Genomic DNA, 55977 nt, shown 5'->3' on the forward strand with positions numbered 1-55977 from the left:
CGATCCGGACGCCGCCCCGGCCCGGGAGGTGAACCCCGGGTTCGACGGTGACCGGCACGCAAGCGTCCAGTTTACCCATGGCTGAAGGGGCGAGCTGCGGGTCCTCGTCGATTTCGAGTCCGACCCCGTGTCCGGTGACCGGTGGCAGGGCGTCCGCGTACCCCGCGGAGTCCAGCACCTGACGGGCCGCGCGGTCCACATCGCGGTAGGCGGCGCCGGGCACCAGGGCCTCGCGCCCGGCCCGTTGGGCGGCGAACACGAGGTCGTACAGCTCGACCTGCCAGTCGGCGGGCGAGGTGCCGATGACGAAGGTGCGGCCGATCTCGCAGCGGTAGCCGCGGTAGGTCGCGCCGAGGCAGACGGAGAGGAAGTCGCCCTCCTCCACCCGCCGGTCGGTGGGCCGGTGGCCGCAGCGGCCGGAGTTGGGCCCGGTCGCGACGGAGGTCGGGAAGGCGGGGCCCTCGGCGCCGTGGTCGACAAGGCGCCGCTCCAGCTCCAGGGCGAGGTGCCGTTCGGTGCGGCCGACCAGGATCGACTCGAGCAGCTCGCCCAGGGCCTGGTCGGCGATCTCCGCGCCGATGCGCAGACAGGAGATCTCCTCCTCGTCCTTGACGACCCTGAGCTGCTCGACGGCGGTGCCGAGGTCCGCGAGGCGCAGTCCGGGGGCGACCGAGCCGAGTGCGCGGTACCGGGCGACGGTGAGGTGGTGCTCCTCCACGGCCAGGGCGTCGGTGCCCTCGCCGCCCGCGAGCCCGGCGGCGGCCACGGCGGGGTCGCCCCCGGCCGAGGGCAGCACGTGCAGGGCCAGGGAGTCGTCGGGGCGCCCCTCCCCCGGCCGGTCCTCCGGCGGGACGGGACAGACGAGCTGGTCCTCGCGCCTGCCGAGCAGCAGGACCGCTCCCTGGGGTGCGGCTCCCGCGAGGTAGCGCACGTTGGCGGGGCGGGAGATGAGCGCTGCCGCGGTACCGGCCGCGTTGCAGCGATCCCTCAGCCGGGATCGGCGGGTCGCGTACACCTCTGACATGAGACGAGCGTAGGAGCTCTGCCCGTCTCTCGCCGTTCGGCGGGGTCCGAGTGGGGTGCGGGGAGCCTCCGGCGGTTCGCGGTGAACGGCCGGCGCCCGGCGGGGGTGCGGGAAGCCTCCGCCGGTTCCCGGTGAACACCCGGCCACCCGGCCGAGACGCGGAGAGCCTCCGGCAGTCGCGGTGGCCGTCCCGCTCCCGTCGTCGGGGCGGGAATCTCCGACGGGCGCGCGGCCGGCGCCCGGCCTCCCGGCCAGGGGGCGGGGCCACCCGGCCCGACCGGCGTTCGGCAACCTGCCGTGGCAGTGCCCGCAGCCGTCGGAGCGGTGGCGCCGTAAGGCATCCGCTGCTGGGGGGTGCTCGCCCTGGAGGGGAGTGCCGGTGAACGGGTCCCCCGCGGGCTCCGGGCCAGCGGGGACGAGAGGCGTCCGCGGCTGCCCGCCGCTGCTGTCCCGGCGCGCTCGCACCGCCCGGCCGCCGCTGTGGCTGGGCACCTCGCACCGCCCGGCCGCCGGTGTCGGTGGCCGTCTCGTCGCGCCCGAACGCCGGTGTCAGGGGGCGATCGTCGCACCCCATCCGGGTGTCGGTGGCCGTCTCGTCGCGCCCGAACGCCGGTGCCATGGGGCGCCTCGTCGCGTCCGGTCGGCGATGGCCAGGGCTGCGTGGCGTCCGCGGGTGCCGGTCGAGTGGCGCCGCCCCAGCCGTTACCAGCTCGGCGGGCTGGCGATGGCTCGGGTCAGGACCTCGTCCAGGACGCGGGCGGTGCCGGGGACGTCCAGTTGGGAGTTGTCGATGATCGGCAGGCCGGAGCCGTACCAGCCGGCCATGCGGCCGTGGATGCGGGCGACCTCCTCGTCGGTGAGGCGTCGGTTGCCGCTGCGCTCGGCGTTGCGCTCCAGGACGATGTCCAGGCCCGGGAGCAGGACGACGGGCAGCAGGCCGGGGCCGACGTGGCGCTTCCAGCCGCCGAGGCCGACCACGGGCCGGTCCGGGAAGACCGCGTCGTCGAGGATGCAGGAGATCCCGTTGGCGAGGAAGTTGCGGGCGGCGAAGCCGCAGGTGCGCCGGGCCAGGCGGTACTGCGCCTCGGAGTTGTCGTTCCAGCCGGTCTGCGGATCGGCGAAGCCCGAGCGCACCCACTCGCGCACGTCGTCGAGGCTGATGTGGGCGGTGGGCACCCGGCGGTGGTCCGCCCAGTACTTGGCCACGCTGGTCTTGCCCGCGCCCGCCGGGCCGATGAGCAGCACGGCGAGGGTGGTGGCCGAGGGGTCGGGCGCGGCGGCGGGCGGCGCGCCGACGGGGGCGCCGGGCGGCAGCGGCACATGGCCGGTGGCCTCGGAGCCGTGCGGCCCGTACGTACCGGCGACGGGTGGCGCGGTCGGGGGCGGCGGGGGTACGGGCGGCATGGCGCCCGGTGGCATGGGAGCGCCCGCCGTGGGATAACCGGGCGGGGGGCCCTGGGGTGCCGCCGGGGGCGGGCCCGGATGGTGCGCGGCCGGTGCCCAGCCGGTCTGCGGTCCCTGCCCCGGTGGGTGGGGCGGCGGCAGCGGAGATCCCACTGCGTGCTGCATCCGTTGCCACTCCATCTCGTACACGCGTTCAGCGCCGGAAGGCGGGTACGAAGCCCGCACTGTAGCGAACCGTACCGCCCCCGGCCGTCGTTTGGTGAAACGGCCGGGGGCGGGAGCAAGTGCCCAGCCCGTCAAGGGAATCGGGCAGAGGGGGCGGTGTCGGGATCTACTGGCCCACTTCACCGTAGGCGGCGAGGAGGACGGCGGGGTCCGGGCCCTCCAGGACCGTGGGGCGGGCGAGACCGTCCAGGACGATGAAGCGGAGCAGGTCGCCCCGGGACTTCTTGTCGACCTTCATGGCCTCGACCAGCTTGGGCCACTGGTCGTAGCGGTAGTGCAGGGGCAGACCGACGGACTCCAGGACCGCGCGGTGGCGGTCGGCGGTGGCGTCGTCCAACCGGCCCGCCAGACGGCCGAGTTCGGCGGCGAAGTGCATACCGACGGCGACGGCCGCGCCGTGCCGCCACTTGTACCGCTCGTTCTTCTCGATGGCGTGGCCGAGGGTGTGCCCGTAGTTGAGGATCTCCCGGCGCCCCTCCTCCTTGAGGTCGGAGGAGACCACGTCGGCCTTGACCCGGATCGAGCGCTCGATCAACTCGGCGGTGTGCGGTCCCGCCGGGGTGCGGGCGGCCTGCGGGTCGGACTCGATCAGGTCGAGGATCACCGGGTCGGCGATGAAGCCGGCCTTGATGACCTCCGCGAGCCCGGAGACGTAGTCGTGGACCGGGAGGGAGTCCAGGGCGGCCAGGTCGCACAGGACGCCGGCCGGGGGGTGGAAGGCGCCGACGAGGTTCTTGCCCTCGGCGGTGTTGATGCCGGTCTTGCCGCCGACCGCCGCGTCCACCATGGCCAGCACGGTGGTGGGGATCGCGATCCAGCGGACCCCGCGCAGCCAGGTCGCCGCGACGAATCCGGCCAGGTCGGTGGTGGCGCCGCCGCCGACGCCCACGATGACGTCGGAGCGGGTGAAGCCGGACTGCCCGAGCGCCTTCCAGCAGTAGGCGGCGACCTCGGCGGTCTTGGCCTCCTCCGCGTTGGGCACCTGGATGGCGACGGCCTCGAAGCCCTGCCCGGCCAGGTCGGCACGCAGCGCGTCCCCGGTCTCCGCCAGCGCCTCAGGGTGGATCACCGCGACCCGCTTCGCCTTGGCGCCGATCAACCCGGCCAGCTCACCGAGGAGTTGGCGGCCCACCAGGACCTCGTAGGGGGCGGTGCCGGCCGTCCCGGCGACCTGGACGCGGGTGACTGCCTCGCTCATGCTTCCTTCAACTCCAGTGCGTCCAGGACGGCTTGGGCGACCTCGTCGGGGCCGCGCCCGTCCGTCGCCACGACCACCGCGGCGACCTCCTCGTACAGATGGCGGCGGGCCTCCATCAGCTCCCGCCACTGCTTGCGCGGGTTGACCGCGAGCAGTGGGCGCGCCGCGTTCAGACCGGTGCGGCGCACCGCCTCCTCGACGTCCATCGAGAGGTAGACCACCCGCTGCCCGGCCAGCAGCGCCCGCGTGTCCGCGTCAAGGACCGCGCCGCCGCCCAGGGCGAGGACACCCGTGTGCCCGGCGACCGCCTCGGCCACCGCGCGCTTCTCCAGCGCGCGGAAGACCTCCTCGCCGTCGTCCACGAAGATGTCCGCGATCGCGCGGCCCTGCTCGGTCACGATGTCGTCGTCGGTGTCCCGGAAGGCCGCGCCCAGGTGCTCGGCCAGCAGCCGTCCGACGGTGGACTTGCCCACGCCCATCGGGCCGACCAGGACCACGACCGGCATACCGCTCATCCGATCGTCAGGTTGTCGAGGTACGACCGGACGTTGCGGCGGGTCTCCGCCACGCTGTCGCCGCCGAACTTCTCCGCCACCGCGTCCGCCAGGACCAGCGCCACCATGGCCTCCGCCACGATGCCCGCCGCCGGGACCGCGCACACGTCCGAGCGCTGGTGGTGCGCCTGCGTGGCCTCGCCCGTGGCGACGTCCACCGTCCGCAGGGCGCGCGGCACGGTCGCGATCGGCTTCATCGCCGCCCGCACCCGCAGCAGCTCGCCCGTGGTCAGACCGCCCTCGGTACCGCCGGAGCGGCCGGTGACGCGACGGATGCCGTCCTCGGTCCGGACGATCTCGTCGTGCGCCTTCGAACCCGGCACCCGCGCCAGATCGAAGCCGTCGCCGACCTCGACACCCTTGATCGCCTGGATGCCCATGAGCGCGGCCGCCAGACGGGCGTCCAGCCTGCGGTCCCAGTGCACGTGCGAGCCGAGCCCGACCGGCACGCCGTAGGCCAGCACCTCGACCACACCGCCGAGCGTGTCGCCGTCCTTGTGGGCCTGGTCGATCTCCGCGACCATCGCCTTCGACGCGTCCGCGTCGAGGCAGCGCACCGGGTCCGCGTCCAGCCGCTCCACGTCCGCCGGAGTCGGGTAGACGCCGTACGGCGCCTTCGCCGCCGCGAGCTCCACCACGTGGGAGACGATCTCGATCCCGGCCGTCTCCTTCAGGTACGACCGCGCCACCGCGCCCAGCGCCACCCGCGCCGCCGTCTCACGCGCCGAGGCACGCTCCAGGATCGGCCGCGCCTCGTCGAAGCCGTACTTCTGCATACCGGCGAGGTCGGCGTGGCCGGGACGCGGGCGGGTCAGCGGCGCGTTGCGCGCCAGGCCCGCCAGGACCTCCTCGTCCACCGGGTCGGCCGCCATGACCTGCTCCCACTTCGGCCACTCGGTGTTGCCCACCATGACCGCCACCGGGGAACCCAGCGTCAGACCGTGCCGGACACCGCCCAGGAAGGTGACCTCGTCCCGCTCGAACTTCATCCGCGCGCCGCGTCCATAGCCGAGCCGCCGCCGCGCCAGATGATCCGCCACCATCTCGGTGGTGATCGGCACGCCGGCGGGAAGTCCCTCCAGCGTCGCGACGAGTGCGGGGCCGTGGGACTCCCCCGCGGTCAGCCAACGCAGCCTGCTCAACGGTGCTCCTCAGTGTTCGCGCCCGGTACTGCGCCGCGTACACAGATGCGCGCGTACGGCGGCGGCACGACCGGGTGCGCGATTCCGGTCCGCCACCTCCGATCCTCCCACGCCGGGGGACGAATCCGGTCCTCGGTCCGGATACCGGGACCGGCGCGGGGCACGGGAACGGGGGTGCGACCGGGCTGCTCAGCGGGCGGCGAGGGCCTGTTCGCCCGCGTGCCGCATGGCCTCCAGCGGGGCCGGGGAGCGCCCGGTCATGGCCTCGACCTGGAGCACGGCCTGGTGGACGAGCAGGTCCAGGCCGCCGACCACGGCGCCGCCGAACATGGACCAGCGGGCGGCCAGCTCGGTCGGCCAGGGGTCGTAGAGCACGTCGAAGAGCGTGGCGGGGCGCTCGGGCACGGCGCTCGCGAGGGCGTCGGTGGCGCCCGCCGGGGTGGTGGCGATCACCAGCGGGGCGTGCAGCGCGTCGGCCGCCTCCGCCCAGGCGGCGATGCGGACCTCGACGTCGAGCCGCTCGCCCCACTGCCGCATCTCGTCGGCGCGGGCGGCGCTGCGCACGTACGCGGTGACCTCGCCGGCGCAGACCCGGGCCAGGGCGGCCAGGGCGGAGGACGCGGTGGCGCCGGCGCCCAGGATCGCGGCGGACTCCACCTCCTCGATGCCGTGCTCGCGCAGCGCGGCGACCATGCCGGGGATGTCGGTGTTGTCGCCGAGGCGGCGGCCGTCCTCGGTGCACACGACCGTGTTGACGGCGTCCACCGAGGCGGCGGTCTCGCTGATCCCGTCGAGCAGCGGGATGACGGCCCGCTTGAGCGGCATGGTCAGGGAAAGCCCCGCCCACTCCGGTCCGAGCTTCTCGACGAAGGCGGGCAGCCCGTCCTCGTCCACCTCGAACCGGTCGTAGGACCACCCGTCGAGCCCGAGCGCGGCATAGGCCGCGCGGTGCAGCACGGGCGAGAGCGAGTGGGCGATGGGTTTGCCGAGAACGGCGGCCCTATTAATCCTGTCACCAACCACAACGCCTCCACGTCAGTTGCCTAAATCGGATATTTGATAGATATCACGATACCGATCGCCACGCCATTGACAGTAATACAAAAACCATGGAAGAATTATCTTCCACCTCGCATTTTCGTAACCCGCGTAACTGGACTTTCAAGAATGAGGAACAAAATGAGAAAACGCTCCATGCTAATCCTTGCAAGTTTCCTCCTGGCGGGGATCATAGCTCCCACAGGAACAGCACAAGCTGCTGACTTCTCAGAATGCTACGCTTCTTCTGGTGGCACTGTTGGCGCTTACGGTACCTCGTACGCTTCATGGGAGAGCGGCATTACCGGGGTCGTCGATGTAGATCTTTCCGTTAACGACCTGGCTGCGGACGGTCATCACGTAGCAGTTCGACTCACAACTCATGACAGTAACGGGGATCGCCGCAATTGGACTTGGCATCACTGGTCCGATGGCGCTAACACCAGTTACACCTGGCACACGTCCGCGCAAGACTCCGACAAGGGCATAAGAGACACGGGAGTTCAGGTTGGCGTATTCGAGAAGGATACCCTCTTGTACTCATGCACGGCCTGGGATTAACTAATTCCTCATCTAGTGTGCAGAGGGGACGTCTGACGTCCCCTCTGCACACTTTTGATCTCTACGATGTGCATTGCCGGATTCTCTAGACACGCTGACATTCTGATCACCCTGCTCATCGCAGCAGGACGGAGCCGTTCAGAGACATAGCCACAAACCCGACGGAGCTCTGTGAGCCGCTCTCATCTCTGAATAGCTACAGATCATCAGCGTGCGGATGACTTGACCGATGGCGCCGATACGGCGGGTGGAGCTGGCCTGTCGGGGCAACCGCCAGGTCTTCAGCTACGCGAAGGCGCCCCCTCCGTGATCCCAGGCCGACTCATCACGATTGAACTCCTAATGAGCGGATTGCTCACGGTGGCGGTAGCAGGTGGTACGAACGGTTACTCCGTCACCCCGATATATCCCCGTCTGCGAGCACGAGGGGTTACCCCGTGAGGCACGGCTTAGATGATGCCGCAGGCGGCGGTCAGGTCGCGTGTATGCATCTCAGCGTAGCCCAGAGAACCAGAGTGGCGTGCCGTCCGGCCGGGCCATGCCGGGCCATAACGTATTACGTCCATGCCATGCTGCGCTTCTTACGCTTTGGGACAGCTCGTCCACATGGACACGGTCGATGGAAATGAGGGTGCCGTCGACGATGACGAAGCCGCACTCGGCGATCCAGACCGAGATTCAGGCAAACCCGCTGCCCGGAAAATGTGAATACATCCAAAGCCTCGCCAACGTAGCACCCGGCGGTGGTCACCGAGACGCCGAAGCCAGTCGTCTGGGCGGGCAGTTTCTCCTTTCTTGCTCAAGTGCACCAGCGCGAGCAACGCCTGGTTGAGGCAGCCCAGCCTCCTACACCGTGTACAGTGTTCATTCTTTCGAGTACACATAAGCCAAAAAACGCGCAATCAGCTCATGTGGGATGTTAACCGTGGCACGCCACAGGACCAGCGAGGCTCCTCGAACGATGCCGTGGCGCGCAGAGAACACCACCCGCAACTCAGGAGCCTCACCTCGTCACCCCACCCCGTTGCCCTCACGCCTTCACCCCACCGCGACAGAATGAAAAAGGTTCAGTTGCCCGTGGCGGCATTGAACTTTTCCTTGAGCTTGAGGAAGTCGTCGTAGGTCCGGGCGAACTCGGTGTTGTTGACGCCGTCGGTCGCCACGAAGTAGTACCAGCCCTCGTGCGTCGGGTCGAGCGCCGCCTTCAGCGCCTCGTCGCCCGGGTTGTCGATCGGGCCGGGCGGCAGGCCCTTGTTGATGTACGTGTTGTACGGGTTGTTGTCCTTGTTGATCTCTGTCTGAGAGATGTGGATGTTGCTCGTGCCCTTGTAGTAGTTGTACGTCGAGTCGAACTGGAGCAGCCGGTTCGTCTCGGTGTTGTCGGGCTTGAGACGGTTGTAGACCACCTCCGCCATCCTGCGGAAGTCGTCGTGCGTCTTGCCCTCCGCCTGGACCAGGCTCGCGACCGTGAGGAGCTGGTAGGAGTTGTCGAGACCCAGCTCCTTTGCCTTCTTCGTCAGGTTGTACTGGGTGTAGCGCTCGTTGGCCTGGGCGACCATCGACTTCAGTACGTCCTTGGGCTTCTGGCCCTTGGTGACGGGGTAGCTGGAGGGGAAGAGGAATCCTTCCAGCGGGTCCTTGAGGTTGGGGTGGCCGAGGGCCCAGGCGGGCAGGCCGAGGGACTTGTAGTCCTTCTTCGCGACCTTGAAGGTGGTGCCCTTCGGCACCTTGAGACGGTCGTCGATCTGCTGGTAGACCCGCGTGTTGCGCGAGCCCTCGGTGATGATCAGGTTGCTGCGGCTCTTCGGGCTGAGCATCAGTTCGACCGCGCTGGCGGCCGACATGTGCTTCTGGAGCGTGTAGACGCCGTCCTGGAGCGACTTGCCCTGGGGATTGGCGAGCTGGGCCGAGACGAAGGCGTCGACGCTCTCGACGACCCCCTTGTCCTTGAGCAACCGGCCGATGTCGGCGCCGCCCGCGCCCTTCGGGACCTGCACGATCACCGTCTCGCCGTTGCCGCTGCCCGCGTAGTCCGCGGGCGGGGCGAAACGATTTTGGTAGAAGGTGTAGCCGAGATAGCCGACGCCGCCGAGGCCGCCACCGAACACGACGATGACGACCATCAGGGCGCAACCTGTGCGCCCTTTCTTCTTCTTGACGGGCTTGCGGCCCTTGCCGCGCCGGTCCGCGCGGCTCGCCGTCGCGGGCTCGTCCTCGGTGTCGTCGTCCTCGCCGCTCCCGGCGGCCAGGGGGTGCTCGTCCGGCTCCTCGCCCTGCTCCCAGTCCGGCTCGGGGTCGGCGACGGGCTCGGCGGTGCGGTGGCCGGGAGGCTGCGGGGGCGGGTAGGCGTCCTCGGTGCCGTAGAGGTCGGGCTGCTCGCCGCCGTAGGCCACGGGGTGCTGCCCGTAGGGGTCGCCGGGGTCGGCGGCGTAGGGCACCTGGCCGTGGGTGCCCGTGGCGTCCCAGCCGCCGCCCTGGTGCTGCGGATGCTGCGGGTGCTGCTGGTGGTGGTGCTGACCGGCGAACTGCTGGTCGTAGTGGGCGCCGCCCTGACCGTCGTAGTGCTGCGGGTGCTGCGGGTGCTGGGGGTACTGCTCGCCATAGCCCGGCTGCTGCTGGCCCTGGGACCAGTCACCGTACTGCTGCTGCGGCTGCTGCGGGTACTGCTGCTGCGGCTGGCCGCCGTAGGGGGACTGACCCGGGTGGGCCTGCTGTCCTCCCCATCCGCCGTCCCCGTACAACGGGTCCTCCGGATGCCACGGTTCGGAGCCTGGGCCCCGGCCATACTCAGTCATCGATCCCCTAGAGCCGCGAGGCCATGGCGGTCGCGCGGCTCCCGTACCGGCGCCGTTCCGCCTCTTTCTGTGCGGTGACTGTTCGAAACCACCGCATCGCGCGGAACGTTACCGTATCGCGATCAGATGACCACTTCGACGCCCTCGCCGGGTGGTCCGCCTGACACCCGTTCGGATTCCAGGGCCTGCTGCAGGATGATGACGGCGGCCGCCTGGTCGATCACGGAGCGGCCCTTCTTGGACTTCACGCCGGAGGCCCGGAGTCCCTGACTGGCCGTCACCGTGGTCATCCGCTCGTCCACCAGGCGGACCGGCACCGGCTTGATGCCCCGGGCCAGTTCCTGGGCGAACGCGCGCACCTTGACCGCGGCCGGCCCCTCGCCCCCCTTGAGGGAGCGAGGGAGACCGACGACGACCTCGATCGGCTCGTACTCCTCCACCAGCTGCCGCAGGCGCCGGTGCGCGGCCGGTACGTCCCGGCCGGGCACCGTCTCCACCGGAGTGGCGAGGATCCCGTCGGGGTCGCACGAGGCGACCCCGATCCGGGCGTCCCCGACGTCGATCGCGAGTCGTCGTCCTCTGCGCATGAGCGATGCCCTACTTGGCCGTGTCGGCGACGAGCCGCTCGACCGCGTCGACGGCCTCGCCGACGGCGGCCGGGTTCTGGCCACCGCCCTGGGCGACGTCCGGCTTGCCGCCACCGCCGCCGCCGAGGGTCTTGGCGGCGGTACGGACCAGCTCGCCGGCCTTGAGACCGCGCTCACGGGCGGCTTCGTTGGTGGCGATGACGGTCAGCGGCTTGCCGTTGTTCACGGTGAACAGGGCGACGACGGCGGGCCGGCCGCCCTGGATGCGCCCGCGCACGTCCAGGACCAGCTTGCGCAGGTCGTCCGGCGTCGTGCCGTCCGGGACCTGGCCGGTGACCACGGCGACCCCGCGCACGTCCTTGGCGGAGCCGGCGAGACCGGCGGCGGCCTGGAGGACCTTCTCCGCGCGGAACTTCTCGATCTCCTTCTCGGCGTCCTTCAGCTTGCCGAGCATCGCGGAGACCTTCTCCGGCAGCTCCTCCGAGCGGCCCTTCAGCAGCTCGGTGAGCTGGTTGACGACCGTGTGCTCGCGGGCGAGGAAGTTGTAGGCGTCGACGCCGACCAGGGCCTCGATACGGCGCACACCGGAGCCGATGGAGGACTCGCCGAGCAGCTTCACCAGACCGAGCTGGGCGGTGTTGTGCACGTGGGTGCCGCCGCACAGCTCCTTGGAGAAGTCGCCGATGGTCACGACGCGCACGCGCTCGCCGTACTTCTCGCCGAACTCCGCGATGGCGCCCTGCTTCTTGGCCTCGTCGATGCCCATGACCTCGGCGTGGACGTCGAGGTCGCGGGCGAGCACCTCGTTGATCTTCTGCTCGACGTCGGTCATCACGGCCGTCGGAACGGCGGACGGGGAGCCGAAGTCGAAGCGGAAGCGGCCGGGCTGGTTCTCGGAACCGGCCTGGGCGGCCGTCGGGCCGAGGGCGTCGCGCAGCGCCTGGTGGGTCAGGTGGGTGGCCGAGTGGGCGCGGGCGATGGCCTTGCGGCGCAGCCGGTCCACGGAGGCGTGGGCCTTGGCGCCGACGGTGACCTCGCCGACCTGGACGGTGCCCTTGTGGACGTAGACGCCCGGGACCGGCTTCTGGGTGTCGCGGACGTCGATGACGGCACCGGAGTCCACCTTGATGCGGCCGGTGTCGCCGATCTGGCCGCCGCCCTCGGCGTAGAACGGGGTGCGGTCGAGGACGATCTCGACCTCGTCGCCCTCGGTGGCGGCCGGGGAGGAGACGCCGTCGACGAGGATGCCGACGATCGTGGACTCGCCCTCGGTGTCGCTGTAGCCGATGAAGTCGGTGGCACCGGCGGCGTCCGCGATCTCACGGTAGGCGCCGAGGTCGGCGTGACCGGTCTTCTTGGCCTGGGCGTCGGCCTTGGCGCGCTCCCGCTGCTCCTTCATCAGGCGGCGGAAGCCCTCCTCGTCCACCGAGAGGCCCTGTTCGGCGGCCATCTCGAGGGTGAGGTCGATCGGGAAACCCCAGGTGTCGTGGAGCAGGAACGCCTTGTCGCCGGAGAGGACCGAGCCACCGGCCTGCTTGGTCTCGGTGACGGCGGTGTCGAGGATGTTGGTGCCGGCCTTCAGCGTCTTGAGGAAGGCGGCCTCCTCGGCGAGGGCGACCTTCTCGATGCGCTCGCGGTCGGTGATCAGCTCGGGGTACTGCTGCCCCATCATCTCGATCACGGTGTCGATCAGCGGCTTGACGACCGGACCCGTGGCACCCAGCAGGCGCATGTTGCGGATGGCGCGGCGCATGATGCGGCGCAGCACGTAGCCGCGGCCCTCGTTGCCCGGGGTGACGCCGTCGCCGATGAGCATCACGGAGGTGCGCATGTGGTCGGTGACCACGCGCAGCGAGACGTCGGACTGCTGGGCGGCGCCGTACTCGACACCGGTCAGCTCGGTGGCCTTCTTGATGACGGCCATGGAGGTGTCGATCTCGTACATGTTCTGCACGCCCTGCAGAATCATGGCGAGACGCTCCAGGCCGAGGCCCGTGTCGATGTTCTGGCTCGGCAGGTCCCCGAGGATCTCGAAGTTGTCCTTGCCGATGCCCTCGCCCCGCTCGTACTGCATGAAGACGAGGTTCCAGATCTCGACGTACCGCTCGTCGTTCACGGCGGGGCCGCCCTCGACGCCGAACTCGGGGCCGCGGTCGTAGTTGATCTCGGAGCAGGGGCCGCAGGGGCCGGGGACGCCCATGGACCAGTAGTTGTCCTTCATGCCCAGGCGCTGGATGCGCTCCTTGGGCACGCCGACGACATCGTGCCAGATGCGCTCGGCCTCGTCGTCGTCCTTGTAGACGGTGATCCACAGGCGTTCGGGGTCGAGGCCGTAGCCGCCCTTGTCCTGGGGGCTGGTGAGCAGCTCCCAGGCGAACTTGATGGCGCCTTCCTTGAAGTAGTCGCCGAAGGAGAAGTTGCCGCACATCTGGAAGAACGTGCCGTGGCGGGTGGTCTTGCCGACCTCTTCGATGTCGGGCGTGCGCACGCACTTCTGCACGCTGGTGGCGCGCGGGAAGGGCGGCTTGACCTCACCCAGGAAGTAGGGCTTGAAGGGCACCATGCCGGCGGGGACGAGGAGCAGAGTCGGGTCGTCCGCGATGAGCGACGCCGAAGGGACGACGGTGTGCCCGCGCTCCTCGAAGAAGCTCAGCCAGCGGCGGCGAATCTCGGCCGACTCCATCAGTGGTCCTCATTCCGGTTGTACGAGTACGTCGTGTTCTCGATGTACTTCAGTGTGCTGCGGTCGTTCTCGGTGCGGTGGTTCTCGATGGCGGTGTACCGCCGGGCCGGGGGCAGGCCGGGGCTCTCGTGGATGCCGAGCGCCTCCTCCAGCTCGCTCTCCCGCTGTGCCATGTTGTCGCGGACGTCGAGCGCGAAGCCGACCGCGCGGTCCTTCAGGCGCGCTCCGGTCTCCAGGGCCTTGTTGGCCGCCGTCGCGGCGAGGCTCTCCGGGGTGAGCTGCTTCAGCTTGCGGTTGACCTTGGTGGTGGCCCACACACCGGCGGCGACACCCGTGGTGAACCAGAACGTACGGCGGAACATCGCTGGTCTCAGTCCTTACTTTCGCTTGCCCCGCCGGCTGCCCGGGACCGTCCGGCCGACGATCACCGTGCGCTTCGACGGCTTCGCGGGCGCGGTCTCCTTGCGGCCGCCGAGGGCCTGGCGGACGCCGTAGCCGAAGGCCGCGACCTTGACCAGGGGGCCGCCGAAGGTGGAGGCGACGGTGGAGGAGAGCGCCGAGGCGTTGGAGGTGACCTCCTGGACGTCGGTCGCGATCGCGTCCACCCGGTCGATCTGGGTCTGCGCGGACCGGACGGCCGCGGACGCGTCGGCGAGCAGCGGGACGGCCTGGTCGGTCACGTCCGCCACGAGCTTGGTCGTCGCCTTGAGGGTCTGGGCCAGCCTCGCCAGTGCCACCGCGAGGAAGGAGACCAGGATCGCCCAGAAGACGGCCACCAGGATTCCGGCCACCTCTCCACCGGACACTGTGCGCACCCGCTCCCTGAAACATGCCTGAGCATCGGAAAAGTCGTGCACCGAGCCTATCGCGCCGACGGCGGGGCTCTGTACCGGATTACCCGGGGCCGCCCGGCGGCTTCCCCGGGCGCTCGGGCGGTCCGGGAATGCCGTCCGGGCACGCGGTCCTGGGACACGCGGCCCGGGAACGCGCGAACCCGCCGCCCCGCCCGCCCGGAAAGGGCGAGGGGACGACGGGCCTGAGTGCCTGCGCCGGGGCTGGGATCAGCGGGCGTAGTACTCGACGACGAGCTGCTCGTCGCAGATCACCGGGATCTCCTTGCGGTTCGGCTCGCGGTCCAGGCGGAACGCCAGGGCCTTGAGGTTCACCTGGAGGTAACGCGGGGTCTCGCCGTCGGGGGCGAAGCCACCCTCACGCGCGACCTGGAAGAGCGTCTTGTCCTTGGAGCGGTCGCGGACCTGCACGACGTCGTCCGGACGGACACGGAAGGACGGCTTGTCGACCTTCTGGCCGTTGACCTGGATGTGGCCGTGGACGACCATCTGGCGGGCCTGGTAGATCGTGCGGGCGATGCCCGAACGCAGGACCAGGGCGTCGAGACGACGCTCCAGCTCGATGATCAGGGCCTCGCCGGTCTTGCCCTGGACCTTGGCGGCACGCTCGTAGGCGCGGACGAGCTGGCGCTCGGACACGTCGTACTGCGCGCGCAGACGCTGCTTCTCGAGCAGACGGACCTTGTAGTCCGAGTTCTGCTTGCGGCCGCGGCCGTGCTCGCCCGGCGGGTAGGGGCGGGCCTCGAAGTACTTGACGGCCTTCGGGGTCAGCGCGATGCCGAGGGCACGCGACTTCTTGACCTTGGGGCGGGACTGGTTCGCCATGAACCAAACACCTCGTTTTATCTGTGCGAATACGGCTTCACCAGGGTTAGGGGAGGTCGCAATCCGCAGCCGGGGAAACCCTCCTGGTCCGTTGCCGGGCCGGGTGGGCAGCCGTTCCCTGGTCTGGGCACATACGTGCAGCACGCGAGTGGCCCACCGACCGGTTCCGGGCGCTGCCGGAGGGTGGTGGGCTGCCCGCGACACCTTCGACGGTGCGCGACGCTCCTGGAGAACCCCGCCCGAGGGCTGGATCTCCGGCTGGATGTCCCGCTCTGGTGAGCCGGTTCCTCTTGGCGAGGGGCCGGACACGGGACTCAGCACTTCGGGGCAGTCTACAGGGCGGTCAGGACCGCTTGCGACCGAGGTGCTTCCTGGTCCACTCGACGGCGTCCGCGTACCGCGCCTCGGCGCCGTTGCGGGTCGGGGTGTAGTACTCGCGGTCCTTGAGGGCGTCCGGGGCGTACTGCTGGGCGGCGATGGCGTCCGGCTGGTCGTGCGGATAGATGTACCCCTTGGCGTGGCCGAGCTTCTCGGCGCCCTTGTAGTGGCCGTCCCGCAGGTGGGAGGGGACCGGTCCGGCCAGGCCCTTGCGCACGTCGGCCATGGCCCCCTGGATCGCCCGGGTCGCCGCGTTGGACTTGGGGGCGAGGGCGAGGGCGATGGTGGCGTGGCTGAGGGTGAGCGCCGCCTCCGGGAAGCCGATCATCGCGACGGCCTGGGCGGCGGCGACGGCTATGGGCAGCGCGTTCGGGTCGGCGACGCCGATGTCCTCGCTGGCGGAGATCATCAGGCGGCGGGCGATGAAGCGGGGGTCCTCGCCGGCCTCGATCATGCGGGCCAGGTAGTGCAGGGCCGCGTCCACGTCGGAGCCGCGGATGGACTTGATCAGCGCGCTCGCCACGTCGTAGTGCTGGTCGCCGTCGCGGTCGTACTTCACGGCCGCGCGGTCGACGGTCGCCTCCAGGGTCTGGAGGGTGATCTCCGACTCGCCCTTGTCGAGCGCGGCGCCGGCCGCGGCCTCCAGGGCGGTCAGGATACGGCGGGCGTCGCCTCCGGCGATGCGGAGCAGGTGCTCCTCGGCCTCGTCGGGAAGCGTGAGGGCGTCCCCGAGACCGCGCTCGTCGGCGAGGGTGCGGCGCACCAGATGGCGCAGGTCGTCGTCGGTGAGCGGTTCGAGGGTGAGCAGGAGGGAGCGGGAGAGCAGCGGGGAGATCACCGAGAAGTACGGGTTCTCGGTGGTGGCGGCGATCAGGGTGACCCAGCGGTTCTCGACGGCCGGGAGCAGGGAGTCCTGCTGGGCCTTGCTGAAGCGGTGGATCTCGTCCAGGAAGAGGACGGTCTCCTTGCCGAAGCCTCCGGCGGCGCGGCGGGCGCCGTCGATGACCGCGCGGACCTCCTTGACGCCCGCGCTGATCGCGCTGAGTTCCACGAACCGCTTGTCGGTGGCGCGCGAGACGACGTGGGCGAGGGTGGTCTTGCCGGTGCCGGGCGGGCCCCAGAGCACGACCGAGGAGGGTCCCGCCGGGCCGCCGCCGCCCTCGACCAGGCGCCGCAGGGGTGAGCCGGGCTTCAGCAGATGCCGCTGGCCCACCACCTCGTCCAGCGTGCGCGGACGCATCCGCACCGCGAGAGGACTGCTGGTCGGGTCCTTCTCCTGGCGTTCTTCTGCAGCGGCGGTGAACAGGTCGGCTTCCACGCTGAAACCCTAAGACACCCCACTGACAATCGGGTCCGGGCCGCCCTGCCGGGCGCCCGGGGCACCGGAGGTCAGCTCGTCCAGAAGGTCCACCAGCGGGTCAGGATCAGCATCCCGATGATGCCGATGTGCAGCACCGGCAGGATCCAGGTGAACTCGCCGAAGAAGCTCTTCAGCGCGCGGCCGCCCGGCAGGAAACCGTTGCGGACGTTGAAGGACGTGACGTACCAGAACATGACGATGGTGGCGACCCAGGCCAGCGAGCACCACAGGCACAGCGCGTTGATCCGGTACAGGGACTGGAACTGCAGCCAGGAACAGAAGGCGACGCCGAAGAGGGTGCCGAAGTTGAAGGTCAGCCAGTACCAGCGCGGGAAGCGGGCGCGGGCCAGCAGGCTCATGCCGACGCAGATGACGATGCCGTAGCAGACCAGGCCGAGCATCGGGTTGGGGAAGCCGAAGGCGGCGGCCTGCTTGCTCTCCATGACGCTGCCGCAGGAGACCACCGGGTTGAGGCTGCACCCGGGGGTGAAGGTCTTGCCCGCGACCTTGGCCTCGAGGAGCTTGAACTTGTCGATCGTGATGACCCACGCGGCGAGCAGGCCTGCGGCGCCGGTGATCAGCAGCAGCACGGCGAAGGCGCGGCTGGAGCCGGCGGCTCCGGCTGGGGTGGCGGCGTGCTCCGGCTCGGGCACGGTGGAGACGTCGGTGACTGTCGTCTTGCTCATCACGCCGATTCCGTCTGCTTGAGAAGGGACCTTCTTCGGGCAGGGGCCATTGTGCCGCACGGGTGCGCCCGCGCACCGTTCGCTGTGGATAAGTAAGGACCTTCGGCCCTCGCGAGGGGCGGGTTTCCGGCCGGTTCCGGGGCCGGCGGGGGCACAGGAGAACGAAGAGTGACGGGCCGGGCGGCATCGTGCCGCCCGGCCCGTCGCGTGGACCGCGGGCTCAGCCGAGCCGGGACTCCAGTTCCGCGACGACCTCGGTGAGGCCGATGGGGGTCTGGTCGCCGGTCTCCATGTCCTTGAGCTGGACGACGCCGTCGGTGATGTCGCGCTCGCCGAGGACGAGGGCGTAGCGGGCGCCGGAGCGGTTGGCGGCCTTCATGGCGGCCTTCAGGCCCTTGGCGCCGTAGCAGAAGTCGGCGGCGACGCCGACCTTGCGCAGCTCGGTGACCTTGGCGAACAGCAGGCGGCGGGCCTCCTCGCCGAGCGGGACGGCGTAGACGCTGGTCGAGGACGGGATGTCCAGTTCCACACCCTCGGCCTCCAGGGCGAGGACGGTGCGGTCCACGCCGAGCGCCCAGCCGACGGACGGCAGCGCGGGGCCGCCGATCATCTCGGAGAGACCGTCGTAGCGGCCGCCGCCGCCGACCGCGGACTGCGAGCCGAGGCCGTCGTGGACGAACTCGAAGGTGGTGCGGGTGTAGTAGTCCAGGCCGCGCACCAGCTTGGCGTCGTCCTCGAAGGCGACGCCCGCCGCGGTGATCAGCTCGCGGACCTCCTCGTGGTACGCCTTGCAGGCGTCGCACAGGTAGTCGCGCAGCAGCGGCGCGTCGGTGAGCTGCTTCTGGACGTCGGCACGCTTGTCGTCCAGGACGCGCAGCGGGTTGATCTCGGCGCGGCGCAGGGTGTCCTCGTCGAGGTCGAGGCCGCGCAGGAAGTCCTGGAGGGCGGCCCGGTAGACCGGACGGCACTCCTTGTCGCCGAGGGAGTTCAGCAGGATGCGGAAGTTCCTGAGGCCCAGCGAGCGGTACGCCTGGTCGGCGAGGATGATCAGCTCGGCGTCGAGCGCCGGGTCCTCGGCACCGATCGCCTCGGCGCCGACCTGGGAGAAGTGGCGGTAACGGCCCTTCTGGGGGCGCTCGTAGCGGTAGTACGAGCCGGAGTACCAGAGCTTGACCGGGAGGTTGCCCGCCTTGTGCAGGTTGGCCTCCAGGGCGGCGCGCAGCACGGAGGCGGTGCCCTCGGGACGCAGGGCGAGCCGGTCGCCGCCCTTGGTCTCGAAGGCGTACATCTCCTTGGTGACGATGTCGGTGGACTCGCCGACACCGCGCGCGAACAGCTCGACGTTCTCGAAGCCGGGGGTCTCGATGTAGCCGTAGCCCGAGTTGCGCAGGGGGGCGGCGATGGCCTCGCGCACGGCGAGGTACGTGGCGGACTGCGGCGGGATCAGGTCGTACGTGCCCTTGGGGGCCTTGAAGGTGCTCACGGAAAGAGGCTCTCTCGTCACATTCCTCGTCGGGGAGCCTGGTCGGCTCCCTGGCCGGCGGCCACCTGCCGCAGATAGGGGTTGGTGGCGCGTTCCTGGCCGATGGTCGTCTGGGGGCCGTGGCCGGAGAGCACCACGGTGGAGTCGTCGAGCGGCAGGCACACGCGTGCCAGCGACCCGAGCATGTCCTCCATGGAGCCGCCCGGCAGGTCGGTGCGTCCGATGGAGCCGGCGAACAGCAGATCCCCGGAGAAGAAGACCGGCGGGATGTCGGTCTTCTCGGGCATCTCGAAGGTCACCGACCCCCTGGTATGGCCCGGCGCGTGCGCGACGGAGAACTCCATCCCGGCCAGGTGCAGCTTCGCCCCGTCGGTCAGCTCCCGGACGTCGTCCGGCTCCCCCACGGTCAGCTCGCCCATGAGCGGCATCCCGATGGACCGGCCGAGCGCCTTCTCGGGGTCGCTCAGCATGTAGCGGTCGTCGGGGTGGATCCAGGCCGGCACGTCGTGCGCGCCGCACACGGGGACGACCGAGGCGACGTGGTCGATGTGGCCGTGCGTGAGGACGACGGCGGTGGGCTTCAGCCGATGCTTGCGCAGCGTCTCCTCGACTCCTTGGGCGGCCTGATGGCCCGGGTCGATGATCACGCACTCCTCACCGGCGGCGGGGGCGACGACGTAACAGTTCGTCCCCCAGGCCCCGGCGGGGAACCCGGCAATGAGCACGATCGTCCTTCGTTTGTGTCGGTACGGGAGGGCTCGCGGGCGGTCGGCCCGTGGTCCAGAGCCTACCGGCGCTGCCGATTCCTCAGCGAACCCATATACGGTACGGGGCTACACGCGCCTGTCGGCCCGTCGCGCGCCCGCGCGTCGGCCGGCACACGACACGCATGAGGAGAGAACCCGGTGGTCAGCCAGGAGCAGCGGCGGCGTCAGCTCGCCCGGGAGAAGTTCTTGCGGCAGCAGCAGCGGCGCACCAGCGCACGGCGCAAGGCCAGGACGCGCAACTCCGTGATCGCGTCGGTCCTCGGCGTGGTCGTGATCGGCAGCGTCGCCCTGTACACGACCGGGGCGATGAAGGGCGACGACGACAAGAAGGTGAACGCGGGCTCCGAGGTCACCCCGTCCGCGAGCCCCGGCAAGAAGGCGCCGGACCCGTGCGAGAAGCCCGCCAAGGGCGCGGTGAAGAAGCTCCAGTGGAAGAAGGAGCCGGCGATGTCGATCGAGACGTCGGCGAAGTACACGATGAAGCTGGCCACCACCTGCGGTGACATCGGCATCGCGCTGAACACGGCGGCCCCGCACACGGTGAACTCGTTCGACTTCCTCGCGAACAAGGGCTACTTCGACCACACGAAGTGCCACCGTCTGACGACCAACGGGATCTACGTGCTGCAGTGCGGCGACCCGACGGGCACCGGCAGCGGCGGTCCGGGCTACACGCTCCCGGACGAGAACCTGAAGGACAAGAGCCTGAAGGGCAACACGTACCCGGCGGGCACGGTGGCGATGGCCAACCAGTACAACGCGCAGACCAAGCAGGGCCGTCACACCGGCGGCAGCCAGTTCTTCCTGGTCTACAAGGACAGCCCGCTGCCGCCCGACTACACCCCGTTCGGCACGATCGACAAGGCGGGCCTGAAGGTGCTCGACAAGATCGCGAAGGCCGGCGAGAGCACGGGCATGGGCGACGGCGCCCCGAACGCGACGGTCGTGATCGACAAGGCGACGGTCGCCAGGTCCTGACCCTCCGGTGGTGGCGGTCCGCGTCGTCATCTGCGCAATTTCGGTAGCGCTGGATGCGGACAGGCCACCCGCCGGTCGCCTATGTTGGCGGTGACGAAACTGTGGACGATGCCCGGGGGCCGGGAGGCACCTGGCGGGCATCATGTGGAGGAGGCGCTGTGAGCAGCGACCCGTGGGGCCGCGTCGATGAGACGGGGACCGTGTACGTGCGTACGGCCGAGGGCGAGCAGGTCGTCGGATCGTGGGCGGCCGGCTCCCCCGAGGAGGCGCTTGCCTACTTCGAGCGCAAGTACGAGGGCCTGGTTGTCGAGATCGGCCTCCTCGAGAAGCGTGTGCAGACCACCGATCTGTCGGCGAAGGACGCGCAGACCGCTATCGGTCACATCCGCGAGCAGGTGGACGCGCATCACGCGGTCGGCGACCTGGACGCGCTGCGGACCCGCCTCGACAAGCTCGTCAAGACGGTCGAGTCGCGCCGCGAGGAGCGCAAGGCGCAGCGGGCCAAGCAGTCCGACGAGGCCCGCAAGGCCAAGGAGGACCTGGTCGTGGAGGCCGAGCAGTTGGCGGCCTCCGACCAGTGGCGGGTGGCCGGCGAGCGGCTGCGGGCGCTGGTGGACACCTGGAAGGGTCTGCCCCGCCTGGACCGCAAGTCCGACGACGAGCTGTGGCACCGCTTCTCGCACGCCCGGTCGGCGTTCTCCAAGCGGCGCAAGGCGCACTTCGCGCAGTTGGACGCGCAGCGCGAGGACGCCCGCCGGATCAAGGAGCGGTTGGTCGCCGAGGCCGAGGCGCTGTCCGGTTCGACGGACTGGGGTCCGACGGCCGCGCGCTACCGCGATCTGATGGCGGACTGGAAGGCGGCGGGCCGCGCCCAGCGCGAGCACGAGGACGAGCTGTGGAACCGCTTCCGCGGCGCCCAGGACGTGTTCTTCGCCGCGCGCAGCTCCGTGTTCGCGGAGCGGGACGCGGAGCAGGGCGAGAACCTGAAGCTGAAGGAGGGGCTGGCCGAGGAGGCCGAGAAGCTCCTGCCGGTCTCCGACCTGAAGGGCGCGCGGGCCGCCTTCCGCTCGATCAACGAGCGCTGGGAGGCCATCGGTCACGTGCCGCGGGACGCGCGTCCCAAGGTCGAGGGCCGGATGCACGCGGTCGAGCGGGCCATCCAGGAGGCCGAGGAGGCCGAGTGGCGCCGGACCAACCCGGAGGCGCGTGCGCGTGCCGAGGGGCTGACCGGTCAGCTCCAGGCCGCCGTGGACAAGCTGCGCGGCCAGATCGACCAGGCGCGTGCCCAGGGCAACACCGCGCGCGCCGAGAAGCTGGAGCGTGAGCTGGAGGGCCGCCAGGCGCTCCTGGACCAGGCTCTGAAGGGCCTGCACGAGTTCGGCGGCTGAGCACCCCGTCCACCACGCCGAAGGCCCCGTACGCGACGTACGGGGCCTTCGGCGTGTTCCGGGACCGTGCGGGGCGCGCACGGTCGCGGCTACGAGCGGTTGCGGGCCGAGGTGACCCGGTAGACGTCGTAGACGCCCTCCACGCCCCGGACGGCCTTCAGGACGTGGCCGAGGTGCTTGGGGTCGCCCATCTCGAAGGTGAAGCGCGAGGTGGCCACCCGGTCGCGGGAGGTCTGCACGGCCGCCGAGAGGATGTTGACGTGCTGGTCGGACAGGACGCGGGTGACGTCCGAGAGCAGCCGGGAGCGGTCGAGGGCCTCGACCTGGATGGCGACCAGGAAGACCGAGGACTGGGTGGGCGCCCACTCGACGTCGAGGATGCGCTCGGGCTCACGGGAGAGCGACTCGACGTTGACGCAGTCGCTGCGGTGCACCGAGACACCGCTGCCCCGGGTGACGAAGCCGATGATCGGGTCGCCGGGGACGGGGGTGCAGCAGCGGGCGAGCTTGACCCAGACGTCGTCCACGCCCTTGACCACGACACCGGGGTCGGAGCTGGAGCGGCGCTTGCGGCTGCGGCCGCGCGAGGGCGGGACGCTCTCGTCGATCTCCTCGCTCGCGGCCTCCTCGCCGCCGAGCGCCTGCACCAGCTTCTGCACCACGTTCTGCGCGGAGACATGGCCCTCGCCGATCGCCGCGTACAGCGCGGAGATGTCGGGGTAGCGCATCTCGTGCGCGAGCGTGACGAGCGAGTCGCCGGTGAGGATGCGCTGGATCGGCAGGTTCTGCTTGCGCATGGCGCGGACGATGGCGTCCTTGCCCTGCTCGATCGCCTCGTCGCGGCGTTCCTTGGAGAACCAGGCGCGGATCTTGTTGCGGGCGCGCGGGGACTTGACGAAGCCGAGCCAGTCGCGGGAGGGGCCCGCGCCGGGTGCCTTGGAGGTGAAGACCTCCACCAGGTCGCCGTTGTCCAGGGTGGACTCCAGCGGTACGAGGCGTCCGTTGACGCGCGCTCCTATGGTGCGGTGGCCCACCTCGGTGTGCACCGCGTAGGCGAAGTCGACCGGAGTGGCCCCGGCCGGGAGCGCTATGACGTCGCCCTTGGGCGTGAAGACGAAGACCTCGTTGCGCGAGAGGTCGAAGCGCAGGGACTCCAGGAACTCGCCGGGGTCCTCGGTCTCCTTCTGCCAGTCCAGGAGCTGTCTGAGCCACGCCATGTCGTTGAGGTGGTCGTCCTTGCCCTTGCCGGACGACTTCGGCGCGTCGGTGCGCACCTTGGAGGTGCCGGCGACGGCCTCCTGCTTGTACTTCCAGTGCGCGGCGATGCCGTACTCGGCCCGGCGGTGCATGTCGAACGTGCGGATCTGGAGTTCGACCGGCTTGCCGTTGGGCCCGATGACCGTCGTGTGCAGCGACTGGTACATGTTGAACTTGGGCATCGCGATGTAGTCCTTGAACCGGCCGGGGACCGGGTTCCATCGCGCGTGGATGGTGCCGAGGGCCGCGTAGCAGTCGCGGACGGTCTCCACGAGGACGCGGATGCCCACCAGGTCGTAGATCTCCGCGAAGTCACGGCCGCGGACGATCATCTTCTGGTAGACGCTGTAGTAGTGCTTGGGGCGCCCGGTGACGGTCGCCTTGATGCGGGCGGCGCGCAGGTCGGACTGGACCTCGTCGGTCACTATGGCCAGGTACTCGTCGCGCTTGGGGGCGCGCTCGGCCACCAGACGCACGATCTCGTCGTACATCTTGGGGTAGAGGATCGCGAAGGCGAGGTCCTCCAGCTCCCACTTGATGGTGTTCATGCCCAGGCGGTGGGCGAGGGGCGCGTAGATCTCCAGGGTCTCGCGCGCCTTCTTCTCCTGCTTCTCGCGCTTGAGGTAGCGCATGGTGCGCATGTTGTGCAGACGGTCCGCGAGCTTGATGACCAGGACGCGCGGGTCCTTGGCCATCGCGACGACCATCTTGCGCACGGTCTCGGCCTGGGCGGCCTCGCCGAACTTGACCTTGTCCAGCTTGGTGACGCCGTCGACCAGCAGCGCGACCACGTCACCGAAGTCCCGGCGCAGGTCGTCCAGGCCGTACTCGGTGTCCTCGACGGTGTCGTGCAGCAGGCCCGCCATGAGCGTGGCCGGGTCCATGCCCAGCTCGGCCAGGATGGTGGTGACGGCGAGCGGGTGCGTGATGTACGGGTCGCCGCTCTTGCGCTTCTGGCCGCGGTGCCAGCGCTCGGCCACCTGGTAGGCGCGCTCGATCTGGCGGAGCGTGGCGTTCTCGATCTTGGGGTCGTTGCTGCGCACTATCCGCAGCAGCGGCTCCAGGACCGGGTTGTAGGGGTTCGCGCGCTGCACGCCGAGGCGGGCCAGGCGGGCGCGGACGCGGTTGGAGGAGCCGGAGCGGGACGCGGACTGGCCGACCGCGGCACGCACGGGAGCGGCCGGTTTCGGCCGGGAGGCGTCGGCGGTCTTCTCGACGGGCGCGGAGGAGGCCTGGGCCGCCGTCCCGCGGGAGTCGTTCTTCGCGTCGGACGCGCTGGGCGGGGGCTTCACCGCCGGGGCCGAGGAGGACTCGGGCTTGGCGGCGGTCAGTGGCTGGGCCTCGTCTGGCAAGAGGACTCCTCGTGCGCGATCCGGGTAGCCCGGACAGGCTCCGGAGATCCCATGGTAGCGATCCCGCGCCTCGTCATCGCCTTCGGCCCGATGCGAGGACGGTCCGTCCGGGGAACGCGTGGGGCGCGTGAGACATTCCGGGTGGTGGGGCGGGGGTGGCCGGTTCGGTGGCCGAAAGGGAACGGCCGTGGGCGGCGCCGGATATCCGGTGCCGCCCACGGCCGAGCTGTGCCGAGATGCCGCCGAACGCTTGGAACGCTCGCGTCAGACCTGGAGCAGCGCCTCCAGGGGCGCGCCCTTGAGCGCGGGCGCCAGGCGGGCACGGCCGCCGAGGAAGCCGAGCTCCATGAGGACCGCGAGGCCCGCGACCTCGGCACCGGCCCGCTCGATGAGCTGGGCCGCGGCCTCGGCGGTGCCGCCGGTGGCGAGCACGTCGTCCACGATCAGCACGCGGTCGTCCGGGGTGAGGTCCTCGGCGTGCACCTCGATCTCCGCCGACCCGTACTCCAGGTCGTAGGACTGGCGCAGGGTCGCGCCGGGCAGCTTGCCGGCCTTGCGGACCGGGATGAAGCCGAGGCCCGCGCGGACGGCGACGGGCGCTCCGAGGATGAAGCCGCGCGCCTCCAGACCGACGACCTTGGTCGCCCCGGTGTTCGTGGCGATCTCGGCCAGCGTGTCGGTCAGGGCCGTGAAGGCGGCCGGGTCTGCCAGGAGCGGGGTGATGTCCTTGAACATCACGCCCGGCTCCGGGTAGTCGGCGACGTCACGGATTCGGCTGAGCAGCAGCTCCTGGATGTCGGTCATCGGCGCTTTCCAGAGGGTCGGCCGCGGCCTCGGTTGCGTGCCACGGGCTGGTCGCGCGGGCCCACCACAGCGGGCGCCGCCTCGTAAGTATCACCCGTGGTGCCCGGCTCCCCGGAATTCTCCCCGGCCGCGGCCTGCGCGCGCTTGGCCAGGACCCGCTTGCGCAGGGCCTTCATCGCGGGCTCGCGCTCCTTGAGGTCGGCGACGAGCGGGGTGGCGATGAAGATCGAGGAGTACGCGCCGGCCGCGAGGCCGACGAACAGCGAGAGCGAGATGTCGTTGAGCGTGCCGGCGCCGAGGAAGCCGCCGCCGATGAAGAGCAGACCCGCGACCGGCAGCAGGGCGACGATCGTGGTGTTGATCGAACGCACCAGGGTGCCGTTGATCGACTGGTTGGCGATGTCGCTGTAGGTGAAGCGGGTCTGCTTGGTGATGTCCTTGGTCTGCTCCTTGAGGCTGTCGAAGACGACGACCGTGTCGTAGAGCGAGTAACCGAGGATGGTCAGCAGACCGATGACCGTACCGGGCGTGACCTCGAAGCCGACGAGGGCGTAGATGCCGACGGTGATCGTGATGTCGTGGATCAGGGCGACCAGGGCCGCGACGGCCATGCGCCACTCGAAGGCGATGGCCAGGTAGATCACGACGAGCACCATGAAGATCGCCAGACCCTCCCAGGCCTTGTTGGCGATCTGCTCGCCCCAGCTCGGGCCGACCAGGTCGGCGTTGAGCTTCTCGGGGTCGAGCTGGAGGTCCTTGGCCAGGGTCTCCTTGATCTGGTCGGCCTTGCCGGTGTCGATACCGGCGATCTGGATGCGCAGGCTGCCGTTGCCGAGCTTCTGCACCACCGCTTCGTGGCCGGAGGCGTCATGGGCGAACTCCTCGGTCTGCGCGACCGAGACGCTCATCTTGGTCGGCGTGGTGAACACCGCGCCGCCCTGGAAGTCGATGCCCATGTTCAGGCCGCGCACCACCAGGCCGACGATGGCCGTGATGGTGATCAGGATGGAGACGCCGTACCAGATCCTGCGCTTGCCGATGAAGTCGTAACTGATCTCGCCGCGGTGCAGCCGGGCGCCGAGGTTACCGAGCTTCGACATCGCTCACGCCTCCTTGAAGTCGACGGAACCGGCGGCAGGACCGGACTGACGGCGGGTGCGGCGCAGCGGCGGCTTGGCACCCAGGCTCTTCGGGTCGAGCCCGGACCACTTGTGGCCTTCCGCGAAGAAGCGGCGGCGGGCCAGGAGGGTCATGAGCGGCTTGGTGAAGAAGAAGACCACGACCACGTCGAGCACGGTGGTCAGACCGAGCGTGAACGCGAAGCCCTGCACCTTGCCGACGGTCACGATGAACAACACCGCGGCGGCGAGGAAGGACACGAAGTCGGAGACGAGGATGGTGCGCCGGGCGCGCGGCCAGGCCCGCTCGACGGCGGGGCGCAGCGAGCGGCCCTCGCGGATCTCGTCCCGGATGCGTTCGAAGTAGACGATGAACGAGTCGGCCGTGATACCGATGGCGACGATCGCACCGCAGACGGCGGGCAGGTTCAGCGCGAAGCCGATGGCCGGGCCGAGCAGCGCCATGATCACGTAGGTGAGGATCGCGGAGACCAGCAGCGAGGCCATCGCCACGAGCGACAGACCGCGGTAGTAGATCACCAGGTAGAGCACGACCAGGGCGAGGCCGATGGCACCCGCGAGCAGACCGGCGTGGAGCTGCTCACCGCCGAGCGCGGCGGTCACCGTGGTGACGGTCTCCTCCTGGAAGGAGAGCGGGAGCGCGCCGTAGGACAGCATGTTCGCGAGGCTCTGGGCCTCCTGCTGGGTGAAGCGGCCGGTGATCTCGGCCGAGCCGCCGGTGATGGCCTCGTTCACGGTCGGGGCGGAGACGACGTTGCCGTCGAGGACGATGGCGAACTGGTTGTGCCCCGACTGGGCCTGCTTGGCCAGCTCGGAGGTGACGTCCGCGAACTTCTTCCCGCCGCCGGAGGTGAAGGTCATCTGCACCTGCCAGCCGGAGGCGCCCTGGGTGTCGAAGGCCGCCTGGGCCTTCTTGACGTCGGTGCCGTCGACGCGGGCCGGGCCGAGCACGTACTTGTACCAGGCCTTGCCCTGCTGGCCGCAGGCCACGATGGTGTCGCTGGGCTTGGTGTTCTGGCTCGCCTTGGCGCGCTCGGCGGGCTTGGTGCAGTCCAGCGCCGCGAACTGCGCCTGGAGCTTGCCCGCGGCGGGGTCGGCGCTCGCGGACGGGCTCGCGGAGGCGGCGGGCGTGCCGGACGCCTTCGGGGAGGCGGAGGACGACGGCGTGGCGTCGGCCTTCAGGGCGCCGCTGACCGGGCGGCCCTGGGTGGTGGAGGTGGGAGAGGGCGTGGTGGCGGACGCCTTCTGGTCACCGGCGGCACTGCCCGACGGGCTCGGCGAGGCGCTGCCCTTGGAGGTGGCGCTCGGCGAGGGGCTGGGCGTGGCGTCGGGGCCGCTGGGCGCCTCGGTGAGGACCGGGCGGAAGTACAGCTTGGCGGTGGTGCCGACCTGCTGCTGGGCCTCCTTGGAGTTGGTGCCCTTGGGGATGTTGACGATGATGTGGTCGTTCCCCTGGGTCTGCACCTCCGCCTCGGAGACGCCAAGACCGTTGACACGGCGGTTCATGATGTCGACCGCGGTGTCCATGTTGGCCTTGTTGATCACCGACTCCTGGTCGGCCTTCGCCTTGAGCGTGATGCTCGTACCGCCGGCAAGGTCGATGCCGAGACGCGGAGTGGTGTGTCCGGAGGCGAACATTCCCCCGGTGAGCGCCACGATGGCGATCAGGATGAGGACCAGTGAGCGCCCTGGCTTGCTCTGAGCGCTCGCACTCCGGCCCTTCTTAGGTGCTGCCACCTTCTCGTACTCCCTCTCGGGCCGCTCGGGGCGCCGTCGGCGCGGGGCGGCCATGACATGGTGTCGGGATTCCGTGCGGGAAACAGAGGCGTTCGGGGCGTGCCCGGCGGCCGTCGAACCACGCCGGGCCGCCCCGTGGGACGCCTACTTCGCGTCGGACTCGCCGTCGGTCTTCTTCGGAGCCTCGCCCGTCGTGGCCTCGGCGGCGTCCTTGGTCCCGGCGTCCTTGACGTCGGCGGCCTCGGTCTTCTCGGCGACCTCGGCGTCCTTGGCCTCGGCGGCCGGGGCGTCCTCGGCGGTGTCCTTCTTGCCGAGGTCGATCACCTTGTCGTCGGCGTCGCCGGCCGGAGCCGCGTCGGCGGTGAGGGAAGAGGCGTCGTCCGGGACGAGGTCCGCGTCGGACTTCAGGTCGTGCTCGACGCCGTGCACGATGCGGTTGTACTCGTCGTCGGTGAGGACGGCGCCGATCGCGTTCTTGGCGAAGACCAGCTCGACACCGGGGCCGGCGTCGAGGAGGACGGTGTCCTCGGTGACCTCCTTGACCGTCGCGTACATCCCGCCGATGGTGCGGACGCCCGAACCGGGCTGCATCTCGTTCCGCATCTGGTTGGCCTGCTGCTGCTTCTTCTTCGCGGATCGCGTCATCAGGAACATGGCCGCGATGAGCACGAGGAAGGGAAGAAGGGTGTAGATACTCACGGGACGGAATTTTCCTTCGCGTGACCGCGCGGTGAGCGGCCTGGGGGAGGGGGATGGTCGGCGCCGCCCGCAAGGGCGGCATCGGCGGAGTCTAGGCGAGTCCGCGTGCATGGAACAACGCTCAGCATGGCACCTGGGTTCCTTCCGCCGCCAATACCCCCGCCGTCACGCCCCGAACAGGTCCTGTTGTCCGTTTCCCGTACCCGGCGCGCCCGGCGGGGTCAGCCCGAGGTGGGCCCAGGCCGCGGGCGTGGCGACACGGCCGCGCGGGGTCCGGGCGAGCAGGCCCTCGCGCACGAGGAACGGTTCGGCGACCTCCTCGACCGTCTCGCGCTCCTCCCCCACCGCGACGGCGAGTGTGGACAGACCGACCGGTCCTCCGCCGAACAGTTTGAGCAGCGCCTCCAAGACCGCCCGGTCCAGCCGGTCGAGTCCGCGCGCGTCCACCTCGTAGACGGCGAGGGCGGCGGCCGCTACCTCGCGGGTGATCAGGCCGTCCGCCTTGACCTGCGCGTAGTCGCGGACCCGGCGCAGCAGACGGTTGGCGATGCGGGGCGTGCCCCGGGATCGGCCCGCGATCTCGGCGGCGCCCTCCCCCTCTATGCCGACGTCGAGCAGGCCGGCCGAGCGGTGCACGACGCGCTCCAGCTCGTGCGGCTCGTAGAACTCCATGTGCGCGGTGAAGCCGAAGCGGTCGCGCAAGGGCGGCGGCAGCAGGCCCGCGCGGGTGGTGGCACCGACCAGGGTGAAGGGGGGCAGCTCCAGCGGGATGGCGGTGGCGCCGGGGCCCTTGCCGACGATCACGTCGACGCGGAAGTCCTCCATCGCCATGTACAGCATCTCCTCGGCGGGCCGGGACATGCGGTGGATCTCGTCCAGGAAGAGGACCTCGCCCTCCTGGAGGGAGGAGAGGATCGAGGCGAGGTCGCCCGCGTGCTGGATGGCGGGACCCGAGGTGATGCGGATGGGCGCGGCCATCTCCGCCGCGATGATCATCGACAGGGTGGTCTTGCCGAGGCCGGGCGCGCCGGAGAGCAGGACGTGGTCGGCGGTCGCACCGCGCGCGCGGGCGGCGCGCAGCACCAGGTCGAGCTGTTCACGGACCTTCTCCTGGCCGATGAACTCGCCGAGGTCCTTGGGGCGCAGCGCGGCCTCGACAGCCTGGTCCTCCCGGTCGGCGACGGAGCCCACCAGCCGGTCCTCGGCGGGGCTGTCGGTCGGATCGTCCCGGTTCACTCAGGTACTCCTTGCGGGGCGGCGCGGGTCAGCGGGCGCGGTTGAGGGTCTGGAGGGCGGACTTCAGCAACTGCCCCACCTGCGGGGTGCCCCCGGCGGCCTCGGCCTCGGGTGCCACGGCGGAGACGGCCTCGTCGGCCTCGCGGGGGGCGTAGCCGAGGCCGACCAGGGCGGTGTGCAGCTGGTCGCGCCAGCCCTGGGCGGCCGGGGCGGCGGCGGAGACGGTGCCGGTGGGCGCGCCGAGCCGGTCCTTCAGTTCGAGGAGCAGCTTCTGGGCGCCCTTCTTGCCGATGCCCGGTACGGCGGTCAGGGCTTTCTCGTCGGCGGTGGCCACCGCGCGGCGCAGCGCGTCCGGGCTGTGCACGGCGAGCATCGCCTGGGCGAGGCGGGGACCGACGCCGCTCGCGGTCTGGAGCAGCTCGAAGACCTGGCGCTCGTCGTCGTCGGCGAAGCCGTACAGGGTGAGGGAGTCCTCGCGCACGACCAAGGAGGTGTGCAGCCTGGCGGGCTCGCCGAGGCGCAGTTTCGCCAGGGTGTCGGGGGTGCACTGCAGTGCCATGCCGACCCCGCCGACCTCGACGACCGCCGAGTCGGGGGCGAGCGCGGCGACCGTGCCGCTGACGAAGGCGATCATGCCGTTCGGCCTTTCGTTGCGTGTGCTGCGTGTGCTGTGTTGGCCGCGTGTGCCGCCTTGGCGGTGTGGGCCTGGTGCTGGGCGACCGCCTGCTGGAGCCGGTTCTGCGCGGGGGCGCGCCAGATGTGGCAGATGGCGAGCGCGAGGGCGTCGGCCGCGTCGGCGGGCTTGGGCGGCGCGCTGAGCCGGAGCAGCCGGGTGACCATGGCGCCGACCTGGGCCTTGTCGGCCCGGCCGCTGCCGGTGACGGCGGCCTTGACCTCGCTCGGGGTGTGCAGGGCGACGGGGATGCCGCGCCGGGCGGCGCACAGCATGGCGACGGCGCTGGCCTGAGCGGTGCCCATGACGGTGCGGACGTTGTGCTGGGCGAAGACGCGCTCCACGGCGACGAACTCCGGGCGGTGCTCGTCCAGCCACTGCTCTATGCCCTGTTCGACGGCGAGCAGCCGGTGACTCAGCTCGGCGTCGGCGGGCGTACGGACGACACCGACGCCGACCATGGTCAGCGGCCGCCCGGCGACTCCCTCGACGACTCCCACACCGCACCGTGTGAGTCCGGGGTCCACCCCGAGTACGCGCACACCGCCCCCAACCCTTTCGATCACCTGTTTGCGCAGGCTATCGGGTGCCACCGACAACGCCCCGCAACCGCGCCCCGGCAACGGCGACGGGCCGACGGGTTTCCCCGTCGGCCCGTGCACCGTCGAACCCGTGGCGTAGCGCCGCGGACGCTACGCGTCGACCTTCTCCATGACCTCGTCGCTCACGTCGAAGTTGGCGAAGACGTTCTGCACGTCGTCGCTGTCCTCCAGGGCGTCGATCAGCTTGAAGATCTTCTTGGCGCCCTCCTCGTCCAGCTCGACCTGGACGGACGGCACGAAGCTGGAGTCGGCGGAGTCGTAGTCGATGCCCGCCTCCTGGAGCGCGGTGCGGACCGCGACCAGGTCGGTGGCCTCGCTGATGACCTCGAAGGACTCACCGAGGTCGTTGACCTCCTCGGCACCGGCGTCCAGGACGGCGCCGAGCACGTCGTCCTCGGTCAGCTCGCCCTTGGGGACGATGATGACGCCCTTGCGGCTGAACATGTAGGACACGGAGCCCGGGTCGGCCATGCTGCCGCCGTTGCGGGTCATGGCCACGCGCACGTCGGAGGCGGCGCGGTTGCGGTTGTCGGTGAGGCACTCGATGAGCACCGCGACACCGTTGGGACCGTAGCCCTCGTACATGATCGTCTCGTAGTCGGCGCCGCCGGCCTCGAGGCCGCCGCCGCGCTTGACCGCGGAGTCGATGTTCTTGTTCGGGACCGACTGCTTCTTCGCCTTCTGGATGGCGTCGTACAGCGTCGGGTTGCCCTCGATGTCGACGCCGCCCATGCGCGCCGCGACCTCGATGTTCTTGATGAGCTTCGCGAAGAGCTTGCCGCGCTTGGCGTCGATCACGGCCTTCTTGTGCTTCGTCGTAGCCCATTTAGAGTGGCCGGACATCTGCCTGTCTCCTTCGCGTAACCCAAACCTGAACGAACTCCCCCGGCGCTGGGAGAGCCTGAGGGGGTACCGCCGCAGATCCTACAAGGACTCCGGTGTCCGGTTCGCGCGGACCATGTCGACGAAGAGCGCGTGGACGCGATGGTCACCGGTCAGTTCCGGGTGGAACGACGTGGCGAGCGCGTTGCCCTGGCGGACGGCGACGATGTGGCCGTCGTGCTCGGCGAGCACCTCGGTGTCCGCGCCGACGGACTCGACCCAGGGGGCGCGGATGAAGACGCCCTCGACGGGATCGCCGTCGACGCCCCTGACGTCGACCGCGGCCTCGAAGGACTCGTTCTGGCGACCGAAGGCGTTGCGGCGCACGATCATGTCGATGCCGCCGACGGTCTCCTGGCCCGAGCGCGGGTCGAGGATCTTCTCCGCGAGCAGGATCAGCCCGGCGCAGGTGCCGTAGACGGGCATGCCCTCGCGCACGCGGGCGCGCAGCGGCTCCATCAGGCCGAACAGGACGGCCAGTTTGGAGATGGTGGTGGACTCGCCGCCGGGCAGGACCAGACCGTCCACCTCGGCGAGTTCTTCGGGGCGCCTGACGGGCCTGGCCACGGCGTCCGCCGCGGCCAGGGCGATCAGGTGCTCCCGTACGTCGCCCTGGAGGGCCAGGACGCCGATGACGGGGGTGTTCATGGTGGGGTGCCTTTACCAGCCGCGGTTCGCGTAGCGCTCGGTCTCGGGGAGGGTGTCGCAGTTGATGCCGACCATGGCCTCGCCGAGGTTGCGGGAGGCGTCCGCGATGATCTTCGGGTCGTCGTAGAAGGTGGTGGCCTTCACGATGGCGGCGGCGCGCTTGGCCGGGTCGCCGGACTTGAAGATGCCCGAGCCCACGAAGACGCCCTCGGCGCCGAGCTGTCGCATCAGGGCGGCGTCGGCCGGGGTGGCGACGCCACCGGCCGAGAAGAGGACGACCGGCAGCTTGCCCAGCTCGGCGACCTCCTTGACCAGCTCGTAGGGGGCGCGCAGCTCCTTGGCGGCGGCGAACAGCTCGTTGTGGTCGCAGCCGCGGAGCTTGGCGATCTCGCCCTTGATCTGGCGCAGGTGGCGCACGGCCTCCACGACGTTGCCGGTGCCGGCCTCGCCCTTGGAGCGGATCATGGCCGCGCCCTCGGCGATGCGGCGCAGGGCCTCGCCCAGGTTGGTGGCACCGCAGACGAAGGGGGTGGTGAACGCCCACTTGTCGGAGTGGTTGACCTCGTCGGCCGGGGTGAGGACCTCGGACTCGTCGATGTAGTCGACGCCGAGGGACTGCAGGACCTGGGCCTCGACGAAGTGGCCGATGCGGGACTTGGCCATCACCGGGATGGAGACGGCGTCGATGATGCCCTCGATCATGTCCGGGTCGGACATGCGGGCCACACCGCCGTCCTTGCGGATGTCGGCGGGCACCCGCTCCAGGGCCATGACGGCGACGGCGCCCGCGTCCTCGGCGATCTTCGCCTGCTCCGGGGTGACGACGTCCATGATCACGCCGCCCTTGAGCTGCTCGGCCATGCCGCGCTTCACTCGGGCGGTGCCGGTCTCGGGAGCCTGGTTGTCGATGGTGGACACGGGGTGACCTCACTGATGGTGAAGGGGATCGCTGCACCGTCGAGGAAACGTGAACCCCGCAGGTCACGGCAAGGGCCAATGGGGAACCGGTGGATCGTTTTGCGCGGTCCGCTCAGGCCGCGCGCTCGATCAGGGCGGCGGGCGGCTCGTCGTCCATCTCGAAGGCGAGCGGGAAGGGTGCGTGTCCGGCGAGCCGGAACCAGCGCACCTTGCGGTGCTCGCGGAGCCTGCGGGCGGCGCCGACCGCGTCGTTGTGGAAGCGGCGGGCCATCGGCACCCGGCGCACCGCCTCGGCCAGCTCCCGGGCCGCCTCCTCGCCGCCCGGCGCGGCCCGTACGGCCTCCACCTGCCCGGTGTCCCCGAAGACGGCACGCAGCGCCTGGCTCAGCTCGCTCTCCAGGACCTCCCGCTGCTCCTCCTCGGCCTGCCGGGCCGCGTGCGCGGCCTCGTAGAGCACGATGGAGGCGGCCGGGTCCAGCACCCCGGAGGTGGCCAGCTCCTGCGCCACGGAGGCCCGGCGCAGCAACTGCGCGTCGAGCGCCGCCCGCGCGGCGTCCATCCGCACGTGCAGCCGGTCCAGCCGGCCGGCCGTCCAGCTCAGGTAGACGCCGATGGCCACGAGCGCGACGAGAATCCAGATGAGCGTTGCTGTCACGCCGGAAGGCTACCGGCCCCCGGCCACCTCACGTCCCCCGGTCAGTCCCGGGCCGCCAGGCCGAAGCGGGAGCGCAAGCCCGGGCGTTCGTCCGTGGCGACCGCCGCGGCGCCCGCGGTGACCGTCTCGTACACCGACAGGATGTCCGCGCCGACCGTGGACCAGTCGAAGCGGCGCACATGGGCACTGCCGCGCTCGCGGAGTTCCGCGCGGCGCTCGGGGTCGCCGAGGAGGCGGACGGCCGCGTCGGCGAGGGCGTCGGCGTCCTCGTTGGCGAAGACCTCCCCCGCCTTGCCCTGGTCGAGGACCTGGACGAAGGCGTCCAGGTCGGAGGCGAGGACCGGGGCGCCCGCCGACATCGCCTCGACCAGGATGATGCCGAAGCTCTCGCCGCCGGTGTTGGGCGCCACGTACAGGTCGACGCTGCGCAGGAAGCGGGCCTTGTCCTCGTCGCTGACCATGCCGAGGAACTCCACGCGCGAGCGCAGTTCCGCGGGCAGCTCCGCGACGGCCGCCTCCTCGTCGCCCCGGCCCGCCACCAGCAGCCGGGCCCCGGGACGGGCGGCCAGGATCTTCGGCAGCGCCCGCATCAGCACCGGCAGTCCCTTGCGGGGTTCGTCGATGCGCCCTATGAAGCCGATCGTCTCGCCCTGCCACTCCGGCTTGGGCTCGGCCTTGGCGAAGAAGTCCACGTCCACGCCGTTGGGGATGACCACAGCGTCCCCGCCCAGATGCTCGACCAGGGTCCGGCGCGCGTACTCGCTCACCGCGATCCGGGCGCTGATCTTCTCCAGCGCGGCCTGGAGGATCGCGTACGCGGCGATCATGGCGCGCGAGCGCGGGTTGGAGGTGTGGAAGGTGGCCACGATGGGACCCTGCGCCGCCCAGCAGGTCAGCAGCCCGAGCGAGGGCGAGGTCGGCTCGTGGATGTGCACCACGTCGAACGCCCCGTCGTGCAGCCAGCGGCGCACCCGCGCGGCCGAGAGGAATCCGAAGTTCAGCCGGGCCACCGAGCCGTTGTACGGCACCGGCACCGCGCGGCCCGCCGAGACCACGTACGGCGGCAGCGGGGTGTCGTCGTCGGCCGGGGCCAGCACGGACACCTCGTGGCCGAGGCGGATGAAGTACTCCGCGAGGTCGCGGATGTGGAACTGGACGCCGCCCGGGACGTCCCAGGAGTAGGGGCAGACGATGCCGATTCTCACGCCCGCCCCTCCGCCCCCGCCGGGTCGAGGTCGGCGAGCCACAGCCGCTGCAGCATGTGCCAGTCCTCGGGGTGCTCGGCGATGCCGCCCGCGAAGGCGTCGGCCAGCGCCTGCGTCATGGCGGCGGTCCTCTCCGCGCGCGTGCCCGCCTCGGGGACCTCGATCGCCGGGTGCACCTTGCCCTGCATCACGGGCGAGTCGTCGTACCAGAGGGTGACCGGCAGCAGCAGCGCGCCGGTCTGCTGGGCGAGCAGCGCGGGCCCCGCGGGCATCCGGGCGCGCTCCCCGAAGAAGTCGACCTCGACACCCGAGGCCGACAGGTCGCGGTCGGCGACCAGGCAGACCAGACCGCCGTCGCGCAGCCGCCGCGCCAGCGTGCCGAACGCGGAGGCACCGCTGTGCGGCAGCACCTCCATGCCGAGCCCCTCGCGGTAGGCGACGAAGCGGTCGTACAGGCTCTCCGGCTTCAGGCGCTCCGCGACCGTGGTGAACGGCGTGTTCAGCTCGGTGGTGACCCAGGCGCCCGCCAGGTCCCAGTTGGCCAGGTGCGGCAGGGCGAGTATCACGCCCTTGCCCGCGGCGAGGCCGTCGATCAGATGATGCGCGCCCTTGGGGGCGAAGCCGCCCTTGACGCGCTCGGGGCTCCAGGCCGGGAGCCGGAAGGACTCCATCCAGTAGCGCAGGTACGAACGCATCCCCGCGCGCGACAGCTCGGCCAGCCGCTCCGGACTCGCGTCCGGCACCACGCGCGCGTAGTTGGACTCCAGTCGCCGGACGCCCTTGCCGCGCCGCTTCCAGGCGAGGTCGGCGATCGTGTCGCCCAGGCGCGCGGCGGCGGGCTCGGGCAGCTTCTTGACCGCGCCCCAGCCGAGTCCGTAGAGGGCGTCGGTCAGGCGGTCCGCCGTGCTCACTTGGCGGCCTCGCTGCCCCGCGCCGCGTCGTCCCGGGCGGCCTCCTCGGCCTCAGCCGACTCCCGGCGCACGGTGACGACCCGCTGGATCAGCGTGACCAGGCTGCCCACGGCGACGATCCACAGCGCCACGGGAAGCAGGTACTGGATGCCCGGCACGCCGAACTCGTGCAGCCCCGCGAACCCGGCCGCGACCAGCGAGATCACCAGCCGCTCGGCCCGTTCCACCAGCCCGTTCACGGCCACCGGCAGCCCGATCGACTCGCCCCGGGCCTTGGTGTACGACACCACCTGGCCGCTGGCCAGACAGAAGATCGAGACGGCGCACAGCACGTTGTCGTTCCCGTTGCCCGCGTACCAGAGGGCGAAGCCGCCGAAGATCGCGCCGTCGGCCACCCGGTCCAGCGTGGAGTCCAGGAAGGCACCCCAGCGGCTGGAGCGGCCCAGCTGGCGCGCCATGTTGCCGTCGACCAGGTCCGAGAAGACGAACAGCGTGATCACGATCGTGCCCCAGAAGAACTCGCCCCTGGGGAAGAAGACCAGCGCCCCCGCGACCACCCCGGCCGTGCCGATGAGGGTGACCGTGTCCGGGCTCACGCCCCGGCGGATGAGAAACGTGGCGAACGGCGTGAGGACACGCGTGAAAAATGCACGCGCGTACTTGTTCAGCATGGCCTTCCCGACGGGTCGTGTCGCGGCAGCCCCTGGTGACCACCGGCGCGCCCATCGTAGTCACGCGCGAGGGCCCGCGGCTGGCGGGCACCCTGGGGTTGTGGCCCTGTCGTGATGTTGCCGGGCCCTCGCGGGGGCGGCGCGCGCACCGGCGAAGGCGCCGAGACCGTCCGGCGCCGCGCCCGTCACCGCCCCGCCAGGCGTGCCTCGCCGTCCGCCGCGGTGTCCGTCGTATGGACGTGGCATGACCCAAGTGGAAAGCTCGAAGGACCGCGGGCGTCGCAGGAGCCGCCAGTGCACGCGGTGCCGCGTGTCCGCGCCCACAGTGACCTCACCGTCCACGGGAGGCAGGATCATGGGCGAAAAGGCGCAATCACATCCCGGGGCCGCCGGCAGGGCAGTCACGGCCGACCACCCCGAGTCCATTCGGAACGTGGTACTGGTCGGCCACTCCGGAGCGGGCAAGACGACCCTGGTGGAAGCCCTCGCACTCACGACGGGGGCGGTCAACCGGGCCGGCCGCGTGGAGGACGGCGGCACGGTCTCCGACTACGACGACATCGAGCACCGTCAGCAACGCTCGGTGCAGCTCTCGCTGGTCCCGGTCGAATGGGACGGCATCAAGATCAACGTCCTCGACACCCCCGGCTACGCCGACTTCGTCGGGGAACTGAGGGCCGGTCTGCGAGCGGCGGACGCGGCCCTCTTCGTCGTCTCCGCCTCCGACGGCGTGGACGGCTCGACCCGCGCGGTCTGGGAGGAGTGCCAGGCCGTCGGGATGCCCCGCGCGATCGTCGTCACGCACCTGGAGTCCGCGCGCGCGGACTTCGAGGAGATGACCCGGCAGTGCGCGGAGGCGTTCGGCGCCGACGACCCGGACGCCGTGCTCCCGCTCTACCTCCCGCTGCGCGCCCCCGAGGGCCCCGACGGCCACGCCCCCGTGACCGGCCTGGTCGGTCTGCTCTCGCGCAAGCTCTTCGACTACTCCACCGGCGAACGCGTGGAGTCCGATCCCGGCGAGGACCAGCTCCCCGGCATCGAGGAGGCCCGCAACCGGCTCATCGAGGGCATCATCGCCGAGAGCGAGGACGAGACCCTGATGGACCGCTACCTCGGCGGCGAACAGGTCGACGTCAAGACCCTCGTCCAGGACCTCGAACGCGCCGTGGCACGCGGCACCTTCTTCCCCGTCCTGGCCGCCGCCCCCGCCACCGACGGCGCCCGCCAGGGTCTCGGCACCCAGGAGCTGCTGGAGCTGGTCACCGGCGGCTTCCCCACCCCCTTCGAACACCCGCTGCCCGAGGTCACCACCCTCGACGGCAGGCCCCGCGAACTCCAGCCCTGCGACACCGAGGGACCCCTGGTGGCCGAGGTCGTCCGCACCTCCTCCGACCCCTACGTCGGCCGGGTCTCCCTCGTCCGCGTCTTCTCCGGCACCCTGCGCCCCGACGACACCGTCCACGTCTCCGGACACGGCATGACCGACCGGGGCCACGAGGACCACGACGTGGACGAACGCATCGGCGCCGTCTCCATGGCCTTCGGCAAACAGCAGCGCCCCGTCCCGCACGCGGTCGCCGGCGACCTGGTCTGCGTCGCCAAGCTGAGCCGCGCCGAGACCGGCGACACGCTCTCCGCCAAGGACGACCCGCTGCTCATGGAGCCCTGGCAGATGCCGGACCCGCTGCTCCCGCTCGCCATCCAGGCCCACAGCAAACCGGACGAGGACAAGCTCTCCCAGGGGCTGGCCCGCCTGGTCGCCGAGGACCCCACCATGCGGCTCGAACAGAACCAGGACACCCACCAGGTCGTCCTGTGGTGCCTCGGCGAGGCCCACGCCGACGTCGCCCTGGAACGGCTGCGCAGCCGCTACGGCGTCCAGGTCGACGTCGTCCCCCACAAGGTGTCCCTGCGCGAGACCTTCGCGACCAAGGCCGCCGGACGCGGCCGCCACGTCAAGCAGTCCGGCGGCCACGGCCAGTACGCCATCTGCGAGATCGAGGTCGAACCGCTCCCGGGCGGCTCCGGCATCGAATTCGTCGACAAGGTCGTCGGCGGCGCCGTCCCCCGGCAGTTCATCCCCTCCGTCGAGAAGGGCGTACGCGCCCAGGCCGCCAAGGGCGTGGCCGCCGGATACCCGCTCGTCGACGTGCGGGTCACCCTGCTCGACGGCAAGGCCCACTCGGTCGACTCCTCCGACGCCGCCTTCCAGACCGCCGGCGCCCTCGCCCTGCGCGAAGCCGCCGCCGACACCCGCATCCACCTCCTGGAACCGGTGGCCGAGGTCACCGTCCTCATCCCCGACGACTACGTCGGTCCCGTCATGAGCGACCTCTCCAGCAGGCGCGGCCGGGTCCTCGGCACCGAACAGGTCGGCACCGGACGCACCCTGGTCCGCGCCGAGGTCCCCGAGTTCGAGATCGGGCGCTACGCCATCGACCTGCGCTCCCTCTCCCACGGCACTGCCCGCTTCAGCCGCGCCTACGCCCGGCACGAGCCGATGCCCCCACAGGTGGCCGACCGCATCCGCGAACAGGCGGGCGACACTCCGTAGTTCACCCGGCGTACGCCCCGCGCGCCGGCGGGCGGCTTCGGTCGTCCGCCGGTGTGTCGTCGGTGCCCGCGGCTACGCTGATCACGCCGCGCGCGACGGACCCGGTGACCCGGTGCCGACACGACGGCCCGTTCAAGATGGCCTGTTCAACAGGTGTGCGAGACACGGAAGTCGGGAAGGCCGCAGGAGCGAGAAGGCGGCGATGGGGGCGGGAATGTCAGTCGGAACGGAGTGGGACGGGCCACAGGTGCCCGTCTCCGGCGACGAGGGCCAGGCGGCGACCTTCGCGCTGGCCTCGGCGGCCTACCGGGACAACGCGATCGAGGACATCAAGAAGACCGACAACGAGTGGCACCAGTCCACCGTCAACGCCGGCCGCGTCCGCCTGTTCCGGCCCAACCTCGGCGAGGCGTTCTCCCGAGCCGTCGTCGACCGGCTCCTCGCCCCCGGCCGCAAACCGCTGATCCAGTCCTTCGGCGCCGAACCCCAGGTGATCGTCGAACACTGCCTCGCCGCGAACAACATCCGCCGCGACCGCGACAACAAGCTCTCCACGATCATGGTCGTCTGCGGCCTGATCTTCCTGCCCGGCCTCGTCGCCTGGCTCGTCGTCTTCCAGCTCCGCGCCTTTCTCGCCAAGCGCGAGGACAAGCGCGCCGGAGCCATCGGCACCGTCCTCCTCGCCGGAGTCGGCCTCCTCGCCGCGCTCTTCCTGCTGAAGCTGCCCTTCTCCGGCTTCTGGGGCTGGTACGCCCGCGCGGCCGTCATCGCCCCCGTCCTCGGCTGGTACTGGGCCAAGCGCGTCTGCGAACAGACCGCAGCCGACCTGCGCGCCCGCTGGGACGGCCTGCTCTCCGGCAGCAGCGTCGGCGCCAAGGTCCCCGAGGCCGTACCCCGCAGCCCCGGCGAGACCGCCGCCGAACAGCTCCGCCAGTCTCTGGCCCGGCTCAGCGCCGAACAGCGCTCCAACTCCGTCTTCTACGCCGGACCCAAGGGCGTCCTCGGCATGGGCACCCGCTGGGGCTCCTGGCAGCTCGCCGAGGACCTGGTGCCCGCCGACGCCGGACGTGAGATCCACCCCTTCCGGAGCTGGGACGTCGTACGCGCCATCCACGACCAGCTCCGGATGCTGGAGCGCGGCCCCCTCAACACGGGCGGCTTCCCGCGCCCCTCGATACGGCACTGGATCGTCACCCCCATCGGCGAGAACGCCAACGCCGTCTCCCGCCCCGAGGGCACCGACGTCGAGGCCTTCCAGGTCAAGCCGCACGCCATACAGGAGATCTGCAACAAGCAGCAGTTCGGCAGCGGCGACCGCCACTACCTCGGCGTCCAGTGGACCCTGTGGGACGGCCAGCTCGTCATCACCATGATGATCACCGTGACCGTCCTCCACGAGACGCTGCGCATCGAGGTCACCGGACACGCCCTCGGCCCGGTGAACCCCCTGTTCACCTCCAAGCCGGAGGCCCCCACCAAGACGGTCACCAAGTCCGTCAAGCGCTGGGAGAGCCGCACGGTCAAGCTGCCCCTCGTCGACACCGACGAGGTCGTGCGGCTCGCCGTCCGCGCGCCCCTGACCTGGTACCCGCCGCTGCTCAACTGGCTCGGCGGCTCCATCGCCCTGCCCGAGCCCTTCGGTCTGCGGCACGCCTGGGCCGACCAGCCCTGGCGCCACCGCTTCATGGCCGACGACGCGCTGCGCGCCGCCACCCCGGTCCTGCGCGTGGTCCACGCCGCCGCGATCAAGGTCCTCAAGGAGAACGGCGTGGACACCGAGAAGTTCGGCGCCCGCTCCTCCATCCTCAGCGGCCAGATCCAGGACCCGACCCCCGGAAAGGCCGACCTCTACAACGCGTAGGACCCCCGGCGGGCGGGGGCAGCCGGCGTCAGCTCGCCGGCCAGGCCTCCGCCAGCATCTTCCGGGTGTCCCCCAGCAACTGCGGCAGCACCTTGGTGTGCCCCACCACCGGCATGAAGTTCGTGTCCCCGCCCCAGCGCGGCACGATGTGCTGGTGCAGATGGGCCGCGATCCCCGCACCGGCCACGGCGCCCTGGTTCATCCCGATGTTGAACCCGTGCGCCCCCGACGCCGTCCGCAGCGCCGTCATCGCCTGCTTGGTCAGCTCCGCCAGCTCGGCCGTCTCCGGGCCCGTCAGGTCCGTGTAGTCGGCCACGTGCCGGTAGGGCACCGTCATCAGATGGCCGCCGTTGTACGGGTACAGATTGAGCACCGCGTACACGTGCTCCCCCCGCCGCACGATCAGACCGTCCTCGTCCGATTTCGCCGGAATCGCACAGAACGGGCAGCCGTCGTCCGCACCCGGACCACTCGGCTTGTTCTCGCCCTGGATGTAGGCCATCCGGTGGGGCGTCCACAGGCGCTGGAACGCGTCCTGCGTCCCCACTCCGATCTGCTGCTCCGGCTCACTCGTCATGCAAGGCAGCATATGGCTTCGCCCGTTCGCGGCGTGTCGCCGGGGCGGCGCCGGTGCACCGAACGGCCAAGCTGACCCGGTGGACCACGACAGCCCCACGGCGCGCTGGGAGCGCCACGCCGAGATGCCACTCACCGTGGCCTCGATGACATTCCTCGGCTCCTACGCCGCCCTCGTCCTCGCCCCCCGCCCCGGCACCTTCTGGGACGACCTCTGGCTCTCGCTGCTCTTCGCCTGCTGGGCGCTCTTCGCCGTCGACTACGCGGTGCGCTGGACCATCAGCGGCCAGGGCCCGCGCTTCGTGCGCGCCCACTTGCTGGACACCCTCGTCCTGATCCTGCCCCTGCTGCGCCCGCTCCGCATCGTCCGCATCTACGAGGCCATGGAGCACCGGCGCGGACTCCCCCGGCTCCCGCTCTACGCGCGCGTGATCGTCTACTCCGGGCTCTCCACCCTGCTCATGGGCTTCACCGGCGCGCTCGCCGTCTACCAGCAGGAGAGGGACGCCCCCGCCTCCCAGATGAAGAACTTCGGCGACGCCGTGTGGTGGGCCTGCTCGACCCTCTCCACCGTCGGCTACGGCGACATCGTCCCGGTCACCACGGGCGGCCGGATCATCGCGGCGGCGATGATGGCGGGCGGTCTGTCGCTGCTCGGAGCGGTGACGGGGTCGTTCTCGTCGTGGCTGCTGCAGGTGTTCTCACGGGAAGAGGACAAGGAGAGACCCCCGGGGGGAACCCCGGGGGTCTGAAGCCCCGCAGCTGCGGGGAGCACGCATCGTCCGAGCCCACGAACTTCTCCGGGTCGGGATCACCCCCGCCGCTGCGGGGATAGCGTCACACCTGAACCCGGCGCTCCACCACATCAACGAGCTTCGCCAGCGCCTGGTCACGCGGAATGCCGTTCTCCTGCGAACCATCGCGGTAGCGGAAGGAGACCGTGTCCGCGTTCATGTCCTCGTCGCCGACGATGATCATGAAGGGGATCTTCTGGCGCTGGGCGTTGCGGATCTTCTTCTGCATCCGGTCCGAGGAGGAGTCCACCTCGACCCGCAGGCCCTTCTTCTTGGCCTCGGCCGCGAACTTCTCCAGGTACTCGACGTGCCCGTCACCGATCGGGATGCCGACGGCCTGCACGGGGGCGAGCCACGCCGGGAAGGCGCCCGCGTAGTGCTCCAGGAGGACGGCGAAGAACCGCTCGATGGAGCCGAACAGCGCGCGGTGGATCATCACCGGCCGCTGCTTGGTGCCGTCGGCCGCGGTGTACTCCAGGTCGAACCGCTCGGGCAGGTTGAAGTCGAGCTGGATGGTCGACATCTGCCAGGTGCGGCCGATCGCGTCCTTGGCCTGGACGGAGATCTTCGGGCCGTAGAAGGCGGCACCGCCCGGGTCGGGCACCAGCGGCAGGCCCTGCTTCTCGGCGACCTGGCGCAGGGTCTCGGTTGCTTCCTCCCACGCCTCGTCGGAGCCGACGAACTTGGTCTCGTCCTTGGTGGAGAGCTCCAGGTAGAAGTCGGTCAGGCCGTAGTCGCGCAGCAGTCCGAGGACGAAGGTGAGCGTCTTGTCGAGCTCCTCCGCCATCTGCTCGCGGGTGCAGTAGATGTGCGCGTCGTCCTGGGTGAAACCGCGGGCACGGGTGAGACCGTGCACGACGCCCGACTTCTCGTACCGGTACACGGTCCCGAACTCGAAGAGACGCAGCGGCAGTTCACGGTACGAACGGCCGCGCGCGTCGAAGATCAGGTTGTGCATCGGGCAGTTCATGGGCTTGAGGTAGTAGTCCACGCCCTCGTCGAGCTGCATGGGCGGGTACATGCCGTCGGCGTACCAGTCCAGGTGGCCCGAGGTCTCGAAGAGCTTCCCCTTCGTCGCGTGCGGGGTGTAGACGAACTCGTAGCCCTCCTCCTCGTGGCGGCGCCGCGAGTAGTCCTCCATGACCCGGCGGATGATGCCGCCCTTGGGGTGGAAGACGGCGAGGCCGGAGCCGATCTGCTCCGGGATGGAGAAGAGGTCCAGCTCGTTGCCCAGCTTGCGGTGGTCGCGCTTCTCGGCCTCGGCGAGGAACTCCAGGTGCGCCTTCAGCTCGTCCTTGGACGGCCAGGCAGTGCCGTAGATGCGCTGGAGCTGCTTGTTCTTTTCACTGCCGCGCCAGTAGGCCGAGGCGTTGCGCATCAGCTTGAACGCCGGGATGAGGCGGGTGGAGGGCAGGTGCGGACCCCGGCAGAGGTCCTTCCAGCACAGCTCGCCGGTCTTGGCGTCCAGGTTGTCGTAGATGGTCAGCTCGCCGGAGCCGACCTCGACGTCCGCGCCGTCCTCGGAGGAGGCCGAGCCCTTGAGGCCGATCAGCTCCAGCTTGTACGGCTCGTCGGCCAGCTCCTCGCGGGCTTCCTCGTCGGAGACCACACGCCGGGAGAACTTCTGGCCCCGCTTCTGGATCTCCTGCATCTTCTTCTCGATGGCCTTGAGGTCATCGGGGTGGAAGGGCTTCTCCACGTCGAAGTCGTAGTAGAAGCCGTCCTTGACCGGCGGGCCGATGCCGAGCTTGGCCTCGGGGAACAGCTCCTGCACGGCCTGGGCCATCACGTGCGCGGTGGAGTGGCGCAGGATGTTGAGACCGTCCTCGGAGGAGATCTCGACGCCCTCGACCTCGTCGCCGTCGGACAGCTCGTGGGCGAGGTCCTTCAGCTCGCCGCCCACGCGCGCGGCGATGATCGAGCGCTCGCCCGCGAAGAGGTCGGCGGCCGTAGTGCCCGTCGTCACCACGCGTTCTTCCCGCTCGGAATCGCGTTGGATGATCACACGGACGTCTGACACCGGTCTCTCCTGACTGAAGTGGGATGCGGCGCCATACCAGGAGCGCGCGCACAAGGGATCGTACCGACCCGGCACCGTCCACCGCGAAACGGTTACTTTCCGTCCCCCGCGCCGTACGTCTCGCCGCACGCCTCCTCGAAGGAGCCGAGGTTCTCCTGGAGGGACTTCATCAGCCGGTCGCGCTCGGCCTCGTCGACCTGGACGGGGACGACCCCAGTGGCGCCGGTGAGCCTGCGGAAACCGCCCCGGCGCTCCAGTCTGCCGTGCACGCGCACGGGGAGGCCGACGAGGTGGGCGTATCCGGCGATGCGGTAGTCCTCCTCGCCGAGGGTGAGGCGCAGGTGAGCCACCTCGGCGCCGGTGAGCACGCGGAGCCGAACGGTGCCCGCGCCGCGCGGTCCCGAGCGGCGCAGGCGGACGACGACGCCGGTGACCGCGACGGGGACGGAGGGTTCGGCACGCAGATAGCGGGCCGCGGCGGCGCGCAGGACGGGGAGGTCGCCGGGTGAGAACTCGACGGGTTCGGCGTGGGCGGCGCAGCCGTCGGGGACTCCGGCGGCGGGCGCCCAGGAGACGGTGACGCGGGCGCCCTCGCTGCCCCGGACGAGGACGGTGAGCGCCTCGGTCAGTTCGCGGCTGACCCCGGCGGCGACGGCGCCGTCGAAGGCGTCGGCGCGGCCGGTGGCGCGCTGGTAGTCGATGGCCTCGCGGGTGGCGTGCAGGGCCTGGTGGAGGCGCACGGCGAGGGGGCGCCCCTGGGGCAGGGGTGCGAAGGCGGTGAGGCGGCGGCCCTCGGCGGCCGGTCCGACGAGCACCTTGTCGAGGAGGGCCGCGGCGCCGGCCCGGTGGCGGGCGCCGTGGTAGCCGGCCGGGGCACGGGTGGCGAGGGCGGCGGCGAGGAGGGTGCGGCGGGCGGCGCCGCGCAGGTGTTCGTCGGCGGTCCAGGGGGCGGTGCCGGCGGGGCCGCAGGGGGTGTCGCGGTGCCAGCGGATCTCGTCGCTGGGCACGGCGAGGGCGATGAGCACCTCGCGGGCGGTGGGGGCGGCGCTGCGGACGAGGGCGTCGAGGGCTTCGCCGAGGAGGTCGTCGCTGTCGGGGAAGGCGCGGTTCTCGGGCACGAGGAGGCTGGTGCCGGGTCCCGCCGGGGCGGGCGGGGTCCAGCGGCCGTAGCGTCCGGTGGCGCCTCCGCGTCGTTGCCAGCCGTGGCGGTGCAGGAGGGTGGTGAGGACGGCGGGGTCGACGCGGGTGGGGTCGGGGGTCTCGTGCCAGGGGAGGTGCTCGGGGTGGGCGCGCAGGTGGCGGACGGTGTCGTCGTCGGAGCGGCTTCTCATGGTCTGCCTCCCGTCCCGACGCGCGTCATGATCTCGCAGAGCGCGCGGTCGTCGAAGATGCGGGTGACCGGTACGCGCACGGTGGTGCGGTGGCGTCCGGTGACGGGGTGTCCGGCGAGGTTGACCCAGTAGCAGCAGTGGCGCAGGTCGAGCCGGTCGTGTCCGGCGCGCAGCCAGTCCTCCTGGGCGCGCGGGACGATCATGACGACGAGGATCTTGTGCACCGAGACGGGGGTGCGGGCGAGCTTGCGCAGGTGGTCGTTGTCGAGCGTGAAGGCGAAGGTGGGGCCCGGGGGGTGGGGGGCGATCTGGTAGGTGCACTTGAGCTGCACCTTGATCGTCACTTCGTCGTCGACGGTGTGGCCGGGGGCGCTGTGGCTGACGTGCCAGTCGATGCCGTTGTCCGGGAAGGGCTGGGACAGGGAGCAGCCCGCGGCGGCGGCGACCGCGTGCAGATAGCCGACCTGCAAGGTCTCCATGCAGGCGGTGGTGGCGAGTGTGCCGCGAACCAGTCCCGCGCGTTCGGGCAGCAGCCCGCCCCGCTCGGGCTGCGCAATGGCCATGACGAACTGCCTTCCCAACCAAGGGTTTCTCAGCTTCGGGCCGCTGAACTGCAAAGACCCGTACTCCTGTTGTCTCCGCCCGGCGTACGGCGCAAACAGCCCGGGTATCACCAAACGGGCAGAAGACGGCACGTCATCTGTCGTGGGTGAACGAGGAGTTGGGTTGGGATGACTTGCTGGTACGAAGGGGCCCTGGCCGCCTTCGACACGGAGACGACGGGTGTGGACGTCGAGGGCGACCGGATCGTGTCGGCCGCCGTCGTGGTGCAGGACGCGCCGGGTACGCGGCCCCGGGTGAGCCGGTGGCTGGTGAATCCGGGGGTGCCGGTGCCCGAGGAGGCGACGGCGGTGCACGGGCTGACGGAGGAGCACCTCCAGCGCAACGGCCGCTGGCCGGCGCCGGTGATGTACGAGATAGCCCAGCAGCTGGCCGAACACACGGCGATGGGGCGGCCGTTGGTGGTGATGAACGCGCCGTTCGATCTGACGCTGCTGGACCGGGAGTTGCGGCGGCACCGGGCGTCGTCGCTGGACCGCTGGTTCGAGGGGGCGCCACTGCGGGTGCTGGATCCCCGGGTGCTGGACAAGCAGTTGGACCGCTACCGCAAGGGGCGCCGGACGCTGACGGACCTGTGCGAGCACTACGGCGTGGCGCTGAACGACGCGCACGACGCGGCGGCGGACGCGCTGGCGGCGCTGGACGTCGTACGGGCGGTGGGGCGGCGGTTCTCGGCGCGCCTGGAGCGGCTGTCCCCGGCGGAGCTGCACGCTCTGCAGGTCGGCTGGCACGCGGCGCAGGCGCGGGGGCTGCAGGCGTGGTTCGCGCGCAGTGGTTCGCCGGAGACGGTGAGCACGGAGTGGCCGCTGCGGGCGGAGCTGTCGGCGGCGGCGTAGCGGGTGCGGGGCGGTGGCGCGAGGGTGTGCCGCGTGGGCGTACGACGACGGCCCACCTGCTCTGGAAGCAGATGGGCCGTCGGTCCGGGTGGGCGATACTGGGTTCGAACCAGTGACCTCTTCGGTGTGAACGAAGCGCTCTCCCACTGAGCTAATCGCCCGGGAACGCACTGAACAATACAGGTCTCGGCGGGGTTCCTCCAAACCGCCTCGGTACGGGGTGCCGGTCGGGGCTGCCGGGGTGCGGGCCGGTGGCTGTGGCGGGGGTGCGGGTCAGGTGCCGGGTGGAGCCGTGCGCCGGTCCTGTCTCGATCCGGATCGGCCGTGCGCCGATCCCGCGGTGCGCCCGCCCGGCGCGGGTCCGGCATTGCGCGTCCGCTTCCCAAGAAGTGACTTGTACTCATATGACCTGTCGGAACACAGGACTTGAGGATTCCGGAATTCCGGTGCGGTGCGGGGCGCCACGGAAATGCGGGCGCAATGGGAATTGCGGGGGCGCGTCGCGCAATAGGGTCCGGGGGTATTTCCGGGGGCGGCCTGAATGGGGCGCTTCGGGGTGCGTGGGGCGGTCCGTCCGGAAGTCGGTCTTGACGGGTGTCCCCGGCGGGCGGCGGGTGCGGAGCGTAGCGCATATGCCGACGGCCCATCCGCTCTGGAAGCGGATGGGCCGTCGGTCCGGGTGGGCGATACTGGGTTCGAACCAGTGACCTCTTCGGTGTGAACGAAGCGCTCTCCCACTGAGCTAATCGCCCGGGCGCAGAGAGAACATTACCGCATGTCAGCGGGTGGTTCCGACCGCCTGGATCTTCCAGGGCGCCACGAAGCCGAACTTCGAGACGTAGATCGCGGCGAGCACGCCGACGATCACCAGCCCGAGCACGGTCAGGGTGATGTTGCGGCGGCGTACGCGGGGGTCGAGGGCGCGCTGTGCCGCCGCGGTGACCTTGCGCTTCGTCCAGCGCAGGACGAGCTGGGCCCAGACGAACTCGGTGGCCCAGATCATCATGCCGCCGAAGATCACCGCCCAGCCGGGACCGGGCAGCGGGAGCATGACGACGCCGGCGGCGACGACCGCGAGACCGACGAGGAAGACGCCGACCTGCCAGCTCAGGTGGAGGGCGCGGTGCTCCTTGACGAACGCGGGTGCGCGGGAGCCGAGGCCCTCCTCGGGGCGCTCCTCGTCCGCTCCCGTCCCGTCCGCCACGACAACCTCACCCAGACCGTCACTCCCCGTATTCATACCGTCGAACCCTACCCGAGTGTTTCCAGTCACCGGAATGGTGGCAGATGTCGCACAAGTTCTCGGCCGTAAGAGGTACGGAAACTCATGCAAAACCCCCAGAGGGGTTTACAACGGCACCGTAGGTGGCATGTCGATTTCGCCGACGTGCGAATCCCCGAGCGCACACTGAGCGAAAGGCCCTGGCGCTTATGAACACCACGGTCAGCTGCGAGCTGCACCTGCGCCTCGTTGTGTCGAGCGAGTCATCCCTGCCTGTCCCCGCAGGCCTGCGGTACGACACGGCCGACCCCTACGCCGTGCACGCCACCTTCCACACCGGAGCCGAGGAGACCGTCGAGTGGGTGTTCGCCCGCGACCTCCTCGCCGAGGGGCTGCACCGGCCCACCGGCACCGGCGACGTCCGCGTCTGGCCATCGCGCAGTCATGGCCAGGGCGTCGTGTGCATCGCCCTCAGTTCTCCCGAGGGCGAGGCTCTGCTGGAGGCCCCCGCACGGGCCCTGGAGTCCTTCCTGAAGCGGACCGACGCCGCCGTGCCGCCCGGCACGGAGCACCGGCACTTCGATCTGGATCAGGAGCTCTCCCACATCCTGGCGGAGAGCTAGGCCGCCGCCCGTCCAAGACGCCCGGCGCCGTCCACTCGGGGAGACGGCTCGGGCCCGCACCGCCGTATACCGGCAGGCTCGGCGCCGTCACCGCGCACACGCACGGTGACGGCGCCTAGCCGTGTCCGCGCGGGCCCGCCCGCCGGTTTTCCGCGCGGTCCGGGAACCAGGGCGTCGGGCGGGGCGTTGCCGGGGCAGTCACCCGGGGCGGGCCCGGTGCGGCGGCCTCGGTTGTCGCTACCATCGGCCAGCATCGGCGGGCGTCCGCCCGACCCCCAGGCCAGGGAGCGAAACGTGCTGATCACCCACGACACCCGGTGCGCCCTCAGCACGGTGGTGGATCTGGTGAACACCGCGCCGGAGGACGACACGGCGGCGGACGGGCTGCCGGACGTCGAGGCGCTCGCCGTGTTCGTGCGCGGCCACGCCGTCAGTGACGTGGGGGTGCTGTCCGAGTTCGATCTGTCGGCGGTGCGCAAGGTGCGGGGCCGGTTCGCGCGGATCTTCGCCGCGCCGGACGCCCGGGCAGCCGCTGGGCTGATCAACGAGCTGGTCGCCGCCGCGGGCACCACCCCGCGGCTGACGGACCACGACGGCTACGACTGGCATGTGCACTACTTCGCCCCCGGGGCGTCGCTGGCGGACCATCTCGCGGCCGACTGCGGGATGGCGCTCGCCTTCTTCGTGGTGGCCGGGGAGCGGGAGCGGCTGCGGCGTTGCGAGGCGCCGGACTGCCGGCGCGCTTTCGTGGACCTGTCCCGCAACCGCTCGCGCCGCTACTGCGACAGCCGTACGTGCGGGAACCGGCTGCACGTGGCCGCGTACCGGGCGCGGCGCAAGGAGTCGGAGTCGGCGGGCTGAGACGGACGGGCGTGGAGACGCAGAGGGCTCTTCGGACCGACGCCGGTCCCGGCGGGTGACGCCGGGACGGACGTGTACGGCTCACAGCAACAGCAGGTCGTGCAGCGCCGCCATGAGGATCAGACACCCGATCACCGCTAGGAAGATCATCAGCGGTGGCTGGGAAAGGGCGAAGAGGCACCCGCGCGGCTCGTCCTCCTGCGGCGGGGCCTCGCTCTGTGTCGTATCCACCATCTCGCGGTGATGATGGACCACCAGGGGCCCTGTACGCGATCAAGACACCTGTAAAGCGCGGGAGTCTGCGGAATTCGCGACGATTCGTTCGGCTCGCTCCGTGTCGTGAACGTTTTCGGACGTACCGGGGCGGCCTGTGACGCCCCGCTCCGTCAGGGCAGCCGTGTCATATGCCGTGCTTCTTGAGGATGGCCTCGATGTCGCTGAAGTCGTCGCCGGAGCCGGTGGCCGCGGGCGGAGCGGCGGGACGGGACGCCCGGCCGCTGCCCCGGCCGAGGGAAGGCGCCGAGGCGGCGGGTGCCACCGGGTCGCTCTCGGCGCTCCGTATCGCGCCCTTTCCGGCGCGGTCGCGCCTGCGCTCGACCGCGCGGGTGAGCAGGAAGAGCACCACGGACAGCGCCAGCACCCCGAAGCCAGCCCAGGCGAGGGGGCTCAAGGCGGTGCGGGCGAGCCAGCCCACGACACCGGTCATCACCAGGCCGACCGGCACCAGCGAGTAGGCCACGACGCGGGCGGCCGTCAGGAAGCGCTTGCGGTAGGCGGTGACCGCGGCGATACCCAGACCCGCCGCGGACACGGCGGAGCAGATGGTCTCGGCAAGCATCCGATCCTCCAGACGGGCCCGGCCGGCAGGGGCCGGCATGACGGGGCACGAGGCACACGGTGCGCTTCGTCCCTTCCATCCTGCACCGCCCCCTCCCCCGGATGCCATGCCCCGCCCCCCACATCAGGGAGATCTCGGGGTCGGAACCGGAGATCTCTCGGAGTGGTGCCGTTGATCAGCGCGGTGCCGGGGTCCGGGGTGAGGGGGGGGCGGTGCCCGGAGCCTTCCCACCGGGTTGGGGCAGCCGACGGCGGCCTGGAAGACTGGGCGTATGAACGACTCCTCCCCCGCATCCGCCGAGCCCGTCGTCCTCGACGTCTGGTGCGAGCTTCAGTGCCCCGACTGCCGTACCGCCCTGGACGATGTCCGCGCTCTGCGCGCCCGGTACGGCGACCGGATCGACGTGCGGCTGCGGCACTTCCCGCTGGAGAAGCACAAGCACGCCTTCGCCGCCGCGCAGGCCGCCGAGGAGGCCGTGGAGCAGGGGCAGGGCTGGCCGTACATCGAGGCCGTGCTGGGGCGCGTCGAGGAGCTGGACCGCCGGGGCGAGGACCTGCTGATCGAGGTTGCCCGTGAACTCGGCCTGGACGCCGAGGAGTTCGACACCGCGCTGATCGACGGCCGGCACATCCTGATCGTGGACGCGGACCAGGCCGAGGGCAAGGCGATCGGTGTCACCGGCACCCCGACCTATGTCATCGGCGGCGAGCGCCTGGACGGCGGCAAGAGCCAGGAGGGGCTGCGCGAGCGGATCGAGGAGATCGCGGACCGGCTGCTGGCCGGGCAGGGCTGACGCACACCCCGGCCCTCGCCGCCGATCGTCACAGCAGCGGCTTGGCGAGGACGTGGCGCGTCGTCTCGTAGCCCAGCGACGCGTACAGCCGCTCGGCCGGGGTGTTGCCCGCGCGGACGTTGAGGGCCAGGGTGCGCTCGCCGTCCGCGATGGTCTGCGCCTCGGCGAGGAGCATCAGGGAGCGGCCGTGGCCCCGGCCCCGGTACGCCTCGTCGGTCCCGATGTCGAAGACCCAGGGCGCGTCGTCGGCGCGGCCGACCCAGATCGTGCCCACGGGCGTGCCCTCGTGTTCGAGGACGCTGAAGCGCGCCCCTTCCGTGGCCAGTCCTTGTCCGAGGCGTGTCTCGTGGTCGTGGCGGGACTGGGTCCGCGCCTCCTCCTCGGAGAGGCCGAGAGCGGTCAGCGAGTGCGCGTAGGTCTCCCTCCCCCGCACCAGCCAGTCCTCGAACTCCGCCTCGGTCATGGGGCGTCCGCTGGTGCCCTCGGGCAGTTCCGGGGGCACGTCGCCGAGGCGTTTCCGCATGGCGCGGGCGCTCGGGGCGTACCCGAGGGTCCGGGCCAGGCGCAGGGCGGGTTCGTCCCCGGCCGGGACCACCGTGTCGATCCGGCGGCAGCCCCAGCCGCGCGCGACCTCCTCGGCCGCGAGCGCGGCCACCGTGGCCCGGCCGCGCCGCCGGTCGGGCTCCTCGATGCGCAGGCCGGTGATGCGGGCGACTATGGTGCCGATCACCGTGGCCAGGTGGATCTCCCCGACGGGACGGCTGTTCACGCACACCTGGTAGCGGCGGGAGCGGGTTCCGTCGGTGTGCTGCTGGAGCGGCTCGGCCGGCCGCAGGGTCGTCGTCATCACCGGAGTTCTACCCGCTGCGGGCCGCCCGCCTCAGCCCTTTTTCCCGGCCGGTCGCCTTGCCGGGCCCTGTGCCGGCTCGCCTGCCCCGCTCAGGGGTTGAGGTCCTGCCGGGACCGCTCGTCGAAGATCCGCATCGCCTTGGCGGTCACCGGGCCCGGGGCTCCGGGCAGTTCACGGCCGTCGACGCGGTGCACGGCCTGGACGTCGCGCAGGGTGGAGGTCAGGAAGATCTCCTCGGCCCGCTCCAGGACGTCCAGCGGGAGGTCGGTCTCCTTGGCTCCGGCCCACTCCACGGTGAGGGCGCGGGTGATGCCCGCGAGGCAGCCGGAGGCGACCGGCGGGGTGTGGATCTCGCCGTCGAGGACGACGAAGACGTTGGAACCGGTGCCCTCGCAGAGCTGTCCGACGGTGTTGCCGAACAGCGCCTCGGACGCCCCCTGTTCGTGGGCGCGGGCGAGGGCGACGACGTTCTCGGCGTACGAGGTGGTCTTCAGACCGGTGAGCGCGCCGCGTTCGTTGCGGGTCCAGGGGACGGTGATCACGGCGGTGGAGTCGGGGCGGCGGGTGGTCTCGCCGAGGGCGACGAGCAGTGTGGGGCCGTGCTCGCCGCGGTCGGAGCCGAGCGGGCCGTGGCCACCGGTGTAGGTGATGCGCAGCCGGCCGAGCGGCATGGGGTTGGCGTCGAGGACGGCAGCGCAGGCGCGGTGCAGTTCGTCGTGGTCGGGGTCGGGCAGTCCGAGGCCCCGGGCCGAGCGGGTGAGCCGGTCGAGGTGGCGGGTGAGCGCGAAGGGCCGTCCGTCGACGGCCTTGACGGTCTCGAAGATGCCGTCGCCCACGGTGAGCCCGTGGTCGAAGACCGAGACGCGCGCGGAATCGGCGTCACGCAGTTCGCCGTCCAGCCAGATCCTCATGTGAGAGCCTCTCCACTTTCCTGGTACTCCCCCGACGCTATCGCGAGCAGCCGGGACGCCTTCAGTTCGGTCTCCCGCCACTCCCCCTCGGGATCGGATCCCCAGGTGATCCCGGCGCCCGCGCCGAAGCGGAGGGCTCCGGCGGCGCGGTCGATCCAGAAGGTGCGGATGCCGACGGCCAGCTCGGCGGTGCCCCGGTCGGCGTCGACCCAGCCGACGGCGCCGCAGTAGGGGCCGCGCGGGGCGGGTTCGAGGGCCTCGATGATCCGCAGGGCGCTGGTCTTGGGGGCGCCGGTGACCGAGCCGGGCGGGAAGGCGGCGGCGAACAGGTCGGGCCAGCCCGCGCCGGGGCGCAGTTCGCCCCGCACGGTGGAGACCAGGTGGACGAGCCCGGGGTGCTTCTCCACCGCGCACAGGTCGGGGACGGTGACGCTGCCGGTCTCGCAGACGCGGCCGATGTCGTTGCGGACCAGGTCCACGATCATCACGTTCTCGGCGTAGTCCTTCTCCAGGAGGTCGGCCTCGGTGCGGCCGGTGCCCTTGATGGGACCGGACTCGACGGTGCGGCCGGCGCGGCGCAGGAACAGCTCGGGTGAGGCGGTGGCGATCTCCACCCCGTGCTCCGGGAGCCGGATCGTTCCTCCGTGGGGGGCGGGGTTGCCCCGGGCGAGGAGGGCGGTGAGGGCGTCCACGTCGGCGCCCGGGGCGACGGGCGCGCTGAGCACGCGGCAGAGGTTGGCCTGGTAGACCTCGCCAGCCGCGATGTGCTCGCGGATGCGGCGGACGGCGGCCGTGTAGGCGGCGCGGTCGAGGGAGGAGGTCCAGGTGCCTGGCCCGGGCCCGCGCCAGGCGCCTGGGCGCGGGGCGGGCACCGGCTCTTCCCGTACGTGCGCGAAGCGGGCGCAGGTGAGGCCGCCCTCGAAGTCCGCGACGACGGCCCAGAAACCCTCGGAGTCCAGCGCGGCCGGGTCGCCCGTGACGTCCAGCAGGCCGGTGGCGACGCGGTCGCCGAAGCGGGCCATAGGGGGGAGAACGGGAGGAAGGTGAGGCACGTGGCCGAGTCTAGGCGGGCCTCTCCGGAGGCGGTCCGGCGATGGTCCGGCGATGTCCGCGGGGACCTCCGGGACGGCCGTGACCGTGCCGGTCGCGAGGTGCACCGCAGCACGCTGCGCAAACGCGTTTTTGTACTGGCCGAGGAATCCGCTAAAGTTCAACACGTCGCCGGGACGCGGAAGCGGACCGAAACGACAAGCGGACGTAGCTCAGTTGGTAGAGCGCAACCTTGCCAAGGTTGAGGTCGCGAGTTCGAGCCTCGTCGTCCGCTCGCAGGAACAGGGGTCTTCCCGATCCCCTACACTCCTGGTGGAGTGGCCGAGAGGCGAGGCAACGGCCTGCAAAGCCGTCTACACGGGTTCAAATCCCGTCTCCACCTCCAAGGACGATTAGCTCAGCGGGAGAGCGCTTCCCTGACACGGAAGAGGTCACTGGTTCAATCCCAGTATCGTCCACTGGATCTTCTCGAAGATCCGATCCCGCGCGATTAGCTCAGCGGGAGAGCGCTTCCCTGACACGGAAGAGGTCACTGGTTCAATCCCAGTATCGCGCACGCAGTGCCCACGACCCACTCCATGGAGTGACATCGAGTGATCGTGGTCCCGAGGACGATTAGCTCAGCGGGAGAGCGCTTCCCTGACACGGAAGAGGTCACTGGTTCAATCCCAGTATCGTCCACACACGAAAGAGCCCCGGCCGTCTCGTACGGCCGGGGCTCTTCGCTGTCCGGCTCAGCTCGAGAACAGCATGTGGCCGAAGCTCTTGTGGCGGTGGTGGCCGCCGTAGTGACCGCCGTGGCCGCCGTGACCGCCGCCGTGCGGGGCGCCCCAGGCGGGGGCGGGCGGGGCGGCCGGGTACGCCTGCGGGGCCGGGGGCTGCGCCCACTGGGACTCCACGCGGGTCAGCGCCTCCAGCTC

Annotated in this window: 50 protein-coding genes, 7 tRNA genes and 2 pseudogenes (2 of these 59 cut by a window edge); 14 read left to right on the forward strand and 45 right to left on the reverse strand. The window is 70.9% G+C overall.

Going from position 1 to position 55977, the window contains the following annotated elements:
* From ACWEEU_RS19930 to ACWEEU_RS20010, 17 genes and pseudogenes are all read right to left on the reverse strand, one after another.
* A protein-coding gene (locus ACWEEU_RS19930; RefSeq protein WP_451733939.1) for an aminopeptidase P family protein crosses the window boundary here: on the reverse strand, positions 1-1024 show its 5' portion. 83 nt of this gene lie to the left of the window's left edge; the window shows 1024 of its 1107 coding nt (coding positions 1-1024); its start codon is at positions 1022-1024; its stop codon lies beyond the left edge, outside the window.
* Positions 1025-1726: 702 nt separating this feature from the next.
* Positions 1727-2593, reverse strand: coding sequence for a Pro-rich N-terminal domain-containing protein (locus ACWEEU_RS19935; RefSeq protein ID WP_385749095.1), 867 nt, complete (start codon positions 2591-2593; stop codon positions 1727-1729).
* 166 nt (positions 2594-2759) lie between these two features.
* Positions 2760-3851 carry a 3-dehydroquinate synthase gene (gene aroB, locus ACWEEU_RS19940; protein WP_451733941.1) on the reverse strand — a complete coding sequence of 364 codons (1092 nt, stop codon included), beginning with the start codon at positions 3849-3851 and terminating at the stop codon, positions 2760-2762.
* Positions 3848-4366, reverse strand: coding sequence for a shikimate kinase (locus ACWEEU_RS19945; protein ID WP_385749089.1), 519 nt, complete (start codon positions 4364-4366; stop codon positions 3848-3850). Before ACWEEU_RS19945 ends, aroB begins: the two co-directional genes overlap by 4 nt.
* On the reverse strand, positions 4363-5547 hold the full coding sequence (aroC, locus tag ACWEEU_RS19950) for a chorismate synthase (protein ID WP_385749087.1): 1185 nt from the start codon (positions 5545-5547) through the stop codon (positions 4363-4365). The genes ACWEEU_RS19945 and aroC overlap by 4 nt, the downstream gene beginning before the upstream one ends.
* Positions 5548-5736: 189 nt before the next feature.
* A complete protein-coding gene (locus tag ACWEEU_RS19955; RefSeq protein ID WP_451733944.1) occupies positions 5737-6570 on the reverse strand; it encodes a shikimate dehydrogenase in 834 nt (277 codons plus the stop codon).
* Between the two features lie 714 nt (positions 6571-7284).
* Positions 7285-8133 (reverse strand): annotated as a pseudogene (locus tag ACWEEU_RS19960) (IS5/IS1182 family transposase).
* Between the two features lie 80 nt (positions 8134-8213).
* A complete protein-coding gene (gene mltG / locus ACWEEU_RS19965) occupies positions 8214-9941 on the reverse strand; it encodes an endolytic transglycosylase MltG (protein ID WP_451733946.1) in 1728 nt (575 codons plus the stop codon).
* 122 nt (positions 9942-10063) lie between these two features.
* Complete coding sequence (gene ruvX, locus ACWEEU_RS19970) at positions 10064-10528, reverse strand: Holliday junction resolvase RuvX (protein WP_242489007.1); 465 nt, start codon at positions 10526-10528, stop codon at positions 10064-10066.
* 10 nt (positions 10529-10538) lie between these two features.
* Positions 10539-13211, reverse strand: coding sequence for an alanine--tRNA ligase (gene alaS, locus ACWEEU_RS19975; protein ID WP_451733948.1), 2673 nt, complete (start codon positions 13209-13211; stop codon positions 10539-10541).
* A complete protein-coding gene (locus ACWEEU_RS19980; RefSeq protein WP_385751127.1) occupies positions 13211-13573 on the reverse strand; it encodes a hypothetical protein in 363 nt (120 codons plus the stop codon). Before ACWEEU_RS19980 ends, alaS begins: the two co-directional genes overlap by 1 nt.
* A 15-nt stretch (positions 13574-13588) precedes the next feature.
* Entirely contained in the window at positions 13589-14026 is a 438-nt protein-coding gene (locus ACWEEU_RS19985; protein WP_385751129.1) for a DUF948 domain-containing protein, read from the reverse strand.
* Positions 14027-14272: 246 nt separating this feature from the next.
* Positions 14273-14887 carry a 30S ribosomal protein S4 gene (gene rpsD / locus ACWEEU_RS19990; RefSeq protein ID WP_199588428.1) on the reverse strand — a complete coding sequence of 205 codons (615 nt, stop codon included), beginning with the start codon at positions 14885-14887 and terminating at the stop codon, positions 14273-14275.
* A 343-nt stretch (positions 14888-15230) separates the two neighbouring features.
* The gene (locus ACWEEU_RS19995) at positions 15231-16583 is read right to left on the reverse strand and encodes a replication-associated recombination protein A (protein WP_451733951.1); all 1353 of its coding nucleotides are present in this window, start codon (positions 16581-16583) and stop codon (positions 15231-15233) included.
* Positions 16584-16654: 71 nt separating this feature from the next.
* On the reverse strand, positions 16655-17311 hold the full coding sequence (locus ACWEEU_RS20000; RefSeq protein ID WP_451733953.1) for a vitamin K epoxide reductase family protein: 657 nt from the start codon (positions 17309-17311) through the stop codon (positions 16655-16657).
* A 220-nt stretch (positions 17312-17531) separates the two neighbouring features.
* Positions 17532-18794, reverse strand: a complete 1263-nt coding sequence (hisS, locus tag ACWEEU_RS20005; protein WP_451733955.1) for a histidine--tRNA ligase — start codon at positions 18792-18794, stop codon at positions 17532-17534.
* Positions 18795-18811: 17 nt separating this feature from the next.
* A complete protein-coding gene (locus tag ACWEEU_RS20010; RefSeq protein ID WP_385751369.1) occupies positions 18812-19519 on the reverse strand; it encodes an MBL fold metallo-hydrolase in 708 nt (235 codons plus the stop codon).
* Between the two features lie 180 nt (positions 19520-19699).
* Here ACWEEU_RS20010 and ACWEEU_RS20015 point away from each other — a divergent pair, with 180 nt between their 5' ends.
* Complete coding sequence (locus tag ACWEEU_RS20015; RefSeq protein ID WP_385751371.1) at positions 19700-20539, forward strand: peptidylprolyl isomerase; 840 nt, start codon at positions 19700-19702, stop codon at positions 20537-20539.
* A gap of 158 nt (positions 20540-20697) precedes the next feature.
* Complete coding sequence (locus ACWEEU_RS20020; protein ID WP_451733958.1) at positions 20698-21927, forward strand: DUF349 domain-containing protein; 1230 nt, start codon at positions 20698-20700, stop codon at positions 21925-21927.
* An 89-nt stretch (positions 21928-22016) separates the two neighbouring features.
* On the opposite strand, the gene ACWEEU_RS20025 is transcribed toward ACWEEU_RS20020, so the two are convergent.
* The 15 genes and pseudogenes from ACWEEU_RS20025 to pgsA all read right to left on the reverse strand — a co-directional run bounded on the left by ACWEEU_RS20025 (position 22017) and on the right by pgsA (position 37371).
* A complete protein-coding gene (locus tag ACWEEU_RS20025; protein WP_451733960.1) occupies positions 22017-24536 on the reverse strand; it encodes a RelA/SpoT family protein in 2520 nt (839 codons plus the stop codon).
* 264 nt (positions 24537-24800) lie between these two features.
* A complete protein-coding gene (locus ACWEEU_RS20030) occupies positions 24801-25340 on the reverse strand; it encodes an adenine phosphoribosyltransferase (RefSeq protein WP_199587700.1) in 540 nt (179 codons plus the stop codon).
* Positions 25337-26440: a protein translocase subunit SecF gene (gene secF / locus ACWEEU_RS20035; RefSeq protein ID WP_385748774.1), complete on the reverse strand. Its 1104-nt coding sequence runs from the start codon at positions 26438-26440 to the stop codon at positions 25337-25339. The genes ACWEEU_RS20030 and secF overlap by 4 nt, the downstream gene beginning before the upstream one ends.
* 3 nt (positions 26441-26443) lie before the next feature.
* Positions 26444-28216: a protein translocase subunit SecD gene (gene secD / locus ACWEEU_RS20040; protein WP_385748778.1), complete on the reverse strand. Its 1773-nt coding sequence runs from the start codon at positions 28214-28216 to the stop codon at positions 26444-26446.
* A gap of 144 nt (positions 28217-28360) precedes the next feature.
* Positions 28361-28915 (reverse strand): preprotein translocase subunit YajC, encoded by a 555-nt coding sequence (yajC, locus tag ACWEEU_RS20045; RefSeq protein ID WP_385748781.1) that lies wholly within the window; start codon positions 28913-28915, stop codon positions 28361-28363.
* A gap of 165 nt (positions 28916-29080) precedes the next feature.
* Positions 29081-30151, reverse strand: coding sequence for a Holliday junction branch migration DNA helicase RuvB (gene ruvB, locus ACWEEU_RS20050; protein ID WP_385748784.1), 1071 nt, complete (start codon positions 30149-30151; stop codon positions 29081-29083).
* A 28-nt stretch (positions 30152-30179) separates the two neighbouring features.
* Complete coding sequence (gene ruvA, locus ACWEEU_RS20055; RefSeq protein WP_385748787.1) at positions 30180-30785, reverse strand: Holliday junction branch migration protein RuvA; 606 nt, start codon at positions 30783-30785, stop codon at positions 30180-30182.
* Positions 30782-31366, reverse strand: coding sequence for a crossover junction endodeoxyribonuclease RuvC (ruvC, locus tag ACWEEU_RS20060; protein WP_451733964.1), 585 nt, complete (start codon positions 31364-31366; stop codon positions 30782-30784). Before ruvC ends, ruvA begins: the two co-directional genes overlap by 4 nt.
* A gap of 150 nt (positions 31367-31516) precedes the next feature.
* Positions 31517-32269 (reverse strand): YebC/PmpR family DNA-binding transcriptional regulator, encoded by a 753-nt coding sequence (locus ACWEEU_RS20065; RefSeq protein ID WP_385748792.1) that lies wholly within the window; start codon positions 32267-32269, stop codon positions 31517-31519.
* Positions 32270-32350: 81 nt separating this feature from the next.
* Positions 32351-32956, reverse strand: a complete 606-nt coding sequence (pdxT, locus tag ACWEEU_RS20070) for a pyridoxal 5'-phosphate synthase glutaminase subunit PdxT (protein ID WP_385748795.1) — start codon at positions 32954-32956, stop codon at positions 32351-32353.
* Between the two features lie 12 nt (positions 32957-32968).
* The gene (pdxS, locus tag ACWEEU_RS20075; RefSeq protein WP_018549037.1) at positions 32969-33874 is read right to left on the reverse strand and encodes a pyridoxal 5'-phosphate synthase lyase subunit PdxS; all 906 of its coding nucleotides are present in this window, start codon (positions 33872-33874) and stop codon (positions 32969-32971) included.
* A 112-nt stretch (positions 33875-33986) separates the two neighbouring features.
* Positions 33987-34529, reverse strand: coding sequence for a hypothetical protein (locus ACWEEU_RS20080; protein WP_451733966.1), 543 nt, complete (start codon positions 34527-34529; stop codon positions 33987-33989).
* 41 nt (positions 34530-34570) lie between these two features.
* A complete protein-coding gene (locus tag ACWEEU_RS20085; RefSeq protein WP_385748801.1) occupies positions 34571-35734 on the reverse strand; it encodes a glycosyltransferase family 4 protein in 1164 nt (387 codons plus the stop codon).
* Entirely contained in the window at positions 35731-36645 is a 915-nt protein-coding gene (locus tag ACWEEU_RS20090) for a phosphatidylinositol mannoside acyltransferase (RefSeq protein WP_385748803.1), read from the reverse strand. Before ACWEEU_RS20090 ends, ACWEEU_RS20085 begins: the two co-directional genes overlap by 4 nt.
* Positions 36642-37371, reverse strand: a pseudogene (gene pgsA / locus ACWEEU_RS20095) (phosphatidylinositol phosphate synthase). Before pgsA ends, ACWEEU_RS20090 begins: the two are co-directional and overlap by 4 nt.
* Before the next feature lie 300 nt (positions 37372-37671).
* Here pgsA and ACWEEU_RS20100 point away from each other — a divergent pair.
* Both ACWEEU_RS20100 and ACWEEU_RS20105 read left to right on the forward strand, forming a co-directional pair.
* Positions 37672-39870 carry an elongation factor G-like protein EF-G2 gene (locus ACWEEU_RS20100; RefSeq protein WP_451733968.1) on the forward strand — a complete coding sequence of 733 codons (2199 nt, stop codon included), beginning with the start codon at positions 37672-37674 and terminating at the stop codon, positions 39868-39870.
* 214 nt (positions 39871-40084) lie between these two features.
* Complete coding sequence (locus tag ACWEEU_RS20105; RefSeq protein WP_451733970.1) at positions 40085-41731, forward strand: hypothetical protein; 1647 nt, start codon at positions 40085-40087, stop codon at positions 41729-41731.
* Positions 41732-41759: 28 nt separating this feature from the next.
* Here ACWEEU_RS20105 and ACWEEU_RS20110 read toward each other — a convergent pair whose 3' ends face one another.
* Positions 41760-42320 carry an HIT family protein gene (locus ACWEEU_RS20110; RefSeq protein ID WP_451733972.1) on the reverse strand — a complete coding sequence of 187 codons (561 nt, stop codon included), beginning with the start codon at positions 42318-42320 and terminating at the stop codon, positions 41760-41762.
* Positions 42321-42387: 67 nt separating this feature from the next.
* Between ACWEEU_RS20110 and ACWEEU_RS20115 the strand changes: the two genes are divergently transcribed.
* Positions 42388-43059 (forward strand): potassium channel family protein, encoded by a 672-nt coding sequence (locus ACWEEU_RS20115; protein ID WP_385748811.1) that lies wholly within the window; start codon positions 42388-42390, stop codon positions 43057-43059.
* A gap of 85 nt (positions 43060-43144) precedes the next feature.
* On the opposite strand, the gene thrS is transcribed toward ACWEEU_RS20115, so the two are convergent.
* From thrS to ACWEEU_RS20130, 3 genes are all read right to left on the reverse strand, one after another.
* A complete protein-coding gene (gene thrS / locus ACWEEU_RS20120) occupies positions 43145-45121 on the reverse strand; it encodes a threonine--tRNA ligase (RefSeq protein WP_451733974.1) in 1977 nt (658 codons plus the stop codon).
* A 92-nt stretch (positions 45122-45213) separates the two neighbouring features.
* On the reverse strand, positions 45214-46452 hold the full coding sequence (locus ACWEEU_RS20125) for a hypothetical protein (RefSeq protein ID WP_451733976.1): 1239 nt from the start codon (positions 46450-46452) through the stop codon (positions 45214-45216).
* The gene (locus ACWEEU_RS20130) at positions 46449-47015 is read right to left on the reverse strand and encodes a DUF4365 domain-containing protein (protein ID WP_385748820.1); all 567 of its coding nucleotides are present in this window, start codon (positions 47013-47015) and stop codon (positions 46449-46451) included. Before ACWEEU_RS20130 ends, ACWEEU_RS20125 begins: the two co-directional genes overlap by 4 nt.
* Before the next feature lie 168 nt (positions 47016-47183).
* Between ACWEEU_RS20130 and ACWEEU_RS20135 the strand changes: the two genes are divergently transcribed.
* Positions 47184-47909, forward strand: a complete 726-nt coding sequence (locus ACWEEU_RS20135) for a 3'-5' exonuclease (RefSeq protein ID WP_199587682.1) — start codon at positions 47184-47186, stop codon at positions 47907-47909.
* A gap of 89 nt (positions 47910-47998) precedes the next feature.
* Here ACWEEU_RS20135 and ACWEEU_RS20140 read toward each other — a convergent pair.
* From ACWEEU_RS20140 to ACWEEU_RS20150, 3 genes are all read right to left on the reverse strand, one after another.
* Positions 47999-48070, reverse strand: a tRNA-Val gene (locus ACWEEU_RS20140).
* A gap of 519 nt (positions 48071-48589) precedes the next feature.
* Positions 48590-48661 (reverse strand) — tRNA-Val (locus tag ACWEEU_RS20145).
* Between the two features lie 26 nt (positions 48662-48687).
* Complete coding sequence (locus ACWEEU_RS20150; protein WP_385751577.1) at positions 48688-49149, reverse strand: TIGR02611 family protein; 462 nt, start codon at positions 49147-49149, stop codon at positions 48688-48690.
* Positions 49150-49340: 191 nt separating this feature from the next.
* Here ACWEEU_RS20150 and ACWEEU_RS20155 point away from each other — a divergent pair, with 191 nt between their 5' ends.
* Together ACWEEU_RS20155 and ACWEEU_RS20160 are read left to right on the forward strand one after the other, a co-directional pair.
* Positions 49341-49754, forward strand: a complete 414-nt coding sequence (locus tag ACWEEU_RS20155; RefSeq protein ID WP_004002642.1) for an SsgA family sporulation/cell division regulator — start codon at positions 49341-49343, stop codon at positions 49752-49754.
* A 294-nt stretch (positions 49755-50048) separates the two neighbouring features.
* Positions 50049-50615, forward strand: a complete 567-nt coding sequence (locus ACWEEU_RS20160) for a CGNR zinc finger domain-containing protein (protein ID WP_385745106.1) — start codon at positions 50049-50051, stop codon at positions 50613-50615.
* 81 nt (positions 50616-50696) lie between these two features.
* Here the strand turns inward: ACWEEU_RS20160 and ACWEEU_RS20165 are convergent, their stop codons facing one another.
* The gene (locus tag ACWEEU_RS20165) at positions 50697-50849 is read right to left on the reverse strand and encodes a hypothetical protein (RefSeq protein ID WP_199587679.1); all 153 of its coding nucleotides are present in this window, start codon (positions 50847-50849) and stop codon (positions 50697-50699) included.
* A 166-nt stretch (positions 50850-51015) separates the two neighbouring features.
* A complete protein-coding gene (locus ACWEEU_RS20170; RefSeq protein ID WP_451733979.1) occupies positions 51016-51453 on the reverse strand; it encodes a hypothetical protein in 438 nt (145 codons plus the stop codon).
* Positions 51454-51724: 271 nt separating this feature from the next.
* Here ACWEEU_RS20170 and ACWEEU_RS20175 point away from each other — a divergent pair, with 271 nt between their 5' ends.
* Complete coding sequence (locus ACWEEU_RS20175; protein ID WP_385745110.1) at positions 51725-52246, forward strand: DsbA family protein; 522 nt, start codon at positions 51725-51727, stop codon at positions 52244-52246.
* A gap of 28 nt (positions 52247-52274) precedes the next feature.
* On the opposite strand, the gene ACWEEU_RS20180 is transcribed toward ACWEEU_RS20175, so the two are convergent.
* The 3 genes from ACWEEU_RS20180 to ACWEEU_RS20190 all read right to left on the reverse strand — a co-directional run bounded on the left by ACWEEU_RS20180 (position 52275) and on the right by ACWEEU_RS20190 (position 55029).
* The gene (locus tag ACWEEU_RS20180) at positions 52275-53093 is read right to left on the reverse strand and encodes a GNAT family N-acetyltransferase (RefSeq protein WP_451733981.1); all 819 of its coding nucleotides are present in this window, start codon (positions 53091-53093) and stop codon (positions 52275-52277) included.
* Between the two features lie 92 nt (positions 53094-53185).
* Entirely contained in the window at positions 53186-54007 is an 822-nt protein-coding gene (locus ACWEEU_RS20185) for an aminotransferase class IV (RefSeq protein WP_451733983.1), read from the reverse strand.
* Complete coding sequence (locus ACWEEU_RS20190; protein ID WP_385745190.1) at positions 54004-55029, reverse strand: chorismate-binding protein; 1026 nt, start codon at positions 55027-55029, stop codon at positions 54004-54006. The genes ACWEEU_RS20185 and ACWEEU_RS20190 overlap by 4 nt, the downstream gene beginning before the upstream one ends.
* Positions 55030-55258: 229 nt before the next feature.
* Between ACWEEU_RS20190 and ACWEEU_RS20195 the strand changes: the two genes are divergently transcribed.
* From ACWEEU_RS20195 to ACWEEU_RS20215, 5 genes are all read left to right on the forward strand, one after another.
* Positions 55259-55331 (forward strand) — tRNA-Gly (locus ACWEEU_RS20195).
* A gap of 37 nt (positions 55332-55368) precedes the next feature.
* Positions 55369-55442, forward strand: a tRNA-Cys gene (locus tag ACWEEU_RS20200).
* 1 nt (position 55443) lies between these two features.
* Positions 55444-55515: transfer RNA gene (locus tag ACWEEU_RS20205), tRNA-Val, on the forward strand.
* Positions 55516-55541: 26 nt separating this feature from the next.
* Positions 55542-55613, forward strand: a tRNA-Val gene (locus tag ACWEEU_RS20210).
* A gap of 53 nt (positions 55614-55666) precedes the next feature.
* Positions 55667-55738, forward strand: a tRNA-Val gene (locus tag ACWEEU_RS20215).
* Between the two features lie 53 nt (positions 55739-55791).
* Here the strand turns inward: ACWEEU_RS20215 and ACWEEU_RS20220 are convergent.
* A protein-coding gene (locus ACWEEU_RS20220; RefSeq protein ID WP_356103182.1) for a TFIIB-type zinc ribbon-containing protein crosses the window boundary here: on the reverse strand, positions 55792-55977 show its 3' portion. Its footprint extends 102 nt past the window's final position; the window shows 186 of its 288 coding nt (coding positions 103-288); its start codon lies off the right edge, out of view; it ends in the stop codon at positions 55792-55794.

This window comes from Streptomyces sp. NPDC005004, from assembly GCF_053600675.1.

What these genes read in the sequence shown, in the direction of transcription:
- ACWEEU_RS19935 (WP_385749095.1), bottom strand. Translation starts at nt 2,593, where the DNA reads ATGCAGCACGCAGTGGGATCTCCGCTGCCGCCGCCCCACCCACCGGGG.
- aroB (WP_451733941.1), bottom strand. Translation starts at nt 3,851, where the DNA reads ATGAGCGAGGCAGTCACCCGCGTCCAGGTCGCCGGGACGGCCGGCACC.
- ACWEEU_RS19945 (WP_385749089.1), bottom strand. Translation starts at nt 4,366, where the DNA reads ATGAGCGGTATGCCGGTCGTGGTCCTGGTCGGCCCGATGGGCGTGGGC.
- mltG (WP_451733946.1), bottom strand. Translation starts at nt 9,941, where the DNA reads ATGACTGAGTATGGCCGGGGCCCAGGCTCCGAACCGTGGCATCCGGAG.
- ruvX (WP_242489007.1), bottom strand. Translation starts at nt 10,528, where the DNA reads ATGCGCAGAGGACGACGACTCGCGATCGACGTCGGGGACGCCCGGATC.
- alaS (WP_451733948.1), bottom strand. Translation starts at nt 13,211, where the DNA reads ATGGAGTCGGCCGAGATTCGCCGCCGCTGGCTGAGCTTCTTCGAGGAG.
- ACWEEU_RS19980 (WP_385751127.1), bottom strand. Translation starts at nt 13,573, where the DNA reads ATGTTCCGCCGTACGTTCTGGTTCACCACGGGTGTCGCCGCCGGTGTG.
- rpsD (WP_199588428.1), bottom strand. Translation starts at nt 14,887, where the DNA reads ATGGCGAACCAGTCCCGCCCCAAGGTCAAGAAGTCGCGTGCCCTCGGC.
- ACWEEU_RS20000 (WP_451733953.1), bottom strand. Translation starts at nt 17,311, where the DNA reads ATGAGCAAGACGACAGTCACCGACGTCTCCACCGTGCCCGAGCCGGAG.
- ACWEEU_RS20030 (WP_199587700.1), bottom strand. Translation starts at nt 25,340, where the DNA reads ATGACCGACATCCAGGAGCTGCTGCTCAGCCGAATCCGTGACGTCGCC.
- secF (WP_385748774.1), bottom strand. Translation starts at nt 26,440, where the DNA reads ATGTCGAAGCTCGGTAACCTCGGCGCCCGGCTGCACCGCGGCGAGATC.
- ruvA (WP_385748787.1), bottom strand. Translation starts at nt 30,785, where the DNA reads ATGATCGCCTTCGTCAGCGGCACGGTCGCCGCGCTCGCCCCCGACTCG.
- ACWEEU_RS20065 (WP_385748792.1), bottom strand. Translation starts at nt 32,269, where the DNA reads ATGTCCGGCCACTCTAAATGGGCTACGACGAAGCACAAGAAGGCCGTG.
- pdxT (WP_385748795.1), bottom strand. Translation starts at nt 32,956, where the DNA reads ATGAACACCCCCGTCATCGGCGTCCTGGCCCTCCAGGGCGACGTACGG.
- ACWEEU_RS20100 (WP_451733968.1), top strand. Translation starts at nt 37,672, where the DNA reads ATGGGCGAAAAGGCGCAATCACATCCCGGGGCCGCCGGCAGGGCAGTC.
- ACWEEU_RS20105 (WP_451733970.1), top strand. Translation starts at nt 40,085, where the DNA reads ATGTCAGTCGGAACGGAGTGGGACGGGCCACAGGTGCCCGTCTCCGGC.
- ACWEEU_RS20110 (WP_451733972.1), bottom strand. Translation starts at nt 42,320, where the DNA reads ATGCTGCCTTGCATGACGAGTGAGCCGGAGCAGCAGATCGGAGTGGGG.
- ACWEEU_RS20125 (WP_451733976.1), bottom strand. Translation starts at nt 46,452, where the DNA reads ATGAGAAGCCGCTCCGACGACGACACCGTCCGCCACCTGCGCGCCCAC.
- ACWEEU_RS20130 (WP_385748820.1), bottom strand. Translation starts at nt 47,015, where the DNA reads ATGGCCATTGCGCAGCCCGAGCGGGGCGGGCTGCTGCCCGAACGCGCG.
- ACWEEU_RS20135 (WP_199587682.1), top strand. Translation starts at nt 47,184, where the DNA reads ATGACTTGCTGGTACGAAGGGGCCCTGGCCGCCTTCGACACGGAGACG.
- ACWEEU_RS20150 (WP_385751577.1), bottom strand. Translation starts at nt 49,149, where the DNA reads ATGAATACGGGGAGTGACGGTCTGGGTGAGGTTGTCGTGGCGGACGGG.
- ACWEEU_RS20155 (WP_004002642.1), top strand. Translation starts at nt 49,341, where the DNA reads ATGAACACCACGGTCAGCTGCGAGCTGCACCTGCGCCTCGTTGTGTCG.
- ACWEEU_RS20165 (WP_199587679.1), bottom strand. Translation starts at nt 50,849, where the DNA reads ATGGTGGATACGACACAGAGCGAGGCCCCGCCGCAGGAGGACGAGCCG.
- ACWEEU_RS20170 (WP_451733979.1), bottom strand. Translation starts at nt 51,453, where the DNA reads ATGCTTGCCGAGACCATCTGCTCCGCCGTGTCCGCGGCGGGTCTGGGT.
- ACWEEU_RS20175 (WP_385745110.1), top strand. Translation starts at nt 51,725, where the DNA reads ATGAACGACTCCTCCCCCGCATCCGCCGAGCCCGTCGTCCTCGACGTC.
- ACWEEU_RS20180 (WP_451733981.1), bottom strand. Translation starts at nt 53,093, where the DNA reads ATGACGACGACCCTGCGGCCGGCCGAGCCGCTCCAGCAGCACACCGAC.
- ACWEEU_RS20185 (WP_451733983.1), bottom strand. Translation starts at nt 54,007, where the DNA reads ATGAGGATCTGGCTGGACGGCGAACTGCGTGACGCCGATTCCGCGCGC.
- ACWEEU_RS20190 (WP_385745190.1), bottom strand. Translation starts at nt 55,029, where the DNA reads ATGGCCCGCTTCGGCGACCGCGTCGCCACCGGCCTGCTGGACGTCACG.